The sequence below is a fragment of the Methyloglobulus sp. genome (assembly GCF_964779595.1).
In genome coordinates, this window is record NZ_CBAROL010000012.1 from 1 (window position 1) to 57,042 (window position 57,042).

Consider the following 57,042-nt stretch of genomic DNA (forward strand, 5'->3'; position numbering starts at 1 on the left):
ATCAATGTGGCGTATATTCTGAATTTATTGATGAGCCTCAAAAATCTTAATCCTGAAGAGGCTAAGAAACGTCAAAAAGAAATCATTGATTTGGTGGCAGGTGAAGTTCAACTGCGTAGCAAACGTGAACTTATTGAAAAATTCATTGAAGAAAACCTGCCTAAACTTCAACCAAGTGACAATGTGATTGGTGAGTTTGGCGATTATTGGTCTAAGCATAAACAAACTGCCTTTGAGCAGTTGTGTGCTGATGAAAAGATTCAACCAGAGCAACTACAGAAACTATTGCAAACGTATGAGTTTGCCAGTCGATTGCCTAGACCCCAAGAAATTAAAGATGCACTGAACTATCAGCCTAAAGTATTAGAGCGTAAAACCATTTTGGGGCGAGTGGCTGAGAAGATTCAGGCTTTCATTGATACGTTTATTGAAGGCATGGGTGGGAGTGTTTAAATATGCCTAGAAAATTACTGCTAGTTGATTATGAAAACAAGCATCATCTTGATTTGTCTGCTCTGGATGCAAGTTATTCAGCGATCGTATTTGTAGGACATCATCAACCAGAGCCTAAGATTAAAAAGAAAATTGATAGTAAGAATAAATATGTTCGCATTGATTATCAAAAAATTGACGGGTATGGCAAAAACTCGCTAGATTTTCATATCGCATTTACTTTGGGCAGGGTGTTTGAGAGTTACGCTGATACGCAATGCTATATTCTTTCTTCAGATAAGGGCTTTGACCCCTTAATTAAACATCTTGAGGCAAATAATTTTAGTTGTAAGCGCGTTGAGTCAATTGCTGAGCTTCCTCTTGAGTCAATTGTAGAGACTCCCACTAAAAAACCAAGTATCAAATATGGTTTAAATGTTGAAAATCCAGAATTAACAATTTGCCAAAGTTGTAAGAAGACTAGCACCATTGAGCATAATGGCGGAAGGTGGTGCACCAACTGTGGTAAATTTGCTTCGCCACCAGACCCAAAAATCACTTCAAAACTTATTGAAAATCCAAGAGTAAATTCTGAGTCAAATTATAAATCCAGTCTATTTTGTAGTAGTTGCAAACAAGCAATATCTACAGGGGATGGAATTTATGATGATAATGAACGCAACTTTTAACGATAGCTTCTTTATGGTTTCGCAGCCATGAAAAAAACAAGCAAGTCTGATTTGCACGAAGCACTCCTGCTGTGCAAGAACGCGTTCATCACTGCGGCGGGTTTCAGTTTGGTAATCAATATCCTGCAACTGGTGCCGACCATTTACATGTTGCAGTTATATGACCGCGTGGTGCCAACGGGAAACTTATCGACCTTATTGATGTTGACGCTCATCGTCTTGGTGCTGTTTGTTACGATGGGAATGTTGGAATGGGTGCGTTCACAGGTCTTGGTCAGGGTCAGCAGTCGTTTGGAAACGATGCTTAACGAACGCTTGTTTCATGTGGCTTATAAGCAATCACTGTATAGCGGCGGTATCAGGGGCAGTTCACAACCGCTGGATGATTTGACGGCATTGCGGCAATTTTTGACCGGACAAGGCTTGTTTGCTTTTTTCGATGCACCGTGGATACCGATTTACATTGCAGTCATGTTTGTTTTTCATCCCTGGTACGGTTGGACTGCTGTTGCCACTGCCATTGTGTTGATCATAGTCGCCTTCCTAAATGAAAAATTGACGAGTGAAATGCTGAATGAAGCTAATGGCTTGGCTATTACTGGACGCAATCTGGTCAATAAGAACCTGCGGAATGCCGAAGTGATCGAGTCAATGGGTATGCTGCGAAATGTGCAGAAACGCTGGATTTTAGGCACCCGCCAGATTTTGCTGTTACAGGCGACGGCAAGTTTGCACGCTGGCTTGATGAGCGCGTTATCAAAATTAATCCGAATGTCTTCGCAATCGCTGATTTTGGCGGTGGGTGCTTATCTGGTGATAGAAAATGAAATCACCTCAGGCATGATGATTGCTGGTTCAACTTTGCTGGGCAGGGCGTTGGCACCTATCGACATCATGATCGGGTCGTGGAAAGGCTTTATTAGTGCCCGAAGTCAATATAATCGCTTAAACGATATATTACTGAAAACCCAGATTGATACCGAAAGAATGTCTTTGCCAGAGCTCGTAGGTGCTTTTAGTATTGAAGCAGCAACCGTTGTACCACCGGGTGCTAAAGTGTCAGCCCTTAAAGGTATTACCCTAAAAATCGACAGGGGCGATGTGGTCGGCGTACTTGGCCCTAGTGGTGCTGGAAAATCAACTTTTGCACGGGCGTTACTGGGGATCTGGCCGACTGCGAACGGCAATATACGGCTTGATGGCGCGGATGTCTTCGTTTGGAATCGTCATGAACTCGGTCCGTATGTTGGCTACCTGCCCCAGGATATCGAACTATTTGAAGGCACCATCAGCGAAAATATCGCTCGTTTTGGCAATCTTGATCCTGAACTGGTCGTCAGTGCCGCTAAAATGGCAGATGTGCATGAGCTGATTCTGCGCTTGCCTAATGGCTATGACACCTTTATCGGCGCGGATGGTGGTGCCCTATCAGGTGGGCAGCGCCAGCGCATAGGCTTGGCGCGGGCTTTATATGGCGATCCCGTCATTGTCGTGCTGGACGAACCTAACTCTAATCTGGACGAACAAGGCGAACTGGCACTCAGTAATGCTATCCAACGGCTAAAATTAAGAAAAGTCACGGTTGTGGTCATTACCCACCGCAGCAATGTTTTGGCTAATGTGAATAAACTGCTGATACTCAATGACGGTGCTGTTGGACTTTACGGGCCACGCGACCAGGTGTTGGCGCAATTGCAACAACAGTTAGTTAAACCCGCACCTGTCCTGGCAAGCCAGGCTTCCCGTCCTTCCTAGACGCTTGCCCAACACAGGATGTCATAAAATGAAAGATAGACGTAACACTGATCCGCACAACGATGACATTTCCTTGATGACTGATGAGCGTCCCATCAGGAATATTGGCATTACGGTTATGGTGATAACTTTTGGCATATTGGGTACCTGGAGTTTTTTTGCACCTATTGATAGCGCGGCATTGGCACCTGGGCATGTCACAGTGAAATCGCACAGCAAGACGGTACAACATCTGGATGGCTGGATCGTCAGCCAATTACTGGCGAAAGATGGCGACATCGTAAAAGAAGGCGATGTACTGTTGAAGCTGGATCGCACTGAGGTCAACGCGCAATTGGAAATTCTGCGCGGCCAAATGATCGCCTTATCGTCACAGATGGCACGGCTTGTAGCTGAACGGGATAACCTGAATGAGATAAGCTTTCCCGATAATTTGAAGGATTTATCCGATGCCCATATCGTCGAAGCAAGACAGGGTGAAAACCAGATTTTTCAGGCCAGAAAAAACTCTATTGAAGGCGAAACGACTGTTTTAAAGCAGCGGATCAGTCAATTAAACTCAAAAATTAATGGCTTACAAGGTCAACGCAGCAGTAAGCAACAACTGATGGTTTCTTACTCAGAAGAGGTAAAAGACTTGAAAGAGCTATTGGCGCAAGGTTTTGCCGATAGACAAAGATTACGAGATATTGAACGTAACCATGCCTCCGTTATTGGAGAAATCGCGGGGTTAACCTCTGAAGTTGCAGGTAGTGAAATACAAATCGGCGAAACGAAATTACAAATCCTACAACTGCAAAAAAAATTCCAGGAAGAAGTCGTCGGCAAATTAGGTGAGGTACAGGCAGAACTTTATGATGTTTCCCAACGCTTTACAGCCACATCTGATAAAGTTACACGTACAGACATTAAAGCCCCAGCAAGTGGACGGGTACTCGGCTTGTCGGTGCATAATGTCGGTGGTGTCATCACACCAGGTAAACCGATACTTGACATTGTGCCGCAACAAGAAGAACTGATTATCGACGCGCAGGTATCACCTATCGATATTGATAGGGTTAGGACAGGGTTAATTGCGGAAGTCAGGTTCAGTGCCTTTAAACAAGCCCTGGTTCCGAAGGTGATGGGCAAAGTCATCAATTTGTCGGCAGACAAGTTGACGGAGGAACGTAGCGGCAACACGTATTACCTGGCTCAAATTGAATTGACACCGGACAGCTACGTTAAATTGCGGGGACTGGAATTGCTGCTCGGTATGCCTGCGGAAGTATTCATCAATACGGGCGAACGGACGGTATTCGAGTACCTGACACAGCCCATCACCAATACCTTTGCCAGGGCATTTATAGAGGACTGAAACTATGAAAAAACGCACAATATTGATGGCGGTGCTTATCGTTTTAGCATCTGGAACGGGTTATGCAGAAGATTTACTAACCATATACCATCAAGCATTGGAGGCCGACCCTGAACTTAAGTCATCCGAAGTCAAAATTCAAATAGGAACCGCGCAAAAAGGTCAAGCACTGGGAGCAATGTTGCCCCAAGTTACGGGTACGGGCAACTGGTCCACTAACAAGCAGGAATCCGGCAGGCAGGTGGATGATTACACCGGAACTCGGTACGTGGTTTCGTTAAACCAGACCTTGCTCGATTTCCCCAAATTCTGGAACTGGCGGCGAGCAAAATCCGTTGAAAATCAATATTCCCTAGAAAACGTTGAATCCCAACATGCGTTATTGTTCAATGTGGTGGAAAAATATTTTGACGTGCTGGAAGCCGATGATGAACTCAGTTTTTTCAATAGCGAAAAGGAAATCACTGAACAACAACTGGAGCAAATACAAAAGCTATTTGACCGTCAACTGGTTAAAATCACCGATTTATATGCTCTTGAATCCCGCCTTGATCAAGTCAAAGCCAGTATCATTGAATCAGAAGCAAAGCTCGTTACGGCAAAAGAAAGCTTGAAAGAACTCACTAATACTTCACCCGTATCATTACTTAAACTGCGTGATGAAATAGAATACAAGGAACTCGAAGGCAAGTTGGAAGATTGGTTGGCAGTTGCTAGAAGTGAAAATCCAACCTTGGCTGCACAACAACAAGCAATCGAAGCCGCCGATCACGATGTCGCCACGCAGAAATCAAGACATTTGCCCGTCGTAGAACTGCAACTGAACTATTACAATACCGACACCGGTTTCCAAAGTGCCCGCACCGGACAGACCGAAACTCAGGTAGCGGCCATCAATGTCAATGTGCCTTTTTTCAGCGGCGGCGTGACCACCAGACAAACACAGGAAGCCCAATACAAACTGACGCTCAACAAGTACGACAAAGAAGCTAAGATCCGTGCCTTGACCAAAGAAACCAGCGACGCTTTTTTAAACTCCAATGCCAGCGTTAGGCGCATTAAGGCAACGCGAAAAGCACTGGAATCCGCCAGCAAATCCAGAGAAGCGATGGAAACCGGATTCGGATACGGTGCTGAAACCATGAATGATGTACTCGATGCCCAGCAAGAAGAGTTTAGTGTCATGCGGGATTTGGCAAAAGCCAAATACAGCTACGTCAAAAACCGGATGCGGTTTATGCAAGCGATAGGTATGATCAGTGAAGATAATTTGACCGAGGTCAATGGTTGGTTGCAAATCGCAACTGCACAAGACCACAAAGAAAGCATCAATTCTAAAGAACAGCTATCAACCAAAAAGCCACTTCCAAAGGAATCACTGCCTAAGACAAAGCAGAATTAATATATCTTCCTGATTTCGTAAAGCTTTCAGCCGAATCAACAATTCTTCAAATAACCATCACACCAGTAGGGATTACGGCGAGGATTGCATATGAGACTATGAAAGAATTCAAAAAGCTGGCTTGTCCTCTAACTGCTTCCGGCATTTTTTTTGAAAAATGGTCAACGCTTTAAGCACTTATCTGGATAAGCCAACTCATTATTAGATGAACTCCAGTTTAACAGTTAAAACTTGGGTCTTTAGCCCCATTTTATGCATAGCCAATGATAACCACCTTGGTTTCAGTGCGTCGGACGCAACAGTCCCTGAGCGCACCCATGCCAAGAATATTCACTACGCGCGTGAAATTATACGCCAGCACTATCAGGCTGAACTCCCCTTGTGATTTGTTGGCCTCGCGCATCAGGAAGTGATCCCACCCGGCTCGGCGCTTTAACGTGTCCGGCAAGCCCTGCTGGGCTAGCGTGTTGCGGAATCGCCAAGGTGCTGTCGGGTACGCTTTCGCTTAGCCCTAGGTTGATGAAGCGCCGGAACAGCAAGTCCCGCGCCAGTTGCTTCTCCAGCCTAGGGTTGATCAGGCCATACCCGCTTTACAACAACAGCGCCTTCGACTGCAGGACACCAACAGCAGGCGCTTTAGGCGGCGATGCAGGGGCAGCGAAGCGGTGTGCCGAGAACATCAGCAAGGGCGGCTAGGCTTGCTCACCTTGCTTTTTGGCATGGACTCCAGACATCTGTTGTTCTATCGGCTTCCAGTCGATCAATTGGTGGATGCCGTCCAGTTCTTCCAAGGCTTCGAGGTGCTTGACAAAGGGATCGCTCAAGCTGGTTTGGGCTAAGTTCTTCCAGGATATGGGCTATTACTCGGACTTGGATAAAGTTCTATGTTACCCGTTTTTGGCTTGGATTCGTGCAAAGGTCTCATGACATACTTCACTTGGGCAGTTTGGTGAAGTATGCTGCTGCCTTTTTTAAGTAGGCCACCTCGTCTTCCAGGTGGGCGTTGTCCCGTTTAAGCCTAGCCATTTCAGATTGTTGGGGCTTTGCTCATCAAAGGGTTGTCCTGTTTGCCGACGTTCTGCCCACCAGTAATAGGGCATGGACTCGGCAAGCCCCAAATCATGTGCCACCTTGGGGATGCCGTCTTTATCAGCCCGTTCCAATGTATGTTCTTTGAACTGTGCTGTGTAGTTGTTGCGGACAGATCGTGTTGTTGTCGTTTCTTCTTTTTTGGTTTTCATGGTTGACCTCGGTTGTAGAGGTTACTCTCTTAGCCGAGCGTCCGCTAGTGCGGGGCAAAATCAGTTGACGACAATGCCGTCATTGTGTTCAATATTGACCAGTATGATCGTGCCTTGCAGTGCTTAGGGAAATTGCAGGGCTACAGGTTGTTACCGAAGACACCATGTTTAGTTAAACTGAAAAATCAGCCGGGCGTAATAGCACAGATAGCACGATGCTTCACTGATGCCGGTATCAGTATACGCAGTGTCCGCTTTATTGAGCGTGATGATGATTTTGCCTTGGTCGCCATCTCGACTGACTGTGCTGAAGCAGCCCTGGCATTAGTCGCTGATGTTTCGTTTTTTTAGAATAAAACTGTGGGTTTTAATAGCTAAAGCAATTCTTTAGTGGAAGTTATGATGCCGTCCTCATCGGCGTAGATATTATCGTTAGGTCGTATTACAGTATCAGCAATTTTAATCATTGCGCCTATTTCTCCACCCCCATTTTGCTGTCCACGAACAGGGTAAATGGCGGATGCGAATACGCAAATTGGCATTTCACGCAGTTGTCCAATATCCCTTATTGCACCGTGGACGATCACCCCGCCCCAATGATGGTCGATTGCGAGTTTGGCAAGCTGATCGCCAAATAGTGCCGATTCTTGTTGCGGACATTGAACTACAACGATACGCCCGTTACCTTCGTTGCCCAGTAGCTCAATCAGCTTCCTGTTATCTGCTTCAAGCAAAACCGTTTCAATTTTTCCATGGCATTTTTTTATGTTCCCGTAAGGACGAAAAATCTGGGGTAGGACGCTATAACTGCTAGGGAACTCATCACAAATATCTGCTACTGACCAACTATTATTTGTCATTGAAATTATTCACTAATGGATTGAAAAATAAAAATACACTTTTTTATCAGTAATATGTCGAACCGATGGAGTCAGTTGAAATTTAGGATCAGTTTAAATCAGCTCGAATTCTTCTGTCTAAATTTATCTACTAATACCATTAACCAATTACTCCTATGACCAAATTGAACAGGAAATATTCAATGCAGAAAAAGCCTCCGAAGAACATGACTCATGAAACATTAACCGCGTTGCGAGCCGCCATCAATCAGGCTTATTTAGCGGATGAGGACAAAATTCTTGAAGGACTTTTAACCCAATTGGACTCTTACGATCCAGTGAGGGTTGGCGACTGCGCCAAAACGCTGGTCAATGCGGTCAGGGCAAAAAAAGGCCCACAAACCACAATTGAAGCGTTCCTGCGCGAATATCAGCTCAATTCACAGGAAGGCATCGTTTTAATGGGCATTGCCGAAGCCTTGCTGCGTATCCCTGACAGCCATACCCAAGACCTGTTTTTACAGGAAAAGCTCACCCATGCCGACTGGCAAAACCATCTGAGGCATAGCGATTCTTTTCTGGTCAACCTGTCCAGCCAAGCCCTGTTGTTTACCCGACAATTTGAAGAACATGTGTTGTTCGCTGATCAGCATTGGTTTCCGGTCTTCGGGCAACTACTAAATCGCATCGGAGCGCCACTCATTCGCACAGCCCTAAAGCAGACTATGGCTTACCTAGCTGAACAGTTTGTATTCGCTGAGTCTATACAACAAGCAATTGAGCGTAGTGAGCAAGAAAAGTTCTATCGCCATTCTTTCGATATGCTGGGTGAAGCGGCTTTAACAGCAGACGATGCGGAGCGATATTACCAGTCTTATCTTTCAGCAATAGTAGCATTGGCTGAACATGCCCCGTCCACCAATATATATGCCAACCCTGGGATTTCGGTTAAATTATCAGCACTGTGTCCGCGCTACGAGCCTTTGCAGCATGTCCGGGCGGTTAAGGAATTAACCGATAAATTGTTGGCGCTGGCACAGAAGGCGCGTACAGCCAATATTTCCATCACTGTCGATGCAGAAGAATCCGAACGCCTGGATATGTCCCTGGATATTTTTGCTAACGTTTTTATACATCCTGATTTAAGCGGCTGGTCAGGATTAGGTTTGGCGGTGCAGGCCTACCAAAAAAGGGCTTTATCCGTTATTCGCTGGCTTGTCACATTGGCTGAAAGCCACCATAAAAAAATCCCATTGCGCTTGGTTAAAGGCGCCTACTGGGACAGCGAAATAAAACGCGCACAGGAAAATGGGCTGAGTGATTATCCTGTGTTCACGCATAAATCGGCGACTGATGCATCGTATCTGACATGTTCACAACTGATTCTATCTCGGCCTGATGTGTTTTATCCGCAGTTCGCCACCCATAATGCCCACACCCTGGCCGCTATTTTTCACAGTGGCAAACACCATCCCGGTTATGAATTCCAGCGGCTGCACGGTATGGGAGAATCTCTATATGCTGAAATCATTGAAACCCAAAGATGGCAAATCCCTTGCCGTATTTACGCACCCGTCGGTCTTTATCATGAATTGTTGCCCTATCTTGTCAGGCGATTACTGGAAAATGGCGCCAATACGTCCTTTATCAATCAGATAGATAGTGCTGACATTAGTGTTGAGGAGTTGGTTTATGATCCTGTTGAACGGGTTAAAATATCAATAAAGAAGCCTAAAATTGTCTTGCCCAGATCGTTATTTGGTGAACAACGGCTTAATTCTGAAGGCTTAAATCTGGCTAATCTTGATTTATTACAACAGCTACAGCAGAACCTTAACGCTTTAGTAGATAAACACTGGCAGGCCGCCCCCATAATTAATGGCAGGTACCATTGCGACGAACAACATCTAGTCAAAAATCCATCTGATAACAGATTAACCGTCGGCAGTGTGATCTATGCCGACGAAAAAGCGATTGAACAAGCGATAGAATTCGCTGCCCAGGCATTTACCGAATGGCGGCTTACCCCTGTAACAACCCGTGCAGATTGCTTGTTGAAAGCCGCCGACCTTATCGAGCAACATCGGCTGGAATTAGTTTCCTTATGTATCCGCGAAGGCGGGCGCACCATCAAAGATGCCTTGGCAGAAGTCAGGGAAGCCGTGGATTATTGCCGCTATTACGCACAATCTGCGCTAGAACTGTTCAGCACACCCAAAAAACTGCCAGGTGTCACTGGCGAGGAAAATCTACTTTATTATTATGGTCGGGGCGTTTTTATTTGTATTAGTCCGTGGAATTTTCCGATTGCCATTTTCATAGGCCAAGTAACGGCGGCGCTAGCCGTAGGCAATACCGTTATCGCAAAACCCGCAAGCCAAACAGCTTTAACCGCGATGCGCTGTGTGGAGATATTGCATCAAGCAGGCATACCCGAATCGGTCTTGCAGTATTTACCCGCTAGTGGCAGCTTGATCGGGCAACATTTATTGCCAGACCCACGAGTTGCCGGTGTTGCCTTCACGGGCTCGACGGAAACTGCGCAATTCATCAATCGGCAGTTAGCACAGCATCATCAGACTATCGTACCCCTGATTGCCGAAACTGGCGGCCAGAATGTCATGATTGCAGATAGCTCGGCATTACTGGAACAGCTGGTTCAAGATATTATCGTATCGGCGTTCAACAGTGCGGGCCAGCGTTGTTCAGCCTTGCGTGTGTTGTTTGTGCAGCAGGAAATTGCGGATAAAGCCATAGCTATGCTGATAGGTGCTATGAAAGAACTCTCTATGGGCGATCCCGGTATTTACCAAACCGACGTTGGCCCTGTCATTGATAAGGCTGCGCTGATTCCATTAAACGCCCATCTGAAACAAATGCAGCAAGAGGCGAAACTGCTTTGTCAACTAACATTGGATGATAGCTTACGGCATGGCAGTTTTTTTCCTCCCACATTAGTTGAAATAAACACCTTATCACAACTCACCCAAGAAGTGTTCGGCCCAGTACTGCACCTGATTCGTTACAATGCAGCCAAACTAGATCAGGTTATTGATGAGGTCAATGCAACGGGCTACGGCTTAACCTTAGGAATCCACAGCCGTATTGATGCCAACATCAAGGCTATCCAGCAAAGTGCAAAAGTCGGCAATATTTATATCAACCGGAATATGATTGGTGCTGTAGTCGGAGCACAGCCGTTCGGTGGCATGGGGCTTTCCGGCACTGGCCCGAAGGCTGGTGGGCCGGACTATTTGCGCCGCTTCGCCATTGAACAAACCGTCACCACCAATACCGCCGCTATTGGCGGGAATGCCAGTTTACTGTCCAAGGATTTACGTTGATACCTCGCTCTGCCTGACCTATAAGCCATTCATAAAGAATATTTTGGAGGTTTGAAATATGCCGGATTACCCTAACTCTAATCCGGCATACTCATTTATTTAGACACCTTATTGCGGGGAGATCTTTGAGTGATGAAAATTACTGAATAACAATTCTACCACTTGACTGGCATTGTAAAACTGCAGCATCCCACTTTTCTCCAGCATCTATACTTCCTTTGAAACAGGAAATTCTTTCATCAGAATTATCAGTTCCTGCACATAGAGTGACAGCATTTTTCCAATCCCATTTATCACTATCACCCCATTTCACATGCCCTGTCATTACTTTTTGGAAACATTCTCCAGGCTCTTTAGGATTTTTTGTTCCCTTACATAAGCTTTCCAAGTTGGATTCTGTCCATTTCGAGGAACTGTCGTATGGTGAATTACTATCCCAAGCGATTTTGTTTTGTATATGATCCTTGCACGCAGTTTCATGTTCACTTGCCATTGCATTTTGAGCAAGGAAAAGACCAAAGAGAATACTTATAGCTGATAATATGCTCACTATGGATTTAGATATCAAGATATGCATTATTTTCTCCTAAACAGATTTAACTTAAAACGCTAAAACAACTAGCAACAAAATTAACATAACACCCATTTGTTAGTTGTCAATGAAAGTAAGCCTTCCCAAATACGCCAGTATGGAACTAACGTTCATATGGTCAGGAGATATATTTGTTATCTGGTGGCAATAGACCGAACAATTAATACAAGAGCAACTATCGCTTAGGAACATGCTATTGATATTGTTGTCCAATATGCGAGTTTTGTTAATGTGGATAAATTGAGTTTGATGGCTTGTGACTTTAATCAGTCCAAGGTCGGTCATTTATTTTGACAGGAGAACGTGTTATGTATCATTTCGACGTTTCCCAACCCGTGGCAGGCAAGGCCAGTATCGAAATAAATAAGCCCGTCACAGAAGTATTTCGCTTCGTAGTTGATCCGCCAATGATTAACTTGACCCTTTATCCCAGCATTCTCCCTGAGAGATGGCGCGGATTCCATACCCGCTGCCGCACTGCCTCTATCCCTGGAGGACGAAGAAGGAAGTTTTTGAATTTTTAGTTATTCCCTTAACTAACACGGAATCTGAATCTGTCTTTTTATCGACCCAGACAATGATCTTTTTATGACACATAAGACTGATAATCAAAGTGCCAATGAAGACATCACCCATCGGAAAGATGCTGAATCTGCGCTGATCGAAAGTGAGGAACGGTTTCGGCAAATGGCAGAAATGACTGGTGAATGGTTATGGGAACAAGACTCCAGGGGTTACTACATATATAGCAGCAATGCCGTCAAACAAATCCTGGGTTTCAGCCAGGAGCAAGTCATCGGCAAACATTACACGGAATTTTTGACCGCCCAAGACCAAGAATCCCAACAGTCTTACGCCGCCAGCCAACAACCATTCTATGCCTTGGTCAACCACTATCAACACAAGGATGGGCAACAGATCCTGACCGAATCGACGGGCTTGCCGATCATCAATGCAGGGGGGAAGCTGCTGAAATGGCGCGGTGTTGACCTGGACATTACCACTAGGATGCACTTTCAAGATGCGCTGATAGAGTCTGAAAAACGCACACGGCTGATTATCGAAAGCTCGATGAATGCGATTGTCATTATGGATTCTTACGGCATCATTACCGACTGGAACCAACGTGCCGAAAAAATGTTCGGTTGGTCAAACAAAGAGGCGATAGGCCAGCGTCTTGATGAATTGATTATCCCTGCCCGTTTTCGCAGCGCACACCGCAAGGGTCTACACACATTTTTACAGGCTGGCCTTGCCCCAATATTAAACAAACAGACGGAACAAGTTGCCTTACGCCGTGACGGCACTGAATTCCCCGTCGAACTCAGTGTTTCGCCTTTAAAGCTCGGCAATGCTTACATCTTTAGCGGCTTCATCCACGATATTTCTGGCCGTAAAGCGGCGGAGGAGCAAATTCGCCAAGCACACGTCAATTTGGCGATTGCCCAGAATGAAATCAGGATTGCCCAACAAATCCAGGCTACTTTATCTCCCTCTGCCCCCATTAAGTCGGATGATTTTGAGGTAACGGGTTTTTGTCTACCCGCCGACAAGGTTGGTGGCGACTATTTTGATTATTTCTTTCGCAAAGAAACTCAACTGGATATGGTTATTGCCGATGTTTCCGGTCATTCCATCGGCCCAGCCCTGTTCATGGTCGAAACCCGTAGTGCTATCCGGGCGCAGACCAACGTATTAGCGACCCCTTCAGAAACGCTAGATGTCCTGAACAATTTCCTGTTTGACGATTTAGATAAATCAGACTACTTCATCACCTTGTTTTATTTGCAATACAACATCCACACGCAACGATTAAGATTTGCCAATGCCGGACACCCGCCGCCCTTGTTATTCAGCCTGTTTGAGGGGGAATTTAAGAAACTGGACGCTGAAGGCTTAATATTAGGAATTAAAAAAGATGTTATTTTTGAAGAGAAAACGACGATGCTTGGGAAGGGTGATTTGATCCTGTTTTATACCGACGGCTTGACCGAAGCTGAAAACGAAAATAAAGAGTTTTTCGGCCTGGAACGCACCAAGGCCGTGCTTTTGCAAAATGCCGAGAAGTCTCCGCAAATCATCATAGATTGTCTATTTGCCGAATTACAACAATTTTGCAAAAGAACCTCTTTTTACGATGATATTACGCTAATGGTTTTTAAATCTGGGTGAAACCTTTACGCTTTGTTAAGTTGATTATTGAGCTATAGGTTTTCCTCAAGCAAATTCCCTAATGCCCTTATCAAGGCAACATAAGGTAACAGCACACTAGGCACTAAATTTTGGATTTCCAAATAAAGCCGCCGATATTGCTTGATCCGCTGCTTTTCAGCCTGATGTCCAAAATAGTCGGCACAAGTCTCGACGTTGCTTGACAGGATCTTCTTCAGTAATTGACCTGTGATGCTTTGCATGTCTTCCCGCAAATCATGGGACACCTTTCTTTCCCAAATATCACGCAGGGGCATGTTGGCTAACTGTTGCCGGATTTCATCCAGACCTAATGTTTGGGTGATGTCGTCCAATAAGCCCAGGATTACCGTAAAATCTTGCTGGGTTTCGGTCACCAATAGCATAATGAAGGGGAAATCCTGGATATTGGCAATAAAGGCCAGTTTTTTTGCCAATTCTGTTGGTACCTGTGCCTGTTGGTATTGATCGAATTGTTCTTGCCAATGTTCGGGGTTATGTTGAATGGCATATTTTTCATAGTCTTTTAAATAACGGCTGTAGTAACTAATCGTATCGGTATCAGGCCGAATGGTTCTGCCGTGTGCTACCGCCCAGCGGCAAAAATACGCCAAGTTTTTTTCTAGCTGGATCAATAATTGATATTGCTGATCTGTGGCGATTTTATTATCCAACGCACATATCGCTTGCCGTAAAGCATCAGCCTGTAATATCTGGTCGAAAGCCAGATAGCAATTGACAGTATCCAATGTACCGCCATTTTCGCCGTCAATATCCAGACTTAAAAAGCCGCAGCCCGTCTGGTTGATGACTTTATTGCTTATGACGGTTGCTTTAATTTCATTCGCTAAGGGATGTTCGGCAAGATGCTGTTTAAACGGCACGCTGAACTGGCTTGGAAAGTACGCCTGTAAATATCGCTCATAACATTCATCCTGCAACATCTCGATTTGACCTTGTATTTGCTGGCTCAAATACATTTTGCTGGCGGCCATTAAGTCCGCTAGTTCAGGACGGGAGATGAGTTGTCCGGGTCTAGCTTTGATTTCTTTGGTTTCTGCAAAGGATTCAACGGCGCGATCCAAAAGCCCAGCGACCTCCAAGCGTTCCGCGACTTGCAAGAACACCGCCAGGTTTTCCGCACTACGGAGTTGATCCAGCGATAAGCAAAGACTCTGCGCGACATTGTCCGCTAACACCAATTGGCAAACGGCTTCCGTCATATCAATAAATATGACCTGATAATCAGCGATTGCCTGCTTTTTCTGTAAGCCAGTGAGCAATATCTTTAGATTCACTTCATGGTCGGAGGTATCGACACCCGCCGAGTTATCCACCGCATCGGTATTGATGCGGCCGCCGCGTAAGCTGTATTCCACGCGGGCTTTTTGGGTAAAGCCCAGGTTTGCGCCTTCGCCCACCACTTTGGCACCCAGATTAGCAGCATCTACGCGCACAGTGTCGTTGCTTCTGTCGCCAACCTCTTCGTGCTTTTCCGTGCTGGCTTTTACATAAGTGCCGATACCGCCCAGCCATAACAGTTCGACGGGTGCGACTAGCAAGCAACGGATCAGGGATTCACCATCTATCGCCTTATAGCGTATGCCCAGCCATTTTCTGAGTTCGGCGGAAATGGGGATGTCTTTGGCGGCACGGGAATAAACGCCACCGCCGCCAGAAATCAGGCTTCGGTCATAGTCATTCCAGGTAGAGCCGGGCAATTCAAACAAGCGTTTACGCTCATTGAACGGCGCATCACTATCACTATCCGCTGGATTGGGATCGACAAAAATGTGTTGTCCGCTGAATGCCGCCAACAAGCGTATACAGGGCGACAGCAACATGCCGTTGCCGAACACATCGCCGTCCATACTGCCTATTCCAATCACTGTAAACGCTTCTTTTTGAATATCTTTGCCTAATTCGCGGAAATGCCGCTTTACGCATTCCCAAGCCCCCCGTGCGGTGATGCCTAATGCTTTGTGGTCGTACCCACGAGAACCACCACTGGCAAAGGCATCACCCAACCAGAAGTGGTATTCCACAGCAACTGCATTGGCAATATCCGAAAAATGGGCGGTGCCTTTATCCGCTGCAACCACCAAATAAGGGTCAGGGTCGTCGTGGACGACAATGCTTTCAGGACTAACGATGGTGCCATTTTGGTAATTGTCGGTCAAATCAAGCATCCCACGGATCAATCTGAGATACGCTTGTTTTCCGGACTCTTTGAAATCTTGTCTAGCACCGTCGCCTTTTACGATAAAGCCCCCTTTTGCCCCAGTCGGGATAATCAAGGCATTTTTGTTGACTTGCGTTTGCATCAGGCCCAATATTTCAGTCCTGAAGTCATCGGGACGGTCAGACCAGCGGATTCCACCGCGAGAAATTTTGCCGCCCCGCAAATGGATACCTTCCATATCGACGGCATGGACATAAATTTCACATTGCGGTTTTGGAGCAAGCATGTCGATAACACCCAGGCTATTGATTTTAAATGCAATGAAGTAATCTTGATGATGGCAGCGTTTATGGTAGTTGCTCCTTACCGTCGCATCAATCAGGTTAAAGACAGTCCGCAAAATCCGGTCGTCATTGATATCGGAAACCGAACCAATACTGTCCAACAATTGCAGTCGTAGCGGGGACAAGGCCTGTTCTTCCCTGAACATGGGGTCTTCCCAGTCGGGATTAGGCCTGAAGCGAGCTTCAAAATACTGGAACAGGCCAAGTGCGACTTGCGGATTGTTGATAAAGGCATGGTGGAAACTCGCTCGTGTCGTCCGGTTTCCCAATTGCAGGCAATAGTTCCGGTAAGCGCGTAGGACATCTATTTCCTGCCAAGCCATCCCCGTCAACACACACAATTTGTTGAGCGCATCATTTTCACCCCGCCCTTCCATAGCGGCTTGAATGGTTTCCAGCAGTTGGTTTTTTAGCTGTCTGAATGGGACGTGCTGGCTGTTCGCCGCTTTGATGGTGAAACTCTTGATAGTTGCCGCAACACCTTCAATAGAAAAGGTTAACTGGACTTGATCCATAACCCGTAAATTCATGTTTTCAAGTACGGGAATAAATTCATCCAGATAACGTTCTTGAAGACTGTAAAAATGTAGGCGGTAGTGCGGATGGTCTGGATAGGGCTTGATTAGGCTGACGTTTTCGCATTTCGAGGTAATCAAATGCTCAAGCTGGAGACTGTCATTGAGGGCATAACGCGGTGAAATCAGCCCTTGGTAGTCTGCGGGAAACAGGGCATGATATTTTTGCCATATTTGTTTACCCTTCTGCTCGCCCAATGCCCTCATGGCAAGCGCTTTGAAGGTGTCTTGCCAAGATTTGGCCTGTCTATGCAGTTGTCCGTCCAGCATCATGACTATGGGATCGTTGTTTTCATCAAGAGGTAAGCCTCATTTTAGGTGTTTAATAATTTCCAGTACATTGTAATCACTCTGGCGGGTGTAAGTGACCGAATCCATGTAGCTGCGTATAAGAAAAAGTCCCATGCCGCTTTCCCCTGGATGTTCAAAATCCGGTAACGGGACTGTTTCCAGATCAAAACCCTGTCCATGGTCAAACACTTTGATGTTTAATTCGTTTTCTTGGAGATGGATCGTCACCCTAACGCAATTTTGGGGGGCGTTGTCACACCCATGTTTTATGGCATTGACGGTCGCTTCAGTCAATACGAGGTTCAACTGGTACGCCAAAGCTGCGCGGTCGCCTGTAAAATTATCCAGTTCTTTGGCAATACGCTCACCAATGCTGCCGATCAAATCCAGATATTTGGTTTGTGTCTGGATAACAACGTCTACCTGTATAAATGATGAACACATAAGCAATCTTTAACCTTCATTACTGAATGCCTCATTCAAGTCAGCATAAATTTCAAACACTCGGTTGAGGCGAGTCAATTCAAACATTGATAGGACTTGTTTCTGGATATTGGCTAACGCAAACCGCCCAGATTTGGCGACAATATGCTTATTGCCGGACAATAAAGCACCCAAACCGGAGCTGTCAATGAAGCGGACATGCCCCAATTGGACGATAATCTGCTTGTCCCCGCCTTCTATCATCTGCAACAGATATTCTTTCAATTCGCCCGAATTGTGCGCGTCGATCCTTTCGTCCTGGATGGTCAGCACACTAAAGCCATTTATTTTTTCCAGATTCAAATTCATGGTGTTTTCTATGTGATTAAACTAGGTGGACTTGACCCTTAAATCTAATACTCGTTGGACGCAAATTCAATTCATAAGTGCAATTTTTGGAAGAGAATTTAGGTGATAATTGCGCTAAGATTGAAACCATTTATTACAGTACACCGTTACTATACCTGTTTATCGGGATTGGATAGAAACTGTATGATTGATGTCTCAGCTGGAATAACCCTTTTAATTGAGGTTTATAGCTCTAGGGATCAATATGAATGAAGGTACATTGAAGATGGCAATCAGGAAATGCTTGAGAATAGTCGGCGTTAATCCACAACGCGAGATTAGCTGCGTTCCGCCTAGAGCAATTGAGGCATACACATTAACAATATCGCGTAATATCAGTGAATAAGATTCTAGTGACTGGTGCAAGCGGTCAGGTCGGCGTGGAGCTGGCGCAGGCTTTGCGTGACAAATATGGTGCCGGAAATGTAATCGCAACCGGATATAACAGTCGGCCAGCTAGCGAAGTGGCGCAGAACTATCCCTATTGTCGCCTGGATGTCCGTGATGCCCCCGCGCTTAACCAGATAGTTGAACACTATCAATGTGATACGATTTTTCATCTGGCTTCATTACTTTCCGTTGTAGCCGAAACCAAACCGCTTGAGGCCTGGGATATCAATATGAACGGCCTGATCAATGTACTGGAAACCGCCAGAACGCACAATTGCGCCGTGTTTTTTCCAAGTTCCATAGGCGCTTTCGGCCCTGAAACACCCAGTTTCAATACGCCACAGGATACTATCCAGCGGCCTAAGTCGCTGTACGGCATTACCAAGGTATCGGGTGAATTGCTGTGCGACTACTATTTCCACCATTATGGCGTTGATACACGCGGCTTGCGTTATCCGGGGCTGATTTCCAATAAAGCCTTGCCGGGCGGGGGGACGACGGATTATGCGGTCGATATTTTTTATGCGGCGGTCAAAAATCGCCATTATGACTGTTTTCTTCGTGCCGATACTCAACTGGACATGATGTATATGCCGGATGCGGTTACCGCCGCTATCACGCTTATGGAAGTGGATAGTGCAAAACTAAAGCACCGCAATGCATTTAATATTACCGCCATGAGCTTTACCCCTGAGCAGCTTACGGCAGAAATACAAAAATACCTCTCCGACTTTACGGTCAGTTATCGAATTGACCCAGTCCGTCAGGCGATTGCCGATTCCTGGCCCCGGCATATGGATGATAGTGCCGCCCGCGCCGAATGGGGCTGGGAGGCGAAGTATGATATGGCCACAATGGTCAAGGATATGCTGGAACAAATCACTGTCAAGTTGAACAAAAAATTGAGGTAGCCACTTATGTCGCTTAATAAAATAGAACAACTGTTCAATACCAAATTGATTAGCCTGGAAGAACAAGGTGTGCGTAAGGGCAACGAGAAAATCGTCACCGGGATCAAACCTGCTGAAAGCGGCTTTGGCATCCGCTATAAGCTTGAAGGCTATAGCGATAGGGCGTTCTTACGAATGAATTCAAACTCTTACCTGGGATTGTCATTGCATCCCCTAGTGATAAAAGCTGAAGCCGAAGCAGTTGAAAAATATGGCGCTGGCCCCGGAGCGGTGCGGTTCATCAGCGGAACCTACCAGCCGCATAAAGAGCTGGAAAAACGGCTTGCCGAGTTTCACGGACGCGAATCGGCCATGCTATTCAGTGCCGCCTATGCGACGATGATGGGCGTTCTGCCCCAATTTATATCAGAAGATACCCTGGTTGTTAGTGATGCTCTTAACCATAGCTGTATCATTAACGCCATTCGTTTATCCCTTCCGGCCAAGAAGGAGGTTTATGCCCATGCAAATATCGATGCGCTGGATAAGATTCTTGCAACCAATAGGGGCTTGTTCAAACGGGTATGCGTCGTAACGGATGGCATTTTCAGTATGCGCGGCGATCATGCCCAGATAGACAAGATTAATGCCTGCTGTAAGCAACATGAAGCAGGCTATGAAGAAGGGATTATAAGCATAGTCGACGATTCTCATGGTATAGGCGCTTTTGGCCAGAGCGGGCGCGGTATCGAAGAAGTGACGGGCGGAAAAGCGGATATCCTGATTGCTACTTTGGGCAAGTCGCTTGGCGTTAATGGCGGTTATGTGGTCGCCAGCCCGGTGGTGATAAATTACTTGCGTGAAACTTCCCCGTTTTATATTTACTCTAACCCTGTTACACCTGCTGAAGCCGCTGCCTCTTTGGCGGCATTGAACATTTTGGATAGCCATGAAGGGTTGCGGCTGCTCGAAAAACTGCATGGTTTCAGTGTTTTTCTCAGGGCTGGGCTGGAACGCTTAGGTTATGAAACCTTGCCGGGCGAACACCCTATCGTGCCGATTTTTGTCAGGGATACTAATAAAACCTCAGCCTTGGTTGCCCATTTGTTTGCCCATAATATTCTAGTAACCGGATTGAATTATCCGGTTGTTCCCAAGGACGAGCAGGAAATCCGGTTGCAGATTTCCACCGATCATACTGATCAGGATTTGAAGTTTTTGCTGGACAAGCTGGCTGAGTTTAAGGGGTAGATCGTTTATGAGTCACTGGATCATAAGATTTTCTGTTAGCGTAAAGCTATGTTAAAACAAACTCCTCTCTATCAGCTTCATCTTGAACTTGGCGCTAAAATGGTCGCTTTTGGCGGCTATCACATGCCGGTATATTATCCTGGAGGAATTATTCACGAACACCTGCATTGCCGAAGTCATGCCGGGTTTTTCGATATATCGCACATGGGGCAATGCCTGATTTCAGGTGATGAGGCCGCTAGTGAACTGGAACGGCTAACCCCTAGCGATATTATTGGGCTAAAACCTGGGCAACAAAAATATACCGTACTGACAAACGAGGAAGGCGGAGTTATTGATGACATCATCGTTACCAGCATCGAATCCGGTTTGAGGATCGTTGTCAATGCGGCCTGTAAAGACAAGGACTTTCACTACTTAGCTAGTCAGTTATCTAATCTCTGTCATTTTGTTGAACTCGCTGATCAGGCGCTATTTGCTTTACAGGGGCCAATAGCGGCAGCAATCATCGGAAAATTCTCTGCAAGCGTTGCCGGTTTGGCATTTATGACTGCCTGTGAAACCGAGCTGGAAGGCATCAAATGTACTGTCAGCCGATGCGGCTATACTGGCGAAGACGGCTTTGAAGTTTCCGTTGCTAACAACCACGCTGAAGCACTAGCCCGCTTACTCTTAGCGGAAAAAGATGTTATCCCAATAGGCTTGGGGGCGAGGGACACCTTAAGATTGGAAGCGGGTTTGTGTCTTTATGGCCATGAACTTAACGAAACCATCACTCCGGTAGAAGCAGGTTTATCCTGGATTATTAAAAAAGGCCACAGCGGTTTCCCCGGCGCCGACACCATTATCCGACAATTACAGCAAGGCCCTGAAAAAATACGGGTCGGACTGATTGTCGATAGTAAACAGCCGATACGTGAGGGCAGTACTGTATTTAACGACAATGGCGAGATTATAGGCCACGTCACCAGTGGCAGTTTCGCCCCAAGTCTTGGCAAACCTGTCGCGATGGCGCTGCTGGAACGGCATTATTCCGGCCTAGGCATCCGTTTATACGCAAAGGTACGGGGTCATCAAGTTGCGGCCACCATTACCCGATTACCCTTCATTCCTCATCGCTACCGTAGATAACTCATGCCCACTACACGCAATAGCTTGAACCAATTGGAAATGCGCGGTCATTTTATGCACCGTCACATTGGCCCTAATAAGCAACAAATGCAAGAAATGCTAACCGAACTGGGGTTGGCCGATCTGGAAGAAATTATTGAAAAAGCTCTTCCCGACGACATTATTAACCATGAGCCGCTTAAGCTGACGGAAACGATTAGCGAAAGTGCCGTCATCAAACACATGCATAAAGCGCGTGAACGCAATAAAGTCTTTACCTCGATGATCGGCATGGGTTATCACGGCACTATTATGCCCGCTGTCATCAAGCGCAATGTCCTGGAAAATCCGGGCTGGTACACTGCTTATACGCCGTACCAATCGGAAGTTAGCCAAGGACGACTGGAGGCCTTGTTAAACTTCCAGCAAATGATTATCGACCTGACCGGCATGGAACTCGCTAATGCATCCTTGCTTGATGAAGCTACAGCTGCGGCGGAAGCCATGACTATGTCCAGGCGCTTATCCAAAAGCACTGCCAACGCGATAGTTATCGACCAGGATTGCCACCCGCAAACCATAGCTGTTGTTCTTACCCGCGCTCATTCCTTAGGCTATGAAGTCATCATAGCCGATCCATATAAAGGCTTGAAACAACATGATTTTTTTGCGGTCTTGGTGCAATATCCCGGCTCTAAAGGCGAAATTAAAGACCTGAGTGAAATCGTCGGTATCGCCCACGCGAAATCAGCTTTAGTTACCGTCGCCGCCGATCTGTTAAGCCTGGCCCTGCTTAAACCGCCGGGGGCATTCGGAGTCGATATTGCCGTGGGCAGCGCACAACGCTTTGGTGTGCCGATGGGTTACGGCGGGCCACATGCCGCGTTCTTTGCCACTCGGGATGAATTCAAGCGTTCTGTACCTGGTCGCATCATCGGCGTTTCTAAAGACAACCACGGCCAGCTTGCCTTGCGTATGGCCCTGCAAACCCGCGAACAGCATATCCGCAGGGACAAAGCCACCAGCAATATTTGCACTGCACAAGTTCTATTAGCAGTCATTGCCGGTTTCTACGCAATCTACCACGGTGCAGAAGGCTTACGTTTGATTGCAGGCAGGGTGCATCGTTACGCCCAAATTCTGGCGGCAGGTATTTCCCAGCTAGGTCTTGAGGTCGTCAGCCGCCGCTATTTCGATACCCTTGTCGTCCGAGTCCCCAACCGTGCGAAACGCATCGCAGCACAAGCGGCTGATGCCAACATCAATCTACGGATTATTGATACCGACCATATCGGAATTTCCCTGGACGAAACGACAACGCGGAAAAACCTGCGGGAACTATGGCAGGTTTTCTCCACACCCGCCGCAGAATTTCCAGACATCAACCGGATAAATGCCGACCTAGTGGAATGTATACCCGACGCGCTGTTACGTAGCGATAACATCATCCAACATCCTGTGTTTGAACGCTACCATTCCGAAACGGAAATGATGCGTTATATGCGGCGGTTAGCCCGGCGTGATATTGCGCTAGACCGCTCGATGATACCGTTAGGTTCTTGCACGATGAAGCTCAATGCGGCGACGGAAATGCAATCGATTTCTTATCATGAGTTTAATGGCTTGCATCCTTTCGCACCACTCTATCAAACCCACGGCTATCAGCAGATGTTTGCCGAATTGGAAGATATGTTATGCGATTTGACTGGCTTTGACGCTTTCTCGCTACAACCGAATGCCGGATCACAAGGCGAATACACCGGCCTGTTGGTTATCCGCAAATATCATGAAGTCAACGGCCAGTCGCAACGAGACATCTGCCTGATTCCGGCTTCCGCACACGGTACTAACCCTGCCAGCGCGGTCATGGCGGGGCTTAAGGTCGTAGTCGTCGCTTGTGATGCTTACGGCAATATTAGCCTGGATGATTTACATACTAAAGTCGCCGAACATCACGATACACTAGCGGCATTGATGATTACTTATCCTTCCACGCACGGTGTGTTTGAACTAACTTTCAGGGAAATCTGCAATATCATTCATCAGCACGGCGGCCAAGTATATCTGGATGGTGCCAATTTTAATGCGTTGGTTGGACTAAGCCGACCTGGCAAAATCGGCGCTGATGTCGCCCACCTTAATATGCATAAAACCTTCTGTATCCCGCATGGTGGTGGCGGCCCCGGTGTTGGCCCGATTGGTGTAGGGGCGCATCTCGCACCGTTCCTGCCGGATCATCCCGTGGTGGAAGGCGTGAATCCGGCTAAAGGCAAATACGGCACCATCGGCACAGTATCCGCAGCACCTTGGGGTTCTGCCAGTATCTACACTATTTCCTGGGCTTATATCGCGATGATGGGCGCAGTCGGATTAAAACGGGCGACGCTGACTGCAATTCTGAACGCCAACTATATCGCCAAACGCTTGGCATCCCACTACCCCATTTTATACACTGGCAAAAACGGCTGGGTTGCCCATGAGTGCATTATTGATTGCCGTGAATTCAAGAAGACCTGTAATATCACCGTGGAAGACATCGCCAAACGCCTGATTGATTACGGTTTTCATGCACCGACCGTGGCCTTTCCCGTACCTGACACCCTTATGATAGAACCTACCGAAAGCGAGGATAAAGCAGAGATCGACCGTTTTTGCGACGCTTTAATTGCTATCCGCCAGGAAATCGCAGCCATTGAAAATGGCAGCGCCGATCCCGAAAATAACGTGCTGCACAATGCACCGCACGTCCATCACTTATTAATCAAAGAATGGAAGTATCCGTATTCCAAACAGCAGGCTTTTTTCCCTGACAATAATCAGCATGACGATAAATACTGGCCGCCGGTAGGACGCATCGATAATGTTTATGGTGACAGGCATTTGGTTTGTTCTTGTCCGCCTTTGGAGGATTATGAGCAATGAAATCAGCGCGTACATAATGCTAAATTGCATACCAAGGCTACATGACTATTGGCCTGTATTTCCAATTTCAGGGGTAGAACACCACCTGAACTTACCTGACTCGAAGCCACTCTTAAGGTGTGTGTCTAGCCATCGGTGACCAACATGAATCGAGTCCTTTGGCAACCTTCGCCAGAACGTCAGGCTTACGCCAATATTACCTGCTTCATGACATTGGTGGGAGAGCGCTATGGTGTTGCTGTTACCGAATACGCCGCCCTTTACGAATGGTCTATCGAAAACCCCGCCGCTTTTTGGGATTTGCTGTGGGATTTTGCCGAAATAAAGGCAGTCCGGAAAGGGGATATGGTTTTAGCGCATGAAAATAGTGCGCCCGGAGCTCTTTGGTTTCCTGATGCACGGCTCAATTATGCGGAAAATTTATTAAGACAAGTTAATAATCGACAGTTTGCCATTAGTTTTCATAGCGAAAACGGCAAGATCCAGCGACTTACTTATGCTGAGCTTTGTAGCCGTGTTTCCCAGCTTACCCAGGCGTTGCGGAATGACGGCATCAAGGCTGGTGACCGAATAGCCGGAGTTTTGCCGAACCTTCCCGAAACCATTATAGCCATGTTGGCAACCGCCAGCCTTGGTGCAATCTGGAGTAGCTGTTCGCCGGATTTCGGGATTCCCGGTATCGTAGACCGCTTCAGCCAAATAGCTCCCAAGGTATTGTTTGTATGCGATGGCTACACTTTTAACGGTAAGGCATTTGATCGCCTGGATCAGGTTGAAGCTTTGCTTAAAGCACTTCCATCGGTTCAAAAAACCGTATTAGTTCCTTATCTGCACAGCGAACCGCCCAATGTTATAAACAAGGTATCGCTCTGGCAAGACTATCTGGCCGATTTTTCGCAAGGCCAACCCATTGAATTTGTGCAGATGGCGTTCGACGATCCCTTATTTATCCTTTATTCTTCCGGCACCACAGGGCCACCGAAATGTATCGTGCATGGTGTCGGCGGGACTTTGCTCCAGCACTTGAAAGAACACAAACTGCATGTGGATGTCCATCCTGGTGACCGCCTGTTTTATTACACCACTTGCGGCTGGATGATGTGGAACTGGCTGGCTTCCGGCTTGGCATCCGGTGCGGAACTGGTGCTTTATGACGGCTCGCCGCTGTATCCCAAAGTTGACGCATTGTTTGACTTGATTGATAAATTTCAAATCAATATCTTTGGGGTTTCCGCCAAGTATTTAGATGCCATCAAAAAAGCTGCTGTTAACCCCAAAAACACCCACAACCTGTCATCGCTCAATACCATATTGTCCACCGGATCTCCCTTGATGCCGGAAGGGTTTGATTATGTGTACGAGTCGATCAAATCCGATGTCTGCCTGTCTTCTATTTCCGGCGGTTCGGATATTATTTCCTGCTTTGTGCTAGGTTGTCCGATCCTTCCTGTACGTCGAGGAGAAATCCAGTGTCGCGGGTTGGCAATGGACGTGGATGTTTATGATGAAAACGGTCAGTCGTTGCGGGGCGAAAAAGGCGAACTGGTCTGTAAGTCTCCGTTCCCTTCCATGCCAATAGGTTTCTGGAATGACCCAGATGGAAGCCGTTATCATGCGGCCTATTTTGAAAAATATCCGGAAATTTGGTGGCACGGCGATTATGTGGCGTTGACGGAAAGCGGTGGTATGATTATTTATGGCCGTTCGGATGCGGTACTCAATCCTGGCGGCATTCGAATCGGAACGGCAGAAATTTACCGGCAAGTAGAGCAGGTCGATGAAGTCCTGGAAAGCTTGGTGGTTGGGCAGGACATCGACGGCGATTGTAAGATCATACTGTTTGTTGCCCTGCGTAAAGGCGTGGAATTAACTGAGCCATTGAAGCTGAAGATCAAACAGCAGATCAGGCAAAACGCTTCTCCCCATCACGTTCCGGCAGAAATCCTGCAAGTGACCGATATTCCGCGTACCAAAAGCGGCAAAATTGCGGAGTTGGCGGTACGCAATATCATTCATGGGCTTCCGATAAAAAACCAGCATGCCTTGGCTAATCCTGATGTGCTGGAGCAGTATTATCGTTTTAAAGCGTTGGTGAGTTGAAACTTGGGCAATTTTCCGTATACCAAGCCAATATTCAGGAAAGAAGTTGATGCTTTTATATGATCTACCAATTAAATACCGATAACTACCAAATTGGTATTTAATGGGTAAGGTGCTAAAATTAAAGCTATAAACCGTGCGCCTCTAATCAACATACTATGCATATCCCGATTTCGCCACCCGAATACAGCAAATTGCTCGAAGAGATTGTAAAACAATCTTCCCCCAAACGGCTCATTGACATATTTTCCTCCAGAATTTCTCCTGAACCTAAAGGAAAGTACTATCACTGGGATAAGTTAAGGCATCTGAAAGATGCCCCAAATGGCTTAAACCATAGGGAGTGGTGGTTTGGGATCAAATCAGCAAGACAGTCGCTATATCAGGCACTCCCCCACAAGGCAAAAAACGGTTCTTCCTTTGTCTACGCCGAAACTAATTCAATGCGGAGTTTATTGCATAAGATCGATTTACATGGCGGGGGAGAATTAAAATCAACTGCCCAAGTAGCAAACCCTGCTACACGAGATAGCTATTTGATCAACTCTTTGATTGAAGAGGCTATTACTTCAAGCCAACTTGAGGGTGCTGCCACTACTAGAAAAGTAGCTAAAGAAATGCTACGTGAAAAACGGTTACCACGAGACCGTTCGGAGCGGATGATTGTAAACAATTACAGGGCGATGGAATTTATAAATGAAATCGGCAATGAAGATTTGACTCCTGAAATAATCTTAAGACTACAAGAAATACTAACAGAAAATACTTTGGATAACGAAAACGCTATCGGCAAATGGCGCGGCAATGACGAAGTTTATGTGAGTGATGAAAGGGACGCTACAATCCTGCATATTCCCCCAACCTATAAAGAAGTGCCTAGCAGAATTGAAAAAATCTGTAATTTTGCCAATGACAGAAACCAAAATGAGTTCCTTCACCCCGTGATTCGGGCCGTTTTACTGCATTTTTTATTGGCCTATGACCACCCATTTGAAGACGGAAACGGACGCACTGCCCGTGCATTGTTCTATTGGTCAATGCTTCGGCAAGGATATTGGACAATGGAATTTGTCTCAATTTCTAAAATACTCAAAAAAGCACCAGCCCAATATAACCGTTCGTATTTATATACAGAAACAGACCAGGATGATGTAACTTATTTCATCCTGCATCAGTTGAAGGTTATTTTGCGATCGATTGAAGAACTTCTTGAATATTTGAAGAAAAAGTCTGACGAACAACGAGATTTAGAAAGCGTAATACATAAATCCACAACATTGCAACAAACACTAAACTATCGCCAACTTGCTGCATTAAACAGAGCTTTAAAATTACCCAATACAATTTTTACAGTAGAAAGTCATCGAGGGTCACATAATGTAACTTATGACACGGCTAGGACTGATTTGTTGCTGCTAGAGAAGTATGGGTTGTTTAATAAATCCAAAAGAGGGCGTGCTTTTATTTTTATGGCAACGGGAGATTTACGGGAAAAATTAGCAAGTCTTTCTTCGCCGGAATAACAACTGAATTCTTACCTACTGCATTTCAATATGGGCTTGTATGTATTTGGGTAAGAGTGGAGGTGGTTAACGCTTTAATGAACCGCCGCCAACTCATGCCTTTGTTCATCCAACCCATCCCAAAATGCCGCAACACCGTCCAGCATTTCATTGCCGTAATGGATAAATCTGTCTTCGTCGAGTTCCAAAGTGAAATACAGTTCCTCCAATTCTTCCTGGGTATGGGCAGCATGTTGGCATTCCAGTTGGTCGTGCCAGATGAAAAATCCCAGAGGTAAGTGAGTTCCATTCCGTTCGTTAAACAGGTGGAAACCTTTGATTAATTGCCCCCAAAATCCGGCGGCGGCCCAGTTTTCAACTGCATAACTGGCGGCTTGAGACACTTGGTAGTCATCACCGCCATAAAGCCGGATCAGTTCATCGCAGAAAAACAGCGTGGATTTTGTGCCGTGTTTGGGTTGGCCTATTTCGGCAAACGAAAGGCCGAGCTTTTTTGCCAGGTTATACAGCCACTCAAAATGACCTGCGCCAAAGTGAAAAACACCGCCTTCTACGCTGCCTTCCGTAGAGCCAAGATTGTCCCTGCCGCTTGTCTGCCGAGTCGGTTTGAAGCGTACACCGATTTCATTCGCCAAAATTTCTTTTGATGCCCGCATACTTTCCAGCGTATCGGCATGGATCATCTTGTGCAATTGGGCGATTAGGAACTGGTTGGAAAACACCGAAAATTGGATGATAAAAGCCTTGATTTGTGCCAGATTCTGGTCGCCATGTTCAAACCATACCGCGTAGCGGTTGTCGGTAATGACGCGATGCTTTAGCAGTTCCGTATTGATACGCTGTTGAAACTTGAGAAACCGTTTTGCTTTATCGAAGGAATATTCATTCCGCCCTTCACTGAGCGCTATCAGTGATGGCGTTGTCAATCCCTCGATATGATGCTTATGTGCAAAATCGGCTAATTGCTCGTTTAGCATGATGCACCTCCGGTAAAGGTTGCGATTTGTTATCGATTTGACATAAGCCGGATTAGATAAGTTTCAGACGTTAAAGCAGTGAAACTTAATAATAAAATTCGAGTCAGATTATTCATATAATGAAAGCGGAGACAGTGCAATGAACAGTGCAGCAAATCCGGTTGGGACAGATGGCTTTGAATTCGTCGAATACACCGCACCGGATACCCGTGAGTTAGAACGATTATTTACCCTTATGGGTTTCGCCGCCATCGCAAAACACCGTTCCAAGGATGTGGTGCTTTACCGGCAAGGACAAATCAATTTCATCATCAACCATGAGCCGGACAGTTTCGCCCAAGCTTTTGCGAAAGTGCATGGTCCGTCCATTTGTGCCTTTGCGATTAGGGTCAAAAATGCTGCTGAATGCTTCAACCGTGCCATCAAATTGGGTGCCCAGCCCTATCAAGGCCATATCGGGCCGATGGAACTCAACATTCCGGCAATCCGTGGCATAGGGCGCAGCCTTATCTATCTGGTGGATCGTTATGGTGAGGAGCATTCCATTTATGACGTGGATTTTATACCGCTAGAAGACGTGAATCCACGACCTATAGGGGTTGGGCTGACCGCTATCGACCACTTAACCCATAATGTTTACCACGGCGGCATGGACAAATGGGCGGAATTTTACCAATGGTTATTCAATTTTCGTGAAATCCGCTATTTTGATATCCACGGTAAGGTTACCGGATTGAAATCCCGCGCCATGACCAGCCCTTGCGGCAAGATTCGTATCCCGATCAACGAACCGACCGATTCCAAATCACAAATCCAGGAATATCTGGATGTATACCACGGCGAGGGCATACAGCATATCGCCCTGTTTACCGATGACATCTACGCTACAGTGGAACAATTGCGCGGTAACGGTATCCAGTTTATGGACATTCCTGATACCTACTATGATGCGGTCGATGCAAGGGTGCCAGGCCATCATGAGGCATTGGAACGGTTGCGTAAAGACAGGATATTAATAGACGGCGCACCTGAACGCGGTGCTGGGTTGTTACTGCAAATTTTCACCAATACCGTGATCGGCCCCATCTTCTTTGAAATCATCCAACGCAAAGGCAATGAAGGTTTTGGGGAAGGCAATTTTCAAGCGTTGTTTGAAGCTATCGAGAATGACCAGATCAAAAGGGGCGTGATCTGATGCCTTGGATCAATATACCCAAAGTAGAAGGTCAATCATCACGGCAAGCGCATACAGACCTTCCGGCAAATACTTTCGAGCGGGAATTAGGCAAGGAAGGGTTTTATGGGCCTGCCACCCAGATGTACCATCGTCACCCGCCTACGTCTTGGGTAAGGGTTGAAGGCAAGTTACGTCCCCATGCTTTTGACACCAAAAAACTGGCACTTTCAGGAAGCTGCCCGTGGGATGCGAGCTTGCTATTCAGCAACGCCAACACGCAAATACGCTTTATGAAGTTGGAAAACGACATGGATCATCTGGTCAGGAATGCTGATGGCGACGAATTGCTCTTCGTGCATCAAGGTGCAGGTGAATTATTCTGCGATTACGGTCATTTAAATTTTGGCGAAGGCGATTATATTCTGCTGCCGCGTGGCACGATGTGGCGCATGAACGTGAGGGAACGTGTTAGTGCATTGCTGGTCGAGGCGACCAACGACAGCTACCGATTGCCGGAAAAAGGGCTGATTGGAAACCAGGCGATTTTCGATCCTGCCATTTTGGATGTGCCTAAAATTGATGATGCGTTCCTTGCCCAGCAAAATGAAGCGGAATGGAAGGTGGTGGTCAAAAAAAGCAATCAACTGAGTACGATTACCTACGCTTTCAATCCATTGGACGCCGTCGGCTGGCACGGCACGTTGATGCCAGTACGCCTTAATTGGCGGGACATCAGGCCATTGATGAGCCAACGCTACCATGTGCCGCCTTCAGCCCATACCACTTTCACTACCAGCCGTTTTGTCGTCTGCACCTTCGTGCCACGGCCTTTTGAAACCGACCCTAACGCATTGAACGTGCCTTTTTTCCATAGCAATGATGATTATGATGAACTGATTTTCTATCATGCCGGCCAGTTTTTTTCTCGGAATCATATCTACCCAGGCATGATAAGCTTGCACCCCAGTGGAATCCCGCACGGCCCGCATCCCAAAGCCTTGCAGAATGCCGAGAAAAAACGCGGGACGATGACGGATGAGGTGGCGGTGATGATTGATACCCGAAATGCGTTGGAAATTTCCGACGAGGCCAAAACAATCGAGTGGCTTGGTTATGTGGATTCTTGGAAATGAAACTTGCCACCCTTAAAACTGCTGACCGGGACGGCAGTCTGGTCGTCGTTAACCGCGAACTGACCAAAGTGAAACCTGTTCCCGATATTGCATTGACCCTGCAAGCAGCACTGGATAACTGGAGAGAGGTAGAACCTCAACTGCAATGGGTTTATAAGATACTTAACGAAGGCGAGTGTGAAAGTATTCCTTTCGATCCTTGCCAAGTGGCTGCCCCATTGCCCAGGGCTTACCAATGGCTGGACGGCAGTGCCTATTTGAGCCACGTCGAACGGGTGCGGAAAGCGCGTGGAGCGGAAATACCGGAAAATTTATACCATGACCCATTAATGTATCAAGGGGCTTCGGATAACATGCTGGGTGCTTGTGACCCAATAGAAGCCGCCAGCGAAGGCTGGGGCATCGATTTTGAAGCCGAAGTCGGCGTGATTACTGATGATGTGGCATATGGCGTATCCGTCAATGATGCTGCCGCCCATATCAAGCTGGTCGTGTTGGTTAACGATGTTTCATTGCGGAACCTGATCCCAGATGAACTTGCCAAAGGCTTTGGTTTCCTGCACGGCAAACCGGCCAGTGCTTTTTCACCCGTTGCAGTCACGCCCGACGAACTGGGTACGGCTTGGGAAAATAGCAAATTACACTTGCCCTTAAATGTCACTTGGAATGACAAGTTAGTGGGCAATGCCAATGCTGGCGAGGATATGCAATTCAGTTTTGCGAGGTTGATCCATCATGCCGCCAAGTCACGAAAACTGGCTGCCGGCACGATTATTGGCTCCGGTACGGTCAGTAATGTTGACCCGACGAAAGGGTATTCCTGCATTGTCGAAAAGCGGGTCGTTGAAATCATAGAAACCGGTTCAGCCATTACAGAATACTTAAGATATGGGGATAAAATACGGATAGAAATGCGGGATGGACAAGGACATTCAATCTTCGGTGCAATAGAACAGGAAGTCAGGCCGTGTCAGTAATCCTGTACAGTTATTTCAGGAGTTCCGCCGCGTATCGGGTACGTATTGTGTTGAACCTGAAAAATATTGACTATGAAATCCGCCCCGTTCACTTGCTCAAAAACGGCGGTGAACAATTCAATGTCGATTATCTGGCGCTTAATCCACAGGGACGGGTACCCGTCCTGGTGGTGGAAAATAAGGTTCTGACCCAATCATCCGCGATTATCGAGTATCTGGAAGAAGCCTACCCATCACCGCCGTTGCTGCCTGCTAATGCCATAGAACGCACTTATGTCCGCTCATTTTCCCAAATCATTGCTTGTGACATCCACCCACTCAATAATTTGCGGGTGTTGAACTACCTAAAAGGCACACTTAAAAATGACTTTGAACAGGCTTGGCGAATCCATTGGATACAAGAAGGATTTACCGCCCTGGAACAGCTACTGCAAAAAAGTGATTACTGGGGAAGGTTTTGTTTTGGTGACACACCCAGCATGGCTGATGCCTTCCTAATACCACAAGTCTACAATGCCCTGCGTTTTGAATGCGAAATGAACAGTTTTCCACTAATTAGCTGTATTTATGAAAATTGTATGCAGCAAACCGCATTTTTAAATGCCACGCCGGAAAATCAGCCAGATGCAGAATCCTGACTTAATCTAAGCTAGCTTGCTTCAATACTAAGCAAATCCAGGCGGATTCCATTCATCCATCATCTTCTGGCGCGCCACATCAAGACGCGTCGACATCAACGCCGCAAATTTCTTCAGCAGTTCGTAGCCGACTCTCGGATTCTGCTCACATCGCGCCAGTATGGCTGCTCCGTCAAACATCAACAATTCTGAATCTTCTTCGGCTTCGGCTTGAAAATTCCATTTATAAGGGGAAATCAGCCAAGACCAGCCCAAGACTTGATTCTTGCCCAATGTCTGGATTTCTAGGCTAGGACCAATTATTGACGGAATTTTTATCGCAATAAGTCCCGTGTAAACCACATAGAATGCGTTCGCGTTTTCACCCTGAAGAAACAGGATTTGCCCTTTTTTGATAACGAATTCGCTAGAACAATCACATAGGAATTTCAGGATATCGTCATCGAGTCCGGAAAAAAAATCGTGTTCGGACAGATATTCGGCTGTCGATTGGCTACTCATTTCAAACCTCCAAAAAGCAATGGCTGCGAAGGCGCTTAATATTAAGTTTAACGGTCGTTCTGATTTAATCAAACATTTGTTTGTTTAGGCTCGCTAAAGCAATCCACTTATGAAATATAAGAACTAACCTTATAAAAGTAACTTACTGAATTTGATGTATTAAATCTTAGAGCATTAATTGCCTCAGCCACTTTATACTGCGTAATTAAGGGGATATTCTTAAGATGCTGTGCAACTATCATCATGATACAGACATAAAAAACTGACGTATCGACTCAGTAGGCTATAGATTCTGATATCTTCAATTATCGCCAAGGCTATAACAATACGGGCGGAAAACCCGTCGGAACTCGCTGAGTTGTGATTAAGAGACAGGTTTGAAACCCCGTCTGGTGTGGAGTGGCGTAACACTACATCTGTTCGATGATGTCTTGACTGCTTGTCTTACCGAGAGCGATCTTGTCGCCAACGTCCAGCAGTTATTCGATAAAGTGATGGCACTGGGTGCTGAGGATAATATGAGTGCGGTGGCTATTGCTATGATTTAAAGCGATATTTACAATCGAACAAAAGGAGTCTTCGATATTCTGGCTTGGCAACGCGGGAGAAGTTGCCGAGAAGGTTGGGATGAGGGCTTTAAAATCCACCCCTAAACCTCTCCCAGAGGGAGAGGGGATTATTAGAGATTCCATTAAGCTTGTTTTTTAAGTGCCAACTTCGCTTCATCCCAATATATATCAAGTTCAGCGAGTTGGCATTCTCTTAAGTCACGACCTGTTGCCGCCACTTTTTGTTCTATGTACTGGAAGCGTTTGGAGAATTTTTTAGTGCTGTGTTTAAGCGCGAGTTCAGGGTTGATGTTTAAATGCCGCGCCAAGTTGACGGTGACCAATAACAAATCGCCTATTTCTTCTTCAATGTGCGCTTGATCGCCCGAAGCCCAAGCTTCCTTGACTTCATCGAGTTCTTCTTGCACCTTATCGAAAACGGGTTCAACTGCTGTCCAGTCGAAACCAAAATTAGCGGCGCGATCCTGAATTTTTTCGCATTCGAGCAGGGCAGGGAGGCTGGCTGCCATGCCATCCAATACGCTGATTTGTTTTGGGTTTTTGTGTTTTTCTTGGCGCTCGTCTGCTTTGGCTTGTTCCCAAGCTTGATGGCGTTCGGCATCGCTGTTGTAGACGGCATCGGCAAATACGTGCGGATGTCGGCGTACTAACTTGTTACAAATTGCCTCTGATACTTGCTCAAAGGTGAAGTGTCCGCGTTCAGCCGCAATTTGGGCATGGAAGACGACTTGCAGCAGCAAATCACCCAACTCAGCGCACAAATCATCCATATCATTGCGCTCAATGGCATCAACGACTTCGTACGCTTCTTCGATAACGTAGGGAATTAAACTGTTGAAATCCTGCTTAATATCCCAGGCGCAACCATCTTCCGGTTGGCGCAACCGCGCCATGATGTCTAACAGTTGCTGGGTGTTTTTAAGCATGTAGTGCTAGGTTCAGAAGGAAGTCCCGAAATTGTCGAGATAGCGTTGCTGGAAGCCGTCCATATCGAAAGTATGATTTTGGGTGCCATTGTGTTCTATTTTGATCGCGCCCATCAAGGAGGCAATACGCCCCGTGGTTTCCCAGTCTAAATCGTTCATCAAACCGTATAAAAGCCCCGCACGATAAGCATCGCCGCAACCTGTTGGATCGACGATGGCTTTGGGTTTGGCGGCACGTATGGAGATGCAACGTCCGTCAGTGTAGATTTTGGAGCCTTGACCGCCTAAGGTAATGATTAAGGCATCAACTTTGGCAGCGATGTCTTCAAGTGACAAGCCCGTGCGTTCCTGCATAAGCTCTGATTCGTAATCGTTCAATGTCAGCCAAGTGGCTTGCTCGATGAATTGCAGTAATTCTTCGCCATTAAACATTGGCATACCTTGGCCGGGATCGAAAATAAAAGGAATGTCTGATTCTTTAAATTGTTCGGCATGTAATTGCATACCTTCTTTGCCATCGGGCGAAACGATGCCTATCCTGATGCCTCCATTACTAGGGACGGAGTTCAAATGTGATGAACTCATCGCACCCGGATGGAAGGCGGTAATCTGGTTGCCGGCTTCGTCTGTGGTGATATAGGCTTGTCCGGTGTAGCTGTTGTCCAGCACCTTGATAAATTCGCTGGACAGGCTGTTTTGCCCCAGCCATTGTGCGTAGGGTTCAAAATCATGCCCTACGGTTGCCATGATTAACGGCTTCTCGCCCAGCAATTTTAGGTTATATGCAATATTGCCCGCACAACCACCGTATTCACGGCGCATGACTGGCACCAAAAATGAAACATTCAGGATGTGGACTTTTTCGGGCAGGATGTGGTTTTCAAACTTATCGTGAAACACCATGATGGTGTCGTACGCCATAGAACCACAGATTAATGCACTCATTGTATTCCTCGTAATAATAAGATAGATGTCCAGGTAATGCCCGCCCATACCAGCGATAACATGACGGCTGCGGAGCCGATGTCTTTGGCGCGTCCTGATAATTCGTGATGTTCAAGACCGACGCGATCAACCACCGCTTCGACCGCAGAATTAAGCAATTCGACGAGCAAAACCAATACCATACTGCCGACCAAAAGCAGTTTTTCGATAGTGGTTTCGCCCAACCACAAGCCCAAAGGTGTGGTCACTACAAACAGTAGGACTTCCTGCCGGAAGGCTTCTTCATGTTGCCAAGTTGCCTTGAAACCGTAATAAGAGAACACGCAGGCATTGAGTATGCGTTTGATGCCTTTAGCATTTTGGTTAGCCATTGTAGATTACACGCTTTTTGATGGTTGTAAGGGGGGGGGTTAGGTACTGCTTATTCGTCAATAACTTGTTGATATTCTTCTGCACTCATCAGGTCATCCAAACTAGATAAATCATTGGCCTTGATACAAAAAAGCCAAGTGCCAAAAGCATCATCATTGACCAGTTCAGGTTCATCTACGAGTGCTTCATTGACGGCAATGACCACCCCGGAAACGGGGCTGTACAAATCTGATGCGGTTTTAACAGATTCAACCACGGCACATTGTTCTTCTGCTTGCAGACTACGACCCACTTTGGGCAAGTCGATATAAACCAGGTCGCCCAATTCCTGCTGGGCAAAATCGGTGATGCCCACACGGACAATGTTATCTTTTTCCAAGCGCACCCACTCATGGGATGGCGCATATTTTAAATCAGTTGGCAAATTCGTCATTTACGTTCTCAACAGCTTAGGGTCACTATTTTTGATAATCTTTGGAAACTGCTATTTTTATTCATTGGGATTGTTGCTAGGCATTATACTTTAAGCATCTCTTATTAACGACCCGTCTGTGACATGGTTTTTTCTCACAATACCAAAATATTGCTAAATGCCGTTTTGATTTTGCTGGCTATTGACCCTATTACAATAGCAATTGCAGATGACGATACTGTGAAAATGCCGAAATCACAGCACTCTACAGTTGTTATAGACAGTCAAACTCAAGCCACATCAGGGCTGAAGACGATGGTGGTTACAACCAGTCAGCACCACGCGGAATTCGAGGCAATCGGTAAAGTCATCAGCATCCAGCCTTTGCTGGTACTAAGAGAACGTTATTTGGTAGCGCAAGCTGAACTCAACGGTGCTAAAGCTAGATTGAAGCAGACCTGGCAAAGCCTTAAACGGCAGCAGGAATTATTTCGCAATGGCATAACAGCCAAGCGCTCTTTGCAGGAGCAGGAGGCACAGGGTTTGGGCGATCAAGCGTTGGTTGATGCGGCTCAGATAAGGCTGATGGCTATCGCCAGTGAAACTAGGTTGATGTGGGGAAAGGAACTTGCCGACTGGGTGTTGTCTGATAAAACAGGTAAGTTGAAAGCGTTTTTGTCAGACCAACAGCAGCTATTGCAAATTACTTTGCCTGCTAATAAGCAGTTAACAAGTGAAGTTGATACACTATTCGTAGAACCTTCAGGGCAACGTAATAAGGCGCATTCAGCGAGCTTAATTTCGCGCTCTACCCAACTTGATAGCAGCTTACAAGGTGAAAGTTATTTTTTTCAGACCAATGCTGATGGACTTAACATTGGTACGAAAGTAACCGCTTGGATACCCGAACCTACTATTGAGCAGTCTGGGGTTGTTGTCCCTGAGACAGCAGTAATCTGGTATATGGATCAGGTTTATGTTTACATTAAGGCCGCCAAAGACATTTACACGCGTCGGCTAATCAAAGCATTTTTGCTTACTCCCGATGGCTATTTTGTAAAAGATGATATAAAAGCAGGTGAGGAAGTCGTAATAATCGGTGGACAAATGTTGCTATCCGAGGAGTTACGAGGGCAAATACCGGATGAGGATTGATTCCGCTCATGGTTCGACCATTCGGCAAGCTCATGACTCACCACGAACGGAATCAATCCACTGCCGTTCGTCCTGAGCTTGTCGAAGGACTTATTAAGTAATCAAACTAAAATTTTCAGGTATTTTTAATGTCAAACTGGAGTGCAAACCTAGGTTTGCACTCCTAAACACTAAACTGAAGACTTATGCTTTGGTACTTAGGCATTTTCTTAGAATTTAATAATTATGTTCACCATCACCAAAGAAGTCTATTTTTGCTACGGACACCGCCTGATGAACCATCCAGGCAAGTGCCGACACCTGCATGGGCATAGCGTCAAGGCGGCTATCTCCATAATGCAGGAAACTCTGAACGAGCAAGGAATGGTTTGCGATTTTGCCGACATTAGGGAATGTGTTGAAGCGTTTATCGACCAACATCTTGATCACAATTTCCTGCTGCACAAGGATGATCCACTTATTCCTGCGCTGAAGGCAAACAATGAACGCTTTTGGGCGTTGGATGAGCATCCTACGGCGGAAGTCTTAAGCAAAATGATCTATCAGCATTTGAAAGCAACAGGTTTTAATGTATCCCAAGTCGTGCTGTGGGAAACCGCCAGTGCTTATGCGTGTTATCAGGAAGAATAAGACCAATCGCCATGAGCTTTTTAAACCCCATCAACAAATCCGAATGCTTGGAGCAAGTGTGTGCGTCTAATTATGAGAAGCTATTCCGCTTAATACCTGAGCTATCCAACATAGAAGGCAATGCCATCGGTTTGGCAAGCAACAACACGACCTTGCATGTGCAAATTATCGAGCAGACCGCTTATACCTTGACAATAGAATTAAGCCATTGCTTTAGCAATAAACCGGATGAGTTGCTGGAGCCTGCGGTAAGGATCCGAATTTATCTGGATGCACAATTGGCTGAGGTGTTGAGCGACCATGCCAGAGCCAGTGTAACGCATGTCTTCAAAGATTTTGGCTTGTGCCGCGAAATCATGAACTACAAATGGCGGCTCAATTTTTTCCTGCAAAAGTGGTTGGATCATTGCCTGACGAAAGGTTATCAGTTCAGCACGCAATCGAACTTGGTCAAAGAAATAGCATAGTTCGTAGATACCGTCTTAAAACCCAAGTGTCAAGGCTTATTTTACTGCGAAAAGATCGCGTATGTTGGGTATTTGTAGGTTGGCGGTGAGGTACGAACCCCAACGCCTTTGATCGCATTTTGTTGGGGTTCGTACCTCACCCACAACCTACTTTCCCGTTTTGGTTGAGTACACAAAGCACACATCGTATGCTATTATGCGTTGCATGAAGCACTACACTTGGAACCCTGAAAAGAACAAGATGCTCAAAAAAGAGCGTAATATTGGCTTTGAAGATGTAGTGTTTCACATTGAGGCGGGCGATGAAGTTAATATCTTGGAACATCCCAACAAGGAACGTTATCCAAACCAAAAAATCTCGGTGGTTGTTATCGAAGGCTACGCCTATTTAGTGCCGTTCGTTGAATCGGACGTGGAAATTTTTCTAAAGACCATCATCCCCAGCCGCAAAGCCACAAAACTTTATGTAGGTGACCACAATGAAAAAACTTGATCCTGAAGAACAAGCACTTTTAGATGATTTTGATGCTGGCATTCTTGCGCGAGTTCCTGAGCTTAAGGCCGAACTTGAACGGCATAAAGATTATGCGGCAGCGACATTTCAAAAAGACAGCCGGATCAATATTCGTATTTCATCCAAAGACTTACGTTTGCTCCAAAAACGTGCCTTGAGCGAGGGTTTGCCTTATCAAACGCTTATTTCCAGCCTCTTGCATAAATATGTCGAGGGACGGCTGACGGAGCATAGCTAAGGTAGTTCTGACTAAATCCTTCGACGACCAAAGGAAGTGCCTGTGGTACAAGCCCAGCACCCGAAGGGTACTTGTGACCTTTGGTTATAAAGACGAACGGCGGCTTTACTTTGTTCAATACATCCTCGTACTTAACCATTCTCAGAAAAAATAGAATAAATGACCATTAGAACCCGCTTTGCCCCCAGCCCGACCGGCTATCTTCATGTTGGTGGCGCACGTACCGCGCTGTTTTCCTGGCTTTATGCTCGCAAACATCAAGGAAAATTCATCTTAAGGATTGAAGATACCGACCTTGAGCGATCAACTCAAGAATCTGTCGATGCTATTTTAGAAGGCATGGATTGGTTAGGTTTAACCTACGACGAAGGCCCTTATTACCAAACCCAACATTTTGAGCGTTACAAGGAAGTGATTCAGCAATTGCTAGCCCAAGGCAATGCTTATCGTTGCTATTGCAGCAAAGACGAATTGGAGCAGTTACGTGAGCAGCAGATGGCGAACAAGGAAAAGCCACGCTATAACGGCAAATGCCGCCATTTAACTGAGCCGCAGGTCGGTAAAGGTTTCGTGGTGCGCTTTAAAAATCCTGTGGACGGCGCAGTGACCATTAATGATTTGGTCAAGGGCGATATTACGGTTGCCAATAAGGAATTGGATGATCTTATCATTGCCAGAACTGACGGCTCACCGACGTATAATTTAACGGTGGTGGTTGATGATATGGATATGCATATTACCCATGTTGTTCGCGGTGATGACCATGTTAATAACACGCCCAGGCAAATCAATATCCTCAAGGCTTTAGGAGCGAAATTACCTAAATACGCCCATTTGCCAATGATATTGGGTTCTGATGGTGCGCGTTTGTCTAAACGGCATGGTGCCGTTAGCGTAATGCAGTTCCGTGACGAAGGTTATCTACCTGAAGCCTTGTTGAATTATCTGGTGCGCCTAGGCTGGTCGCATGGCGATCAGGAAATTTTTTCGATTGATGAGATGATTGACAATTTCAGCCTGGAAGCCATCAACGTATCGGCTTCTGCTTTCAATATGGAAAAGTTGCTGTGGTTGAACCATCATTACATCATGAATGGTGATCCTGCCCATGTAGCCAAATATTTGGTCTGGCATCTTGAGCAACGTGGCATTGATTTGACGCAAGGCCCTGAACTTGTCGATGTGGTCTTGGCGCAACGGGAACGCTGTAAAACGCTGGTCGAAATGGCGGCGGCTAGTTTCTATTTTTATCAAGATTTCGATGCTTACGATGAAAAAGCCGCCAAAAAGAATTTTACGGCAGGTTCCGATTTGGTATTGTCGAATCTCCATGATGAATTTTCGCAGTTGCAATCTTGGGAGCGTGAGCCATTGCACGCAACCGTTATCAATCTGGCAGAAAAAATGGCTTTGGGTTTGGGCAAAGTCGCGCAACCGTTACGAGTGGCAGTTTGTGGGTCAGGAATGTCGCCATCCATAGACCTAACCTTAGCATTGCTGGGAAAAGAAACCACGTTAGTGAGGATACAAAAGGCGATTAAGTACGTGCAGGCTTTAAATTAATTCTGGACTTAAACGGTAGATGTTGTAGAATGCGCGGTCTGAGTTGAGGGGCCATAGCTCAGCTGGGAGAGCGCTTGCATGGCATGCAAGAGGTCAGCGGTTCGATCCCGCTTGGCTCCACCAAAAATAAATAGATTTAAAATAGACTGAACATGTTTTAGTCCCCATCGTCTAGTGGCCTAGGACACTGCCCTTTCACGGCGGTAACAGGGGTTCGAACCCCCTTGGGGACGCCATACGCTAAGGCTGTCATTTGACAGCCTTTTTTATGCCTAAAATTTTACTATACCGCTTTTGCTCTGATGAATACTGTCGAACTGGCTTATGAGGAGCTGGGTAAGGACAATCCAGTCCCACTTATTATTCTGCATGGTTTTTTTGCCTCATCGCGTAATTGGCGAAAAATAGCCGAACGGCTTTCGTCCACATATCACGTTTATGTATTGGATATGCGTAATCATGGTTTATCACCGCACCATGCGATAATGGATTACCCCAGCATGACTGCTGATGTCCTGCGATTTATGGATGTCCATAAACTAGTAACTGCACACATCCTGGGGCATAGCATGGGCGGTAAGATTGCGATGTGGTTGGCGTTGAATCATCCTGAGCGTATGAAAAAGTTGCTAGTGGTTGATATTGCACCCAAAAGTTACACGCATAATTTTGATAAGACGATTCGCGCATTAATCGATTTGCCGCTGGTTAGCATTCAGCATCGTAAGCAAGCAGAGCAAATGTTGGCTAAGGATATCCCCGAACCCAGCTATCGCCAATTTCTGTTGCAAAATCTGGTTCTAAAGGCAGGCAGTTATCACTGGCGGATTGATTTGGCTATTTTTTTGCGGATGGCACCGAATATTGTTGCTTTTCCAGAAATTCAAGATTTGTCGCCCTATTCAGATCAGACACTATTCGTTGCTGGCGCGAATTCTTCCTATCTCGCTCAAAAAGATACGCTACACTTATTCCCTAATGCGTTGTTTGAAACAATTGCAGATGCTGGGCATTGGTTACACGTTCAACAACCAGAAATTTTTACAGAAGTGGTTGAAAATTTTTTACAAAGGGGGTAAAAATTACCCCTTGCTATTGTAAAAAATGCAGACATAATTGAACTTTGGCACTAATCCGCAATCAAGGCAGTTGCTTGGATTTATTCATTGTTGGTGCGGCTGAAGATTACCCTAGTAACAGTATCTTCGAGAAATAGCCCCACCGATATGATGTTCTATGTATTTATACACATTGAACGGAGATATGAAAATACTTGGTTGCTAATCACTAAAAATAAATATAAGGAGAAATCGGATGTCGAAAGGTCAAAACTTACAGGATAATTTCCTCAATGCACTCAGAAAAGAACATACGCCGGTATCCATATTTTTGGTCAATGGCATCAAGCTACAGGGCAAGGTCGATTCTTTCGATCAATACGTCATTATGCTTAAAAACACAGTCAGCCAGATGGTTTACAAACACGCAATTTCAACGATAGTCCCTGCCAAAACCGTGAAATTGACGCGGGATGATGAATCTCCATCTGAGGAATAACCCTGTCAACACAAGTGTTTGCTGCTAACCGTGCGGGTTTCATAATCGAAAAGCTAATGAGGTATGTGATTGTTTGATCGCCCAGATTCGGGCGAGCGAGCCATTCTTGTTCACCTAAGCTTTCGCGCCCATCAAGAAGATCTCCTGGAATTAAAAGAGCTGGCAAAATCGGCAGGTGCTGATCCAGTTCACGTCGTCATAGGTAGCAGAAAAAGCCCGGACGCTAAATATTTTGTCGGCAAAGGTAAGCTGGAAGAGCTTAAAAGTGCAGTTGAGGAATTTTCTGCGGATACCGTTTTATTTAACCATGCCTTATCGCCCAGCCAGGAAAGAAACCTTGAAGGATTTCTGGGTGTTAGAGTGGTGGATAGAAATGGACTTATATTAGATATTTTTGCACAGCGAGCGCAGTCATTTGAAGGCAAATTACAGGTTGAACTGGCGCAGTTAAAACATCTTTCTACCCGATTAGTTCGCGGTTGGACGCATTTAGAGCGGCAAAAGGGTGGTATCGGTATGCGCGGCCCCGGTGAAACCCAGCTAGAAACCGATAGGCGACTGGTTGCGGTGCGTATCAAACAAATCCAAAAACGTCTGGATAAAGTGGATAAGCAACGCCATCAAGGTCGCAGCAAGCGCAAGAAAGCTGAAATTCCTGCCGTTTCATTAGTAGGCTATACCAATGCCGGAAAATCCACCTTATTCAATAGCTTAACGGGTGCTGATATATACGCCGCTGATTTATTGTTTGCAACTTTAGATCCCACCTTACGTAATTGCCGTTTGCCCAATAATACCGACATTGTGCTGGCGGATACGGTAGGTTTTATCCGTCACTTACCGCATGAATTAGTCGCCTCCTTCAAATCCACCTTGCAGGAAGCCAGTGAAGCGGACTTATTACTGCATGTGGTTGATGTTAATTCTGAGAATCGGGATGGCATCATTAAAGAGGTCAAGCAGGTGCTGAGTGAGATAGGTGCCGATAACATTAGGTGCATAGAAGTCTTCAATAAAATTGACTTGCTGGATGATAGAAAACCCAGAGTAGACCGGGATGATGAGGGCAATCCGATACGGGTTTGGCTTTCCGCCCAAACAGGGCAGGGCATTGATCTGCTACTCAATGTGTTAGCAGAACAGTTTGCTCCTGCCAAAAACAGGCGGAAATGTTTTCTGAGATCAGACCAAGGCCAAATTAGAGCCAAATTATTTACTTGCGCAAAAATTATTCACGAGCATATTAATGATTCGGGTGGTAGCGATTTGATAATTGAGATAGATAACAAATACCTAGGGTTATTAAGTGCCGTCGAAACCGAAGAATGTGTTTAGAAATACTATTGACTTACCAAACACTCAACGTAATCTGCATCAGCAAAAGCAGCAGGTTGGGGAAGTTTATCAATCAGAATTCGATTAATTACGATACAATGAAGGGATAGCATAAGTCACGAGTCAATGGTGTTATCTGTCGTTAAACAGAAACATCCTGAGTGAAAAGATAATAAATAATCCAATACGGAGCAAAAATATGTCGTGGAATGAGCCAGGCGGTGACAAAAAAGATCCTTGGAGTGGTCGAGGGGATCAAAAAGGACCGCCCGATTTAGATGAAGCAATTCGTTCATTACAAGAAAAACTAAGCAATATCTTCGGTGGTACCAAAAGCGGAGGTGGCGGTAACGGAGGTGGTTCCCACAGCGCATTTTCCACTGGCAACATAATGAAAAATATGGGGATTATAGCCGTCTCGATATTGGTTATTTGGCTGTTGAGCGGTTTTTATATCATTGACGAAGGTGTGCAAGGCGTTGAAACCCAGTTTGGTAAATACACCAGAACAACAGATTCCGGTCTAAATTGGCATATTCCTGCGCCTATCGAGCAGGTCGAAAAAATTAATGTTCAACAACAACGTTATATCGAAGTTGGCTATCGCTCAGGCGGAAGTGGTACAGCGCAAGGCGCAGTGGCAGTACCCAAAGAAGCGTTAATGCTGACCAAAGACGAAAATTACATTGATGTCCAATTGGCCGTTCAATATCAGGTTAAAGACGCGAAATCTTTGCTGTTCAATCTGGTTGATCCCGAAGCCACACTAAAGCATGTTACCGAAAGCGCATTACGCGGCGTTATCGGTGGCAGTAATATGGATTTCGTTTTGACAGAAGGTCGTAGCGAAGTGGTTGCTCAAGCTAAAAAAGAAATTCAAGAAGTGATGGATGCTTATAATTCTGGCGTACAAGTCACTAGTGTTAACTTGCAAGATGCCCAGCCACCTGAGCAAGTGCAAAATGCCTTTGAAGACGCTATCAAAGCACGAGAAGATCAACAGCGGTTTATCAACGAAGCGCAAGCCTACGCTAACGATGTCGTGCCAAAAGCGCGGGGTGCAGCGGCAAGAAAGTTACAAGAAGCCGAAGGTTACAAAGAGCAAGTCATCGCCCAGGCCGAAGGTGAAACCAACCGCTTTACCAAGCTGGTGACGGAATACAAAAAAGCCCCAGAGGTGACCAGAAAACGGCTCTATCTGGAAGCCATGGAAACCGTTATGTCTGAAACCAATGCTGTGATGATAGATGTTAAAGGCGGCAATAACATGATGTACTTGCCTTTGGACAAAATGATTCAGCAAAAACAAGCAATGGTTCAAACTGAAGAAGTTAATTCGCAGCCTGAAATAGATCGCCGATCACCCAAACATGCGCCTATTGAAGAAGAGCAACAACAGCAAGTGATTGATAGACCTTCAATGCGCGGTCGTGAAGGAAGGGGACGATAATGTTAGAGAATAAAATAGTGTTAGGTGTTGGTGCGCTTGTGGTTATCACCGTGATGTGCGTATTTACAGTGGGACAAACCGAGAAAGCCATCAAGTTCAAACTCGGTCAAATCCAGAAATCTGATTATGAACCGGGTTTGCATTTTAAATGGCCGTTCATCAACAACATCAAGAAATTTGATGCCAGAATCCAAACAATGGATTCCAAGCCTGAGCGGTTCTTGACAGCAGAAAAGAAAAACGTCATCGTTGATTCGTTCGTAAAATGGCGCATTGGCGATGTCAACAAGTTTTATACTGTGGTGTCCGGTGATATTAGCCAAGCCAATTTACGTTTGGATCAAATCATCAAGGATGCGTTTCGTGGTGAATTTGGTAAACGCAATATTAAGCAGCTTGTATCAACTGATCGGCACGCCATCAGGGAGATTTTGATCAAAAACTCAAAACCGCTCGCGGCTAATTTGGGTATGGAAATTGTTGACGTTCGGGTAAAGCGGATTGATTTGCCGGAAGAAGTCAGCAGCTCCGTGTTCCGCAGGATGGAAGCAGAGCGTGAGCGGGTTGCTCGTGAGTTCCGTTCGCAAGGCTCTGAAGCGGCTGAAAGAATACGTGCTGATGCAGACAGACAACGTGTTGTAACTTTAGCCAACGCATTCCGCGATTCAGAAAAATTACGCGGTGAGGGCGATGCCAAATCAACGGATATTTATGCGAAAAGCTACGGTGCTGACGCTGAGTTTTTTGCGTTCAGCCGAAGTTTAAACGCTTACAAAAAGACTTTTGCTAGCTCAGGTAGTATGATGGTCATTGATCCCGAATCTGATTTTTTCAAGTATTTTAAAAATCAAGGTTCAGGAAAATAAACTGATTTAATAAAGTTAATAAGATCAATCTGTTGGTGGACAAATACAAGATACGTAGTCGTTGATTGTTGATGTCCACTACAGATAAAATAAAAACGCTCCTTGTGGGGCGTTTTGTTTGAGTAGGCACTGAAAGATATGCGACAAAAAGATTCCTGGTTGTTACCCGAAGGCATAGAAGAAATACTGCCCCAGGAAGCAGCGTATCTTGAAAACCTCCGCCGTACCTTACTTCAGTTATTTACCTGCTGGGGTTATGAGTTGGTCATCCCACCGATGATTGACTTCATTGATTCCTTGCTGACGGGGTCAGGTCATGACCTGGATTTGCAAACCTTCAAACTGACTGACCAAATCAGCGGCAAAACCTTGGGTTTCAGGGCGGACATGACCCCGCAAGTCGCCCGCATGGATGCCCACCAACTCAAGCGCGAATGCCCAACCCGCTTATGCTACGTGGGTACGGTACTGCACACGCGCGGCGATCCCCTGGAAAAAACCCGTAGCCCCATGCAAATCGGCGCGGAGCTTTATGGTCATGCCGGAATTGAAAGCGATGTCGAAGTGATCTGCCTGATGCTGGAAATGCTGGCGCAATCAGGCTTGCTGGATGTGCATCTTGATCTTGGTCATGTTGGCATATTCCGTGCTTTGTCTCGGCAAGCGGGTTTGGATCAACATCAAGAAAGCTTGTTGTTTGATATTTTGCAACGTAAAGCACGACCAGAACTTGAAGAATTAATGGCCGAACTTACCATCAACGAAGCTGTTAAGGCCATGTTACTAAAGTTGCCAGAACTGAATGGTGGCACAGAAATAATCCCCAAAGCCCGATTGGTGCTGGCAAACGCTGACCATCAAGTTAAACAAGCCTTGGCTAATTTAGAGGCTGTGGCAGAACAATTGAGCAACCGCTTTTCTGCACTGCCTATTAGTTTTGATTTAGCCGAACTGCGTGGTTATCATTATCATACTGGTGTGGTTTTTGCGGCTTTCGTACCGACAATTGGCAGGGAAATCGCCCGTGGCGGTCGCTATGACAATATTGGTGCTGTGTTTGGTCGAGCGCGTCCGGCCACGGGTTTCAGTGCCGATCTCAAATTATTGGCATTGCTAGGCAAACAAACTGCCCAAGATCAGCTTAATCAACGCATATTTGCACCTTATCAGAAAGATAACGCGCTAAATGAAAAAATCAGGGATTTACGCGCTCAAGGTCAAATCGTGATTCAGCAATTACCTGGACAAACAGGCGCAGCAAAAGAATTAGCTTGTACGGCTGTTTTGGAGCTAGACCAGAAAAACTGGGTTGTTCGGACATTAGAAAATTAAGCTTGGAATAAACATGGGAAAGAATGTCGTAATAATAGGTACCCAATGGGGTGACGAAGGCAAGGGCAAGCTGGTTGATTTGTTGACCGAGCAAGTACATGCCGTCGTCCGTTTTCAGGGCGGACACAATGCCGGCCACACCCTGGTCATCAAAGGTAAGAAAACCGTGTTGCATCTGATTCCGTCCGGCATCCTGCGGGAGAATGTCCAGTGCATGATCGGCAATGGCGTGGTGTTGTCGTTGAATGCTTTGATGGAAGAGATCGAATTTCTGGAAACTGCCGGAATTCAGGTCAAAAACCGCCTGTTAATCAGCGAAGCCTGCACTTTAATATTACCTGTGCATGTTGCAGTCGATAAGGCTAGAGAAAAAGCCCGTGGTAGCAAGGCTATCGGTACGACTGGGCGCGGCATTGGTCCTGCCTATGAAGACAAGGCAGGACGGCGGGGCTTAAGGGCAGGGGACTTGTTAAATCCTACGATTTTTGCCGAAAAGCTGAAAGAGTTGCTGGAGTACCATAATTTCATGCTGACTGGCTACTACCAGGTCGAAGCTGTCGATTATCAACAGACGCTGGATGAAGCACTTAAGCTAGGTGAGATGGTCAAGCCAATGTTGTGCGATGTTAGTGAAGCCTTGTACGCGTACCAAGAGCAAGGTAAAAATCTGTTATTTGAAGGCGCACAGGGCGCGTTATTAGATATAGACCACGGCACATTCCCCTACGTCACTTCATCCAGCACCACCGCAGGCGGTGCGGCGACCGGCAGCGGTATCGGGCCACTTGACCTGGATTATGTATTAGGTATCACCAAAGCCTACTCAACCCGCGTAGGCAACGGCCCATTCCCATCGGAATTGCACGATGCCAACGGTGAGCATCTTGGCACCAAAGGTCACGAATTTGGCGCGACCACAGGCCGTAAACGGCGCACGGGCTGGTTTGATGCGGTCGCTATGCGGAAATCGGCAAAGCTCAATAGCCTGAGCGGAATCTGCCTGACCAAGCTGGACGTACTCGACGGTCTGTCCACTATCGGTATATGTACGGGCTATAAACTGAACGGAAAACTGACTGAAACCGCCCCGCTGGGTGCTGAACAATACCAGCAATGCGTAGCGATTATCGAGGAAATGCCTGGATGGAGTGGAGCGACTGCTGGAGTCACCGACTTTAATGCCTTACCCTACAATGCCAAGGCTTATATCAAGCGCATTGAAGAACTGGTCGGAGTAAAAGTGACGATTTTATCCACAGGTGCAGAACGGGATGAGACTATTGTTCTTGAAAATCCGTTTGTTTAGAATCTGGCAGATACTTCGCATAAAAGCTACATAATGCTAACCCCCGTCGTATCAAACCGCATCGTCGTCCTAGATACCGAAACCACCGGACTCAGTCCTCAAGATGGACATAGAATCATCGAAATTGGCTGCGTCGAACTTATCAATCGCCGTGCCACAGGCAACCGCTTTCACGTTTATATCAATCCAGACCGCAACATTGACCAAGGCGCGATTGAAGTGCATGGCATTACCAATCAATTTCTGGAAAACAAACCTCGGTTTGCTGATATTCTCGACGATTTTGTTGCCTTCATAAACGGCTCAGAACTGGTCATTCACAACGCACCGTTTGACGTAGGCTTTATTAACCATGAATTTGCGCGGTTAAACGATAAAGCCAGAACCTTGACAGACTACAGCACCGTGTTCGATACCTTGGCTTTTGCCAGAAAAAAACACCCAGGGCAACGCAACAGTCTTGATGCTTTATGTAAACGCTACGCTATCGACAACAGCCACAGGGAATTGCACGGTGCGTTGCTAGATGCTGAAATTCTGGCAGACGTATTCTTATTAATGACGGGTGGTCAATCGTCGTTGTTAGATGAAGGCGAAGCAGCAAGCCGCGCATCAGGAAGTACCCACAAACCCAAACAGCTATCCAGTAGCAGATCCGCTTTAACCGTCATTTATTGCAACGAAGCAGAGTTGACAGAACATCAGCAACGTCTGGAGGCTATTGAAAAGGTCAGTGGTGCGTGTGTTTGGAAACAATCGGTGACAAGGCAGTAAAGCTTTACGCTTTAGCATACCCCCGCCACATTATTGTCGTAGCTTCGATTTTGTGGATTGCTAAAGCGAAGCTACCCTACGATTTACTCGTTGTGCTTACGTGAACTGGGTAATCAACTATTTAAACGTTCCTTTAGCACGGGCAGAAATGCTAATTTCACATCAAGATACTTCCTCAACCAGTCATTAAAATCGGTCTTCAAAATAACTGAAAAGACAGTGTTTTCCAAAGTAACAATGGAGACTGAGCGTAGATCGTCAGTCAGCAGGGCAATTTCGCTAAAGCTAGAACTCGGTTCCTGGATTTGAAACTTTACTTCGGTGCTTTTTTCGGCATCAATCCTACTGACAGAAACCTTACCTAAGAAAAGTAAAAACAAAGAATTCGGATTACCTTCTGTGGCAATAACTTCTTTTCTCACATAGCGTACAGTTTTAGCTTTTAGCATTAATTCGGCTAGACCACTTTCAGATACGTTAGATAAAAAAGGAATATTTTTCCCTTTAAAATCTGGTAGATCGGGTTCTTTTGTTATAAATAGATGGGATTTATGTTTAATGTTCATCTGATTTTCCATTAAATTAAAATTTTTCATACATAACCTCATGATTGAAGTTAAAAAAACCGAGTCAGATAGTTATTAATGCCTATCTACTCATTCAGAATCCCTTTTAATTTATTTTCCTAGCTGTCCAGCAAAAGCTAAATTAACGGTAATGCTTGATTTCAATTATGGGTTTATCTAGTAAGTCACACTAAATGCAGTACGGCTGACGGTTAATCATGTTACCGCAAAGCGAACCCAAAATCGTGAGTTAATTAAACAATTGCTAATTTGAACTCATTTAAAATAAATTACAATAGGTATAAATACCTATAGGGTTTTATCCGGTGTTGTCGTGCTTCGGATTTGTAATCCATGTAAACCCGAAGATTAAACTATTAAAACTAAATTCAACGTGTGTATGTTGAGTTGAAAGCTTGTTCTAGTAGGGTTTAGTTTAGTGAGGATTAAGCTTCAAGTCTGTGAAAAACTTCACATCGTAAGTGTGAAATAGTTCAATCTGTAAGTAGTAGAAGCCAGTTGCGTCTAGCTTACTGACTGAGCTTATGTGGATAGGAAAAGTTAAAAAGTTCAAAACAACCCTGATCTATAACGTGCTTGATTTAAATCTTTCCATAACAGATGTAGTAAATCTTGTAAAATAGGCGTTTAATTTGTCGGAAAGAATAATGGTGTGGAAACCACACGTTACAGTTGCTGCTGTCATTGAGCGGGATGGGCGGTTTTTGCTGGTTGAGGAACATACCTCGAATGGCTTGCAATTCAACCAGCCCGCCGGGCATCTTGAGGAAAACGAAAGCCTGATCGATGCTGTGAAACGCGAAGCCTTGGAAGAAACCGGCTGGCAATTTGAGCCTGAACAGATCTTATCGATCCAACTTTGGCGCAAAAACCCACGCGCACCGAGTTTCCTAAGATGTTGTTTTTCTGGGCAATGCCATAGTCATGACCCTACTCATCCCCTAGACGAAGGCATTGTCGCTACGCATTGGCTGACGCGCACTGAAATTCACGAACAGAAACATCGCTTACGCAGCCCCTTGGTTTCGATTGCGGTTGACGAATACCTCAGCGGTCAACGCTATCCCTTGGCTTTGCTGAAAACCTTTATTGATTTGAAACATGCCTAAGCACATAGTCGTCGGCATGTCGGGCGGTGTTGATTCGTCCGTGACCGCCCTGTTATTACTGGAGCAAGGCCATCAAGTAACGGGTCTGTTCATGAAAAACTGGGAAGAAGATGACGGCACAGAACAATGCACGGCGATGGAAGATCTCGCTGACGCGCAGCAAGTATGTGATAAGCTCGGCATCGAATTAAAAACCGTCAATTTCGCCGCCGAATATTGGGATGACGTATTTGAAGTGTTCCTGTCCGAATTCAAGGCCGGACGCACGCCCAATCCCGACATCCTGTGCAACAAGTACGTCAAGTTTAAGGCTTTCCTGGATTACGCCATCGAAGATTTAGGTGCAGACTTCATCGCTACGGGACATTACGCACGAGTCAGTGAAAAAGACGACGGCTATTTCTTGTTGAAGGGGCTTGATCCCGATAAGGAACAAAGTTATTTCCTGTACACCTTGAAGCAACACGAGTTGGCACAGACCCTGTTCCCTATCGGCCACCTGCATAAAAAGGAAATCCGCCAACTGGCGCAACAAGCCGGGTTTGATAATTGCCGGAAAAAAGACAGCACGGGAATCTGCTTTATCGGCGAGCGCAAATTCAAAGAATTTTTGCAGCGTTATTTGCCCGCCCAGCCCGGCGAAATGCTTACACCGGAAGGTCAGCACATTGGCACTCACCAAGGCCTGATGTATTACACCTTGGGGCAGCGCCAAGGCTTGGGTATCGGTGGCGTAAAAGATGCGCCGGATGAACCTTGGTACGTGCTGGATAAGGACTTGGCAAATAACATCCTAATCGTCGGCCAAGGCCACGACCATCCATTAATGCTGCATAATACCCTTGAAGCCAGCCGATTGGACTGGTGCAATAACAAGCCGTTAACACAAAGCATTGAATGCGCGGCGAAAACCCGTTACCGACAACAAGACCAGGCTTGCCGGGTTGAGCCATTGGGCGAAGACCGCTGTAGGGTAAGCTTCGACAAACCACAACGTGCGATAACCCCTGGGCAATCCGTGGTGTTTTACCAGGGTGAAATTTGCCTGGGTGGTGGCATTATTGAATCCAGGGCTAACACTTGAAAAATCTGGACATGACCTTCGACAGAACGAACGGTGACTTGTTGATTCCGTTCGTGGTGAGCTTGGAACTATCAACGGAATCAACTCACTTTAATTACTACAACCGGATAAAGCCATGAGCTACTTTACGCTAACCGCCATTTCTCCAATTGACGGACGCTACGCCAACAAGGTCGAAGACTTGCGCCCCATTTTCAGCGAATTCGGCCTGATACGTTACCGTGTGTTGGTCGAAATCCGTTGGCTGCAAGCCTTGGCGAAGCATCCTAAAATCGTGGAAGTCAACTCGTTTAGCGACGATGCCAACCAGGTTTTGGAACACATCGTCAGCCATTTTGCGGAAGCCGATGCCCAGCGGATCAAGGATATCGAAAAGACCACCAACCACGATGTCAAGGCGGTCGAGTATTTCCTGAAAGAAAAAATCGCGGGTACTGACGAACTGGAACAAGTCAGCGAATTCATCCATTTTGCCTGCACCTCGGAAGACATCAACAACCTGTCTTATGCGCTAATGTTGAAGGAAGGGCGAGACGTGATGCTCACCCAAATGCAAGCCTGCATAGCAGCCATCAAGCAATGCGCCGTGGAATTTGCGAACCAGCCGATGCTGTCGCGCACGCACGGGCAATCGGCAACACCGACGACAGTGGGTAAGGAATTCGCCAATGTTGTCGCCCGCTTATCCCGCCAAAAGGCACAACTTGAAGCCGTACAGTTACTAGGCAAAATCAATGGCGCTGTCGGCAATTATAATGCCCACGCTGTAGCCTATCCCGAAGTCGATTGGCCGGATTTTGCCAAACAATTCGTTGAATCGCTAGGCTTGCAGTTTAACCCTTACACCATCCAGATCGAGCCGCATGACTACATGGCGGAATATTTCCATGCCTTGTCCCGCTTCAATACGATATTGCTGGATTTTGACCGCGATGTTTGGGGCTACATCTCCTTGGGTTATTTCAAGCAAAAAACCGTGGCAGGCGAAGTGGGTTCGTCCACCATGCCGCATAAGGTCAACCCGATAGATTTTGAAAATTCCGAAGGCAATCTCGGTTTGGCTAATGCGATGTTTACGTTTCTGGCGGAGAAATTGCCCATAAGCCGTTGGCAACGCGACCTGACCGATTCCACGGTATTAAGGAATATCGGTGTCGGCATCGCCCATACCAGCATTGCCATCCAAGCCACCTTAAAAGGTATTTCAAAATTGCAGATTAACCCAGAAGTTATCGAAGCCGACCTCAATGCCAATTGGGAAGTCCTGGCAGAACCCATCCAAACCGTGATGCGCCGCTACGGCATCGAAAAACCTTATGAAAAGCTAAAGGAGCTGACCCGAGGCCAACGGATAACGCCAGAGCAATTGCGCTTGTTTATTGAGAAACTGGATATTCCAGAAGCTGCTAAGGCAGGATTGTTAGAGCTAACTCCTAGGAGTTATACGGGTTATGCTGAAACACTGGCTAAAAAAATCAGACAAGATTAAATCAGCTTTAATGGCTTATTCAGTGCGTAGATACCATCTCTCCAAATCAATCGAAAGCGGAGAATCATCCGACTTGCGGTTGATAGGGTTGTTGGTGTTTCAGGACACCATAACAAATCTGCACCAGTTTTCGCATGGCTGCGCCTAAGACAGCACGGACGAATAGCGTAGCGTATTCCGCCTGATGAAGGTGACACACATTTGCATTTACGAGAGTGCGCCATAGCCGGACGGGGCATGTTGCCCCGTTCGTAGGGTTTTGACGTAGCTCAAAAACGTCACCGTCGGCAAAACGTGAGTAACGGGGTAACATACCCCGTCACGCGTTCGTGCCCGCGAGGGTGATCCGTCATGGCCAAACGACCACCAAAACCAAAGAGCATATCGCCAAAAAACCGTCAACCGTTTCCGTCGGAATCAATCATCGTGCATCTCCGGCGGAACGCCTATCGGCTTCCGCCTTACGGACTTCGTACCTCACCCCAACCTACGACCCTAATTCATTCCATTCTTTTTCATTTCTTTTCCATATATCATCAATTTCATAATCTTTAAACTTTTCCTCAAAAATGCTTTCATATTGTGCATGAACTGTTGTTAATTTAGATATTGATAGTTTGATTACTATACATAATGCTTTAACCAAATAAACTGATTCATATTCTTCAAAATCCTTAACACTTTCATAAACAAATATATAAAATCTGATGACTACATCAATAAGTAAGTTATTGTCTGAATTGACTGCAATCTTAGTTAAAGTCAAGATATAATTATCATTTTCAACTGTTGGCTCAATAGCATCACGATAAATTTGCAAAGATAGTAAATAAACGCTCATCCAAGGCGAAAGAGATGCCGATATAGATTCGACACCAATGAATTCTTCAATACAAGAAGCTATACGGCCAATTTCCGAAAAAGGATCTTTTTTGCTAAGGAGACGTTCTGTCGAAATTGAAATACGCTCTTCGGTATTTAAGGGTTTTTCATACGGAAATCTTCGGCGACTTAAAGGATTTATAATATATTCTAGACACTTAGGCTCTAAAAACTCAGCAGAAGGATCAATTACTGACTTTAACGATTCAATATCCTTGTCATTTATATTTTCACAGATAATTTTAAAAAAATTATCAAAAAAAGTTATATCACGCACAGCAAATACCTAAGGACACTTGTTACAATCATCTTGTTTCTTCTTACAATTTTCCCATACTTGTTTAGCATTATCTCCCAGCCGGACGGGGCATGTTGCCCCGTTCGTAACATTTCGATAGGGTTCAACAACGCCACCGTCGGCAAAACGTGAGTAACGGGGTAACATACCCCGTCACGCGTTCGGTCCGGCATCGTTACTTCCTCCAGCCCGCCCATTTCTCGTGAAGGTTCAGTTTGCGTAAGGCGGATTCGGAGCAGAGCGACAATCCGCCATGCCAAACAATGCACAACCTTCAACCATGCAACCTAACCCAAAACCCATGTCTGGAAATGTCAGAGGCATATTCAGTCTCACAGATTCCGTTTGTGGCGGATTGCTGGCGCGAATCCGCCTTACGCCAGCATCTTTTAATCCGACTTACGGGTTTTTCGGCTTTCAAGCCCCCAATCAATATCCACAAGACCGTGACTCCGTTTTTGATGGGTTTCGTGATGCTCTACCCATCTTACGCGTTGCCTTTGAGACCCCAGGCAGGGTATGGAAAAAGGTCGGCGGGGTACATTCGTCGGAACACGGCTAACGCCGCTTCCGACTTACAGGTTTTCACTTCCATCGGTTGAACTGGAACAAACGCCCTTTTTCTGAGAATTCAGTTTGGCTAACTCCATTAAACCAACTAACTGAAGAGTAACCCTTCGAAATAAGCTCTTCCAAAACATCTTGAAGCACTTTAGCTTTGGTGGAAATTAAACCAATCAACGGAATGGCTGTTGGGGCAATCGCAATTTGACCATCTGCGATTAAGTCAAGGATCGCAAGCAAACATGACTCGCTAATGAAACATGGCTCGTGTCCAGCCGCAAAGCGAACACTCGAATTTTTAGCACCTAAGCGTTCAGCGATACGTTTCCGTCTTTCAAACCCAATTGCCACGTAGCCGTCCGGTGTTACCCCAATATGAACGTATGCTTGTTCTAATGATTTTGGTTCGAAAATTGCCTCATAGCTAATCAAATAATCGTCATGAGGATCGTTTTTTGGATTCGTTTCCTCTCTAAATACTACTGTTGTAGCATGTCTTGAAGCGAACCATTCAGACAAAAGCACTCTGGCTCGTTCAGGCGTTAGCGTCGGTAGGTTACTTCTTACAGCCACAAGAATCTCCTGCTGCTTCCCCGCCGGACGGGGCATGTTGCCCCGTTCGTAGGGTTTCGGCGTGGTTCAACAACGTCACCGTCGGCAAAACGTGAGTGACGGTGTACATACCCCGTCACGCGTTCGGTGCCCTCCCAACCGCCCGCCAATAGCCATAACACCGTGCCGCCGATTTTGATGGGTTTCGTTTCACTCTACCCATCTTACGGGTTCGTCGTTATTCCACATAACCACGAATAGCTCTAGATGCATACTCCTGTAGGCATTCTGGAATTTCTTTTTCATGACAATTAAAGATTCCCTCGATTTTTTCCAAATAATCTGAGCATAAATGCCCCAAACCATGCAATGCCGATTTTTTACACATTACATTATCGAGCGACAATATCTTG

At 46.0% G+C, this 57,042-nt stretch carries 59 protein-coding genes and 2 tRNA genes (1 of these 61 only partly in view); 41 read left to right on the forward strand and 20 right to left on the reverse strand.

Features of this window, described 5'->3' with window-relative positions; genetic code table 11:
* The 5 genes from AC1YY3_RS06180 to AC1YY3_RS06200 all read left to right on the forward strand — a co-directional run.
* Window positions 1-453 (forward strand): type I restriction endonuclease subunit R, EcoR124 family (locus AC1YY3_RS06180; protein WP_482194368.1); only part of this gene is annotated, 453 nt, incomplete at its 5' end.
* A gap of 2 nt (window positions 454-455) precedes the next feature.
* A complete protein-coding gene (locus AC1YY3_RS06185; RefSeq protein ID WP_482194369.1) occupies window positions 456-1,121 on the forward strand; it encodes a PIN domain-containing protein in 666 nt (221 codons plus the stop codon).
* Between the two features lie 27 nt (window positions 1,122-1,148).
* Complete coding sequence (locus AC1YY3_RS06190; protein ID WP_482194370.1) at window positions 1,149-2,876, forward strand: type I secretion system permease/ATPase; 1,728 nt, start codon at window positions 1,149-1,151, stop codon at window positions 2,874-2,876.
* Window positions 2,877-2,904: 28 nt separating this feature from the next.
* Window positions 2,905-4,233, forward strand: a complete 1,329-nt coding sequence (locus tag AC1YY3_RS06195) for an HlyD family type I secretion periplasmic adaptor subunit (RefSeq protein WP_482194371.1) — start codon at window positions 2,905-2,907, stop codon at window positions 4,231-4,233.
* 4 nt (window positions 4,234-4,237) lie between these two features.
* Window positions 4,238-5,635: a TolC family outer membrane protein gene (locus tag AC1YY3_RS06200; RefSeq protein WP_481823375.1), complete on the forward strand. Its 1,398-nt coding sequence runs from the start codon at window positions 4,238-4,240 to the stop codon at window positions 5,633-5,635.
* Between the two features lie 347 nt (window positions 5,636-5,982).
* Here the strand turns inward: AC1YY3_RS06200 and AC1YY3_RS06205 are convergent, their stop codons facing one another.
* The 3 genes from AC1YY3_RS06205 to AC1YY3_RS06215 form a co-directional block, all read right to left on the reverse strand.
* Window positions 5,983-6,174, reverse strand: coding sequence for a hypothetical protein (locus tag AC1YY3_RS06205; protein ID WP_481823376.1), 192 nt, complete (start codon window positions 6,172-6,174; stop codon window positions 5,983-5,985).
* A gap of 153 nt (window positions 6,175-6,327) precedes the next feature.
* Entirely contained in the window at window positions 6,328-6,459 is a 132-nt protein-coding gene (locus AC1YY3_RS06210; RefSeq protein WP_481823377.1) for a hypothetical protein, read from the reverse strand.
* A gap of 147 nt (window positions 6,460-6,606) precedes the next feature.
* The gene (locus tag AC1YY3_RS06215; RefSeq protein WP_481823378.1) at window positions 6,607-6,876 is read right to left on the reverse strand and encodes a hypothetical protein; all 270 of its coding nucleotides are present in this window, start codon (window positions 6,874-6,876) and stop codon (window positions 6,607-6,609) included.
* Between the two features lie 84 nt (window positions 6,877-6,960).
* On the opposite strand from AC1YY3_RS06215, the gene AC1YY3_RS06220 reads away from it, so the two are divergent.
* Window positions 6,961-7,227: an ACT domain-containing protein gene (locus tag AC1YY3_RS06220; RefSeq protein WP_481823379.1), complete on the forward strand. Its 267-nt coding sequence runs from the start codon at window positions 6,961-6,963 to the stop codon at window positions 7,225-7,227.
* Between the two features lie 23 nt (window positions 7,228-7,250).
* Here the strand turns inward: AC1YY3_RS06220 and AC1YY3_RS06225 are convergent, their stop codons facing one another.
* Window positions 7,251-7,736, reverse strand: coding sequence for an RraA family protein (locus tag AC1YY3_RS06225; RefSeq protein WP_481823380.1), 486 nt, complete (start codon window positions 7,734-7,736; stop codon window positions 7,251-7,253).
* 182 nt (window positions 7,737-7,918) lie between these two features.
* Here AC1YY3_RS06225 and putA point away from each other — a divergent pair, with 182 nt between their 5' ends.
* Complete coding sequence (gene putA, locus AC1YY3_RS06230; RefSeq protein WP_481823381.1) at window positions 7,919-11,059, forward strand: bifunctional proline dehydrogenase/L-glutamate gamma-semialdehyde dehydrogenase PutA; 3,141 nt, start codon at window positions 7,919-7,921, stop codon at window positions 11,057-11,059.
* A 139-nt stretch (window positions 11,060-11,198) separates the two neighbouring features.
* Here the strand turns inward: putA and AC1YY3_RS06235 are convergent, their stop codons facing one another.
* On the reverse strand, window positions 11,199-11,609 hold the full coding sequence (locus AC1YY3_RS06235; protein WP_482194372.1) for a hypothetical protein: 411 nt from the start codon (window positions 11,607-11,609) through the stop codon (window positions 11,199-11,201).
* Window positions 11,610-11,959: 350 nt separating this feature from the next.
* Here AC1YY3_RS06235 and AC1YY3_RS06240 point away from each other — a divergent pair, with 350 nt between their 5' ends.
* Both AC1YY3_RS06240 and AC1YY3_RS06245 read left to right on the forward strand, forming a co-directional pair.
* Window positions 11,960-12,175 carry a hypothetical protein gene (locus AC1YY3_RS06240; RefSeq protein ID WP_481823383.1) on the forward strand — a complete coding sequence of 72 codons (216 nt, stop codon included), beginning with the start codon at window positions 11,960-11,962 and terminating at the stop codon, window positions 12,173-12,175.
* Window positions 12,176-12,239: 64 nt separating this feature from the next.
* On the forward strand, window positions 12,240-13,823 hold the full coding sequence (locus tag AC1YY3_RS06245; RefSeq protein WP_482194373.1) for a SpoIIE family protein phosphatase: 1,584 nt from the start codon (window positions 12,240-12,242) through the stop codon (window positions 13,821-13,823).
* Window positions 13,824-13,855: 32 nt separating this feature from the next.
* On the opposite strand, the gene AC1YY3_RS06250 is transcribed toward AC1YY3_RS06245, so the two are convergent.
* From AC1YY3_RS06250 to AC1YY3_RS06260, 3 genes are read right to left on the reverse strand one after another with little or no spacing between them, the layout of a single operon-like run.
* Entirely contained in the window at window positions 13,856-17,215 is a 3,360-nt protein-coding gene (locus AC1YY3_RS06250; protein WP_481823385.1) for an NAD-glutamate dehydrogenase domain-containing protein, read from the reverse strand.
* Window positions 17,216-17,251: 36 nt separating this feature from the next.
* On the reverse strand, window positions 17,252-17,677 hold the full coding sequence (locus tag AC1YY3_RS06255) for an ATP-binding protein (protein WP_481823386.1): 426 nt from the start codon (window positions 17,675-17,677) through the stop codon (window positions 17,252-17,254).
* 9 nt (window positions 17,678-17,686) lie between these two features.
* Window positions 17,687-18,025, reverse strand: coding sequence for an STAS domain-containing protein (locus AC1YY3_RS06260; RefSeq protein ID WP_481823387.1), 339 nt, complete (start codon window positions 18,023-18,025; stop codon window positions 17,687-17,689).
* Window positions 18,026-18,269: 244 nt separating this feature from the next.
* Here AC1YY3_RS06260 and AC1YY3_RS06265 point away from each other — a divergent pair, with 244 nt between their 5' ends.
* From AC1YY3_RS06265 to AC1YY3_RS06295, 7 genes are all read left to right on the forward strand, one after another.
* Window positions 18,270-18,410 (forward strand): DUF6494 family protein, encoded by a 141-nt coding sequence (locus tag AC1YY3_RS06265; RefSeq protein ID WP_481823388.1) that lies wholly within the window; start codon window positions 18,270-18,272, stop codon window positions 18,408-18,410.
* Window positions 18,403-19,365 (forward strand): NAD-dependent epimerase/dehydratase family protein, encoded by a 963-nt coding sequence (locus tag AC1YY3_RS06270; RefSeq protein WP_481823389.1) that lies wholly within the window; start codon window positions 18,403-18,405, stop codon window positions 19,363-19,365. Before AC1YY3_RS06265 ends, AC1YY3_RS06270 begins: the two co-directional genes overlap by 8 nt.
* A 6-nt stretch (window positions 19,366-19,371) precedes the next feature.
* Window positions 19,372-20,595 (forward strand): aminotransferase class I/II-fold pyridoxal phosphate-dependent enzyme, encoded by a 1,224-nt coding sequence (locus AC1YY3_RS06275; protein WP_481823390.1) that lies wholly within the window; start codon window positions 19,372-19,374, stop codon window positions 20,593-20,595.
* A gap of 48 nt (window positions 20,596-20,643) precedes the next feature.
* Window positions 20,644-21,726, forward strand: a complete 1,083-nt coding sequence (gcvT, locus tag AC1YY3_RS06280; protein ID WP_481823391.1) for a glycine cleavage system aminomethyltransferase GcvT — start codon at window positions 20,644-20,646, stop codon at window positions 21,724-21,726.
* A gap of 3 nt (window positions 21,727-21,729) precedes the next feature.
* Entirely contained in the window at window positions 21,730-24,627 is a 2,898-nt protein-coding gene (gene gcvP / locus AC1YY3_RS06285) for an aminomethyl-transferring glycine dehydrogenase (RefSeq protein WP_481823392.1), read from the forward strand.
* 144 nt (window positions 24,628-24,771) lie between these two features.
* Window positions 24,772-26,727, forward strand: a complete 1,956-nt coding sequence (locus tag AC1YY3_RS06290; RefSeq protein ID WP_481823393.1) for an acetoacetate--CoA ligase — start codon at window positions 24,772-24,774, stop codon at window positions 26,725-26,727.
* Between the two features lie 194 nt (window positions 26,728-26,921).
* Window positions 26,922-28,250, forward strand: a complete 1,329-nt coding sequence (locus AC1YY3_RS06295) for a Fic family protein (RefSeq protein ID WP_482194374.1) — start codon at window positions 26,922-26,924, stop codon at window positions 28,248-28,250.
* Between the two features lie 74 nt (window positions 28,251-28,324).
* Here AC1YY3_RS06295 and AC1YY3_RS06300 read toward each other — a convergent pair whose 3' ends face one another.
* Entirely contained in the window at window positions 28,325-29,227 is a 903-nt protein-coding gene (locus AC1YY3_RS06300; RefSeq protein ID WP_481823395.1) for a hypothetical protein, read from the reverse strand.
* Window positions 29,228-29,366: 139 nt separating this feature from the next.
* On the opposite strand from AC1YY3_RS06300, the gene hppD reads away from it, so the two are divergent.
* From hppD to maiA, 4 genes are read left to right on the forward strand one after another with little or no spacing between them, the layout of a single operon-like run.
* Window positions 29,367-30,422, forward strand: coding sequence for a 4-hydroxyphenylpyruvate dioxygenase (gene hppD / locus AC1YY3_RS06305; RefSeq protein ID WP_481823396.1), 1,056 nt, complete (start codon window positions 29,367-29,369; stop codon window positions 30,420-30,422).
* Complete coding sequence (locus AC1YY3_RS06310) at window positions 30,422-31,537, forward strand: homogentisate 1,2-dioxygenase (protein WP_481823397.1); 1,116 nt, start codon at window positions 30,422-30,424, stop codon at window positions 31,535-31,537. Before hppD ends, AC1YY3_RS06310 begins: the two co-directional genes overlap by 1 nt.
* A complete protein-coding gene (locus AC1YY3_RS06315; protein ID WP_481823398.1) occupies window positions 31,534-32,514 on the forward strand; it encodes a fumarylacetoacetate hydrolase family protein in 981 nt (326 codons plus the stop codon). Before AC1YY3_RS06310 ends, AC1YY3_RS06315 begins: the two co-directional genes overlap by 4 nt.
* The gene (maiA, locus tag AC1YY3_RS06320; protein WP_481823399.1) at window positions 32,505-33,152 is read left to right on the forward strand and encodes a maleylacetoacetate isomerase; all 648 of its coding nucleotides are present in this window, start codon (window positions 32,505-32,507) and stop codon (window positions 33,150-33,152) included. The genes AC1YY3_RS06315 and maiA overlap by 10 nt, the downstream gene beginning before the upstream one ends.
* Before the next feature lie 27 nt (window positions 33,153-33,179).
* On the opposite strand, the gene AC1YY3_RS06325 is transcribed toward maiA, so the two are convergent.
* Window positions 33,180-33,653 carry a Crp/Fnr family transcriptional regulator gene (locus AC1YY3_RS06325; protein ID WP_481823400.1) on the reverse strand — a complete coding sequence of 158 codons (474 nt, stop codon included), beginning with the start codon at window positions 33,651-33,653 and terminating at the stop codon, window positions 33,180-33,182.
* Window positions 33,654-34,030: 377 nt separating this feature from the next.
* On the opposite strand from AC1YY3_RS06325, the gene AC1YY3_RS06330 reads away from it, so the two are divergent.
* Window positions 34,031-34,201 carry a hypothetical protein gene (locus AC1YY3_RS06330; RefSeq protein WP_481823401.1) on the forward strand — a complete coding sequence of 57 codons (171 nt, stop codon included), beginning with the start codon at window positions 34,031-34,033 and terminating at the stop codon, window positions 34,199-34,201.
* 143 nt (window positions 34,202-34,344) lie between these two features.
* Here AC1YY3_RS06330 and mazG read toward each other — a convergent pair whose 3' ends face one another.
* Genes mazG through gcvH form a run of 4 tightly spaced genes read right to left on the reverse strand, consistent with a single transcriptional unit; the run spans window position 34,345 to window position 36,898 of the window.
* A complete protein-coding gene (gene mazG / locus AC1YY3_RS06335) occupies window positions 34,345-35,148 on the reverse strand; it encodes a nucleoside triphosphate pyrophosphohydrolase (RefSeq protein ID WP_481823402.1) in 804 nt (267 codons plus the stop codon).
* A 12-nt stretch (window positions 35,149-35,160) separates the two neighbouring features.
* Window positions 35,161-36,093 (reverse strand): carbohydrate kinase family protein, encoded by a 933-nt coding sequence (locus AC1YY3_RS06340; protein ID WP_481823403.1) that lies wholly within the window; start codon window positions 36,091-36,093, stop codon window positions 35,161-35,163.
* On the reverse strand, window positions 36,090-36,464 hold the full coding sequence (locus AC1YY3_RS06345) for a diacylglycerol kinase (RefSeq protein ID WP_481823404.1): 375 nt from the start codon (window positions 36,462-36,464) through the stop codon (window positions 36,090-36,092). Before AC1YY3_RS06345 ends, AC1YY3_RS06340 begins: the two co-directional genes overlap by 4 nt.
* A gap of 50 nt (window positions 36,465-36,514) precedes the next feature.
* Window positions 36,515-36,898 carry a glycine cleavage system protein GcvH gene (gene gcvH, locus AC1YY3_RS06350; RefSeq protein ID WP_481823405.1) on the reverse strand — a complete coding sequence of 128 codons (384 nt, stop codon included), beginning with the start codon at window positions 36,896-36,898 and terminating at the stop codon, window positions 36,515-36,517.
* Between the two features lie 123 nt (window positions 36,899-37,021).
* Between gcvH and AC1YY3_RS06355 the strand changes: the two genes are divergently transcribed.
* From AC1YY3_RS06355 to dnaQ, 16 genes are all read left to right on the forward strand, one after another.
* A complete protein-coding gene (locus AC1YY3_RS06355; RefSeq protein WP_481823406.1) occupies window positions 37,022-38,032 on the forward strand; it encodes an efflux RND transporter periplasmic adaptor subunit in 1,011 nt (336 codons plus the stop codon).
* Between the two features lie 225 nt (window positions 38,033-38,257).
* Complete coding sequence (locus AC1YY3_RS06360; protein WP_481823407.1) at window positions 38,258-38,662, forward strand: 6-pyruvoyl trahydropterin synthase family protein; 405 nt, start codon at window positions 38,258-38,260, stop codon at window positions 38,660-38,662.
* Between the two features lie 11 nt (window positions 38,663-38,673).
* Entirely contained in the window at window positions 38,674-39,129 is a 456-nt protein-coding gene (locus AC1YY3_RS06365) for a DUF1249 domain-containing protein (protein WP_481823408.1), read from the forward strand.
* Window positions 39,130-39,370: 241 nt separating this feature from the next.
* Window positions 39,371-39,622 (forward strand): hypothetical protein, encoded by a 252-nt coding sequence (locus AC1YY3_RS06370; protein WP_481823409.1) that lies wholly within the window; start codon window positions 39,371-39,373, stop codon window positions 39,620-39,622.
* On the forward strand, window positions 39,609-39,881 hold the full coding sequence (locus AC1YY3_RS06375; RefSeq protein ID WP_481823410.1) for an antitoxin: 273 nt from the start codon (window positions 39,609-39,611) through the stop codon (window positions 39,879-39,881). Before AC1YY3_RS06370 ends, AC1YY3_RS06375 begins: the two co-directional genes overlap by 14 nt.
* 159 nt (window positions 39,882-40,040) lie before the next feature.
* Window positions 40,041-41,444 (forward strand): glutamate--tRNA ligase, encoded by a 1,404-nt coding sequence (gene gltX / locus AC1YY3_RS06380; protein WP_481823411.1) that lies wholly within the window; start codon window positions 40,041-40,043, stop codon window positions 41,442-41,444.
* A 47-nt stretch (window positions 41,445-41,491) separates the two neighbouring features.
* Window positions 41,492-41,567, forward strand: a tRNA-Ala gene (locus tag AC1YY3_RS06385).
* A 37-nt stretch (window positions 41,568-41,604) separates the two neighbouring features.
* Window positions 41,605-41,680, forward strand: a tRNA-Glu gene (locus AC1YY3_RS06390).
* A 66-nt stretch (window positions 41,681-41,746) separates the two neighbouring features.
* Window positions 41,747-42,523: an alpha/beta fold hydrolase gene (locus AC1YY3_RS06395; RefSeq protein ID WP_481823412.1), complete on the forward strand. Its 777-nt coding sequence runs from the start codon at window positions 41,747-41,749 to the stop codon at window positions 42,521-42,523.
* Window positions 42,524-42,758: 235 nt separating this feature from the next.
* On the forward strand, window positions 42,759-43,001 hold the full coding sequence (hfq, locus tag AC1YY3_RS06400; RefSeq protein ID WP_481823413.1) for an RNA chaperone Hfq: 243 nt from the start codon (window positions 42,759-42,761) through the stop codon (window positions 42,999-43,001).
* Window positions 43,002-43,070: 69 nt separating this feature from the next.
* On the forward strand, window positions 43,071-44,336 hold the full coding sequence (gene hflX / locus AC1YY3_RS06405; protein WP_481823414.1) for a ribosome rescue GTPase HflX: 1,266 nt from the start codon (window positions 43,071-43,073) through the stop codon (window positions 44,334-44,336).
* 199 nt (window positions 44,337-44,535) lie between these two features.
* A complete protein-coding gene (gene hflK / locus AC1YY3_RS06410; RefSeq protein ID WP_481823415.1) occupies window positions 44,536-45,786 on the forward strand; it encodes an FtsH protease activity modulator HflK in 1,251 nt (416 codons plus the stop codon).
* Window positions 45,786-46,652, forward strand: coding sequence for a protease modulator HflC (gene hflC / locus AC1YY3_RS06415; protein WP_481823416.1), 867 nt, complete (start codon window positions 45,786-45,788; stop codon window positions 46,650-46,652). Before hflK ends, hflC begins: the two co-directional genes overlap by 1 nt.
* Window positions 46,653-46,790: 138 nt before the next feature.
* The gene (locus tag AC1YY3_RS06420; RefSeq protein ID WP_481823417.1) at window positions 46,791-47,984 is read left to right on the forward strand and encodes an ATP phosphoribosyltransferase regulatory subunit; all 1,194 of its coding nucleotides are present in this window, start codon (window positions 46,791-46,793) and stop codon (window positions 47,982-47,984) included.
* Between the two features lie 13 nt (window positions 47,985-47,997).
* Complete coding sequence (locus AC1YY3_RS06425) at window positions 47,998-49,290, forward strand: adenylosuccinate synthase (RefSeq protein ID WP_481823418.1); 1,293 nt, start codon at window positions 47,998-48,000, stop codon at window positions 49,288-49,290.
* Between the two features lie 33 nt (window positions 49,291-49,323).
* Complete coding sequence (gene dnaQ, locus AC1YY3_RS06430) at window positions 49,324-50,064, forward strand: DNA polymerase III subunit epsilon (RefSeq protein WP_481823419.1); 741 nt, start codon at window positions 49,324-49,326, stop codon at window positions 50,062-50,064.
* Window positions 50,065-50,177: 113 nt separating this feature from the next.
* On the opposite strand, the gene AC1YY3_RS06435 is transcribed toward dnaQ, so the two are convergent.
* Complete coding sequence (locus tag AC1YY3_RS06435; protein ID WP_481823420.1) at window positions 50,178-50,660, reverse strand: cyclic nucleotide-binding domain-containing protein; 483 nt, start codon at window positions 50,658-50,660, stop codon at window positions 50,178-50,180.
* A gap of 638 nt (window positions 50,661-51,298) precedes the next feature.
* On the opposite strand from AC1YY3_RS06435, the gene AC1YY3_RS06440 reads away from it, so the two are divergent.
* The 3 genes from AC1YY3_RS06440 (at window position 51,299) to purB (ending at window position 54,333) form a co-directional block, all read left to right on the forward strand.
* Window positions 51,299-51,760, forward strand: coding sequence for an NUDIX hydrolase (locus tag AC1YY3_RS06440; protein WP_481823421.1), 462 nt, complete (start codon window positions 51,299-51,301; stop codon window positions 51,758-51,760).
* Window positions 51,753-52,844 (forward strand): tRNA 2-thiouridine(34) synthase MnmA, encoded by a 1,092-nt coding sequence (gene mnmA / locus AC1YY3_RS06445; RefSeq protein WP_481823422.1) that lies wholly within the window; start codon window positions 51,753-51,755, stop codon window positions 52,842-52,844. Before AC1YY3_RS06440 ends, mnmA begins: the two co-directional genes overlap by 8 nt.
* Before the next feature lie 115 nt (window positions 52,845-52,959).
* A complete protein-coding gene (purB, locus tag AC1YY3_RS06450; protein ID WP_481823423.1) occupies window positions 52,960-54,333 on the forward strand; it encodes an adenylosuccinate lyase in 1,374 nt (457 codons plus the stop codon).
* A 487-nt stretch (window positions 54,334-54,820) separates the two neighbouring features.
* On the opposite strand, the gene AC1YY3_RS06455 is transcribed toward purB, so the two are convergent.
* Together AC1YY3_RS06455 and AC1YY3_RS06460 are read right to left on the reverse strand one after the other, a co-directional pair.
* The gene (locus AC1YY3_RS06455) at window positions 54,821-55,492 is read right to left on the reverse strand and encodes a hypothetical protein (protein ID WP_481823424.1); all 672 of its coding nucleotides are present in this window, start codon (window positions 55,490-55,492) and stop codon (window positions 54,821-54,823) included.
* Window positions 55,480-55,686, reverse strand: coding sequence for a hypothetical protein (locus AC1YY3_RS06460; RefSeq protein WP_481823425.1), 207 nt, complete (start codon window positions 55,684-55,686; stop codon window positions 55,480-55,482). Before AC1YY3_RS06460 ends, AC1YY3_RS06455 begins: the two co-directional genes overlap by 13 nt.
* A gap of 80 nt (window positions 55,687-55,766) precedes the next feature.
* Here AC1YY3_RS06460 and AC1YY3_RS06465 point away from each other — a divergent pair, with 80 nt between their 5' ends.
* Window positions 55,767-56,075 (forward strand): hypothetical protein, encoded by a 309-nt coding sequence (locus tag AC1YY3_RS06465; RefSeq protein ID WP_482194375.1) that lies wholly within the window; start codon window positions 55,767-55,769, stop codon window positions 56,073-56,075.
* 23 nt (window positions 56,076-56,098) lie between these two features.
* Here the strand turns inward: AC1YY3_RS06465 and AC1YY3_RS06470 are convergent, their stop codons facing one another.
* The 3 genes from AC1YY3_RS06470 to AC1YY3_RS06480 all read right to left on the reverse strand — a co-directional run.
* Window positions 56,099-56,650 (reverse strand): hypothetical protein, encoded by a 552-nt coding sequence (locus tag AC1YY3_RS06470; protein ID WP_481823428.1) that lies wholly within the window; start codon window positions 56,648-56,650, stop codon window positions 56,099-56,101.
* Complete coding sequence (locus AC1YY3_RS06475) at window positions 56,634-56,759, reverse strand: hypothetical protein (protein ID WP_481823429.1); 126 nt, start codon at window positions 56,757-56,759, stop codon at window positions 56,634-56,636. The genes AC1YY3_RS06470 and AC1YY3_RS06475 overlap by 17 nt, the downstream gene beginning before the upstream one ends.
* Before the next feature lie 108 nt (window positions 56,760-56,867).
* Window positions 56,868-57,042 carry the end of a hypothetical protein gene (locus AC1YY3_RS06480; RefSeq protein ID WP_481823430.1) on the reverse strand. 503 nt of this gene lie beyond the right edge of the window, so 175 of the gene's 678 nt are visible here — the last part of the coding sequence; its start codon lies beyond the right edge, outside the window; the stop codon is at window positions 56,868-56,870.

What these genes read in the sequence shown, in the direction of transcription:
- AC1YY3_RS06275 (WP_481823390.1), top strand. Translation starts at nt 19,372, where the DNA reads ATGTCGCTTAATAAAATAGAACAACTGTTCAATACCAAATTGATTAGC.
- AC1YY3_RS06260 (WP_481823387.1), bottom strand. Translation starts at nt 18,025, where the DNA reads ATGAATTTGAATCTGGAAAAAATAAATGGCTTTAGTGTGCTGACCATC.
- AC1YY3_RS06215 (WP_481823378.1), bottom strand. Translation starts at nt 6,876, where the DNA reads ATGAAAACCAAAAAAGAAGAAACGACAACAACACGATCTGTCCGCAAC.
- AC1YY3_RS06225 (WP_481823380.1), bottom strand. Translation starts at nt 7,736, where the DNA reads ATGACAAATAATAGTTGGTCAGTAGCAGATATTTGTGATGAGTTCCCT.
- AC1YY3_RS06200 (WP_481823375.1), top strand. Translation starts at nt 4,238, where the DNA reads ATGAAAAAACGCACAATATTGATGGCGGTGCTTATCGTTTTAGCATCT.
- AC1YY3_RS06310 (WP_481823397.1), top strand. Translation starts at nt 30,422, where the DNA reads ATGCCTTGGATCAATATACCCAAAGTAGAAGGTCAATCATCACGGCAA.
- AC1YY3_RS06420 (WP_481823417.1), top strand. Translation starts at nt 46,791, where the DNA reads ATGCGACAAAAAGATTCCTGGTTGTTACCCGAAGGCATAGAAGAAATA.
- AC1YY3_RS06465 (WP_482194375.1), top strand. Translation starts at nt 55,767, where the DNA reads ATGCCAAACAATGCACAACCTTCAACCATGCAACCTAACCCAAAACCC.
- AC1YY3_RS06370 (WP_481823409.1), top strand. Translation starts at nt 39,371, where the DNA reads ATGCTCAAAAAAGAGCGTAATATTGGCTTTGAAGATGTAGTGTTTCAC.
- AC1YY3_RS06435 (WP_481823420.1), bottom strand. Translation starts at nt 50,660, where the DNA reads ATGAAAAATTTTAATTTAATGGAAAATCAGATGAACATTAAACATAAA.
- mnmA (WP_481823422.1), top strand. Translation starts at nt 51,753, where the DNA reads ATGCCTAAGCACATAGTCGTCGGCATGTCGGGCGGTGTTGATTCGTCC.
- gltX (WP_481823411.1), top strand. Translation starts at nt 40,041, where the DNA reads ATGACCATTAGAACCCGCTTTGCCCCCAGCCCGACCGGCTATCTTCAT.
- hfq (WP_481823413.1), top strand. Translation starts at nt 42,759, where the DNA reads ATGTCGAAAGGTCAAAACTTACAGGATAATTTCCTCAATGCACTCAGA.
- AC1YY3_RS06255 (WP_481823386.1), bottom strand. Translation starts at nt 17,677, where the DNA reads ATGTGTTCATCATTTATACAGGTAGACGTTGTTATCCAGACACAAACC.
- AC1YY3_RS06315 (WP_481823398.1), top strand. Translation starts at nt 31,534, where the DNA reads ATGAAACTTGCCACCCTTAAAACTGCTGACCGGGACGGCAGTCTGGTC.
- AC1YY3_RS06355 (WP_481823406.1), top strand. Translation starts at nt 37,022, where the DNA reads ATGGTTTTTTCTCACAATACCAAAATATTGCTAAATGCCGTTTTGATT.
- AC1YY3_RS06190 (WP_482194370.1), top strand. Translation starts at nt 1,149, where the DNA reads ATGAAAAAAACAAGCAAGTCTGATTTGCACGAAGCACTCCTGCTGTGC.
- purB (WP_481823423.1), top strand. Translation starts at nt 52,960, where the DNA reads ATGAGCTACTTTACGCTAACCGCCATTTCTCCAATTGACGGACGCTAC.
- AC1YY3_RS06440 (WP_481823421.1), top strand. Translation starts at nt 51,299, where the DNA reads ATGGTGTGGAAACCACACGTTACAGTTGCTGCTGTCATTGAGCGGGAT.
- AC1YY3_RS06195 (WP_482194371.1), top strand. Translation starts at nt 2,905, where the DNA reads ATGAAAGATAGACGTAACACTGATCCGCACAACGATGACATTTCCTTG.
- hppD (WP_481823396.1), top strand. Translation starts at nt 29,367, where the DNA reads ATGAACAGTGCAGCAAATCCGGTTGGGACAGATGGCTTTGAATTCGTC.
- AC1YY3_RS06395 (WP_481823412.1), top strand. Translation starts at nt 41,747, where the DNA reads ATGAATACTGTCGAACTGGCTTATGAGGAGCTGGGTAAGGACAATCCA.
- AC1YY3_RS06365 (WP_481823408.1), top strand. Translation starts at nt 38,674, where the DNA reads ATGAGCTTTTTAAACCCCATCAACAAATCCGAATGCTTGGAGCAAGTG.
- AC1YY3_RS06340 (WP_481823403.1), bottom strand. Translation starts at nt 36,093, where the DNA reads ATGAGTGCATTAATCTGTGGTTCTATGGCGTACGACACCATCATGGTG.
- gcvP (WP_481823392.1), top strand. Translation starts at nt 21,730, where the DNA reads ATGCCCACTACACGCAATAGCTTGAACCAATTGGAAATGCGCGGTCAT.
- mazG (WP_481823402.1), bottom strand. Translation starts at nt 35,148, where the DNA reads ATGCTTAAAAACACCCAGCAACTGTTAGACATCATGGCGCGGTTGCGC.
- gcvH (WP_481823405.1), bottom strand. Translation starts at nt 36,898, where the DNA reads ATGACGAATTTGCCAACTGATTTAAAATATGCGCCATCCCATGAGTGG.
- AC1YY3_RS06425 (WP_481823418.1), top strand. Translation starts at nt 47,998, where the DNA reads ATGGGAAAGAATGTCGTAATAATAGGTACCCAATGGGGTGACGAAGGC.
- AC1YY3_RS06460 (WP_481823425.1), bottom strand. Translation starts at nt 55,686, where the DNA reads ATGCCGGACCGAACGCGTGACGGGGTATGTTACCCCGTTACTCACGTT.
- putA (WP_481823381.1), top strand. Translation starts at nt 7,919, where the DNA reads ATGCAGAAAAAGCCTCCGAAGAACATGACTCATGAAACATTAACCGCG.
- hflK (WP_481823415.1), top strand. Translation starts at nt 44,536, where the DNA reads ATGTCGTGGAATGAGCCAGGCGGTGACAAAAAAGATCCTTGGAGTGGT.
- AC1YY3_RS06375 (WP_481823410.1), top strand. Translation starts at nt 39,609, where the DNA reads ATGAAAAAACTTGATCCTGAAGAACAAGCACTTTTAGATGATTTTGAT.
- AC1YY3_RS06345 (WP_481823404.1), bottom strand. Translation starts at nt 36,464, where the DNA reads ATGGCTAACCAAAATGCTAAAGGCATCAAACGCATACTCAATGCCTGC.
- gcvT (WP_481823391.1), top strand. Translation starts at nt 20,644, where the DNA reads ATGTTAAAACAAACTCCTCTCTATCAGCTTCATCTTGAACTTGGCGCT.
- AC1YY3_RS06475 (WP_481823429.1), bottom strand. Translation starts at nt 56,759, where the DNA reads ATGTACACCGTCACTCACGTTTTGCCGACGGTGACGTTGTTGAACCAC.
- AC1YY3_RS06360 (WP_481823407.1), top strand. Translation starts at nt 38,258, where the DNA reads ATGTTCACCATCACCAAAGAAGTCTATTTTTGCTACGGACACCGCCTG.
- AC1YY3_RS06245 (WP_482194373.1), top strand. Translation starts at nt 12,240, where the DNA reads ATGACACATAAGACTGATAATCAAAGTGCCAATGAAGACATCACCCAT.
- AC1YY3_RS06250 (WP_481823385.1), bottom strand. Translation starts at nt 17,215, where the DNA reads ATGATGCTGGACGGACAACTGCATAGACAGGCCAAATCTTGGCAAGAC.
- AC1YY3_RS06240 (WP_481823383.1), top strand. Translation starts at nt 11,960, where the DNA reads ATGTATCATTTCGACGTTTCCCAACCCGTGGCAGGCAAGGCCAGTATC.
- AC1YY3_RS06265 (WP_481823388.1), top strand. Translation starts at nt 18,270, where the DNA reads ATGAATGAAGGTACATTGAAGATGGCAATCAGGAAATGCTTGAGAATA.
- AC1YY3_RS06325 (WP_481823400.1), bottom strand. Translation starts at nt 33,653, where the DNA reads ATGAGTAGCCAATCGACAGCCGAATATCTGTCCGAACACGATTTTTTT.
- AC1YY3_RS06300 (WP_481823395.1), bottom strand. Translation starts at nt 29,227, where the DNA reads ATGCTAAACGAGCAATTAGCCGATTTTGCACATAAGCATCATATCGAG.
- AC1YY3_RS06185 (WP_482194369.1), top strand. Translation starts at nt 456, where the DNA reads ATGCCTAGAAAATTACTGCTAGTTGATTATGAAAACAAGCATCATCTT.
- AC1YY3_RS06290 (WP_481823393.1), top strand. Translation starts at nt 24,772, where the DNA reads ATGAATCGAGTCCTTTGGCAACCTTCGCCAGAACGTCAGGCTTACGCC.
- hflC (WP_481823416.1), top strand. Translation starts at nt 45,786, where the DNA reads ATGTTAGAGAATAAAATAGTGTTAGGTGTTGGTGCGCTTGTGGTTATC.
- dnaQ (WP_481823419.1), top strand. Translation starts at nt 49,324, where the DNA reads ATGCTAACCCCCGTCGTATCAAACCGCATCGTCGTCCTAGATACCGAA.